This window comes from Pseudomonas sp. GL-B-26, assembly GCF_019947405.1.
Taxonomy (GTDB): Bacteria; Pseudomonadota; Gammaproteobacteria; order Pseudomonadales; family Pseudomonadaceae; genus Aquipseudomonas.
Window position 1 is genome coordinate 1 of the sequence record NZ_JAGYGJ010000033.1, and the last position, 56120, is coordinate 56120.

General features: G+C 60.6%; 54 protein-coding genes (1 of these 54 running past the window's edge). 30 read left to right on the top strand and 24 right to left on the bottom strand.

Translation table 11 applies throughout. The features are described 5' to 3' along the window. Positions 1–152 precede the first annotated feature (152 nt). The 3 genes from mpl to KGB23_RS20515 are packed head-to-tail and all read left to right on the top strand — an operon-like array spanning position 153 to position 2408. Positions 153–1502: a UDP-N-acetylmuramate:L-alanyl-gamma-D-glutamyl-meso-diaminopimelate ligase gene (gene mpl, locus KGB23_RS20505; protein WP_223432367.1), complete on the top strand. Its 1350-nt coding sequence runs from the start codon at positions 153–155 to the stop codon at positions 1500–1502. Next, positions 1499–2131: a flavin prenyltransferase UbiX gene (gene ubiX, locus KGB23_RS20510; protein WP_008152788.1), complete on the top strand. Its 633-nt coding sequence runs from the start codon at positions 1499–1501 to the stop codon at positions 2129–2131. Before mpl ends, ubiX begins: the two co-directional genes overlap by 4 nt. Next, a complete protein-coding gene (locus KGB23_RS20515; protein ID WP_223432368.1) occupies positions 2124–2408 on the top strand; it encodes a YceK/YidQ family lipoprotein in 285 nt (94 codons plus the stop codon). The genes ubiX and KGB23_RS20515 overlap by 8 nt, the downstream gene beginning before the upstream one ends. A 151-nt stretch (positions 2409–2559) precedes the next feature. Here the strand turns inward: KGB23_RS20515 and KGB23_RS20520 are convergent, their stop codons facing one another. From KGB23_RS20520 to KGB23_RS20530, 3 genes are all read right to left on the bottom strand, one after another. Next, entirely contained in the window at positions 2560–3201 is a 642-nt protein-coding gene (locus KGB23_RS20520) for an oxidoreductase (protein ID WP_150658278.1), read from the bottom strand. A 27-nt stretch (positions 3202–3228) separates the two neighbouring features. Next, positions 3229–4947 carry a C13 family peptidase gene (locus KGB23_RS20525; protein WP_223432369.1) on the bottom strand — a complete coding sequence of 573 codons (1719 nt, stop codon included), beginning with the start codon at positions 4945–4947 and terminating at the stop codon, positions 3229–3231. Positions 4948–5059: 112 nt separating this feature from the next. Further along, positions 5060–5515: a MaoC family dehydratase gene (locus KGB23_RS20530; RefSeq protein WP_008152797.1), complete on the bottom strand. Its 456-nt coding sequence runs from the start codon at positions 5513–5515 to the stop codon at positions 5060–5062. Positions 5516–5710: 195 nt separating this feature from the next. Here KGB23_RS20530 and KGB23_RS20535 point away from each other — a divergent pair, with 195 nt between their 5' ends. Genes KGB23_RS20535 through KGB23_RS20545 form a run of 3 tightly spaced genes read left to right on the top strand, consistent with a single transcriptional unit; the run spans position 5711 to position 7387 of the window. After that, positions 5711–6073 carry a CidA/LrgA family protein gene (locus KGB23_RS20535; RefSeq protein WP_150658276.1) on the top strand — a complete coding sequence of 121 codons (363 nt, stop codon included), beginning with the start codon at positions 5711–5713 and terminating at the stop codon, positions 6071–6073. Continuing rightward, entirely contained in the window at positions 6070–6786 is a 717-nt protein-coding gene (locus tag KGB23_RS20540) for an LrgB family protein (RefSeq protein WP_056744547.1), read from the top strand. The genes KGB23_RS20535 and KGB23_RS20540 overlap by 4 nt, the downstream gene beginning before the upstream one ends. A gap of 10 nt (positions 6787–6796) precedes the next feature. Next, positions 6797–7387, top strand: a complete 591-nt coding sequence (locus tag KGB23_RS20545; RefSeq protein WP_223432370.1) for an LON peptidase substrate-binding domain-containing protein — start codon at positions 6797–6799, stop codon at positions 7385–7387. On the opposite strand, the gene KGB23_RS20550 is transcribed toward KGB23_RS20545, so the two are convergent. Next, positions 7388–8704 (bottom strand): bifunctional DedA family/phosphatase PAP2 family protein, encoded by a 1317-nt coding sequence (locus KGB23_RS20550; RefSeq protein ID WP_223432371.1) that lies wholly within the window; start codon positions 8702–8704, stop codon positions 7388–7390. Positions 8705–8932: 228 nt separating this feature from the next. After that, positions 8933–9631: a DNA-3-methyladenine glycosylase gene (locus tag KGB23_RS20555; protein ID WP_223432372.1), complete on the bottom strand. Its 699-nt coding sequence runs from the start codon at positions 9629–9631 to the stop codon at positions 8933–8935. A gap of 189 nt (positions 9632–9820) precedes the next feature. Here KGB23_RS20555 and KGB23_RS20560 point away from each other — a divergent pair, with 189 nt between their 5' ends. The 13 genes from KGB23_RS20560 (at position 9821) to KGB23_RS20620 (ending at position 22397) form a co-directional block, all read left to right on the top strand. Then, positions 9821–11092: a glutamate-5-semialdehyde dehydrogenase gene (locus KGB23_RS20560; RefSeq protein WP_123367691.1), complete on the top strand. Its 1272-nt coding sequence runs from the start codon at positions 9821–9823 to the stop codon at positions 11090–11092. Continuing rightward, positions 11061–11783: a nicotinate-nucleotide adenylyltransferase gene (gene nadD / locus KGB23_RS20565; protein ID WP_223432373.1), complete on the top strand. Its 723-nt coding sequence runs from the start codon at positions 11061–11063 to the stop codon at positions 11781–11783. Before KGB23_RS20560 ends, nadD begins: the two co-directional genes overlap by 32 nt. 72 nt (positions 11784–11855) lie before the next feature. Continuing rightward, complete coding sequence (gene rsfS / locus KGB23_RS20570) at positions 11856–12350, top strand: ribosome silencing factor (RefSeq protein ID WP_033054148.1); 495 nt, start codon at positions 11856–11858, stop codon at positions 12348–12350. 9 nt (positions 12351–12359) lie between these two features. After that, the gene (gene rlmH / locus KGB23_RS20575) at positions 12360–12827 is read left to right on the top strand and encodes a 23S rRNA (pseudouridine(1915)-N(3))-methyltransferase RlmH (protein ID WP_007937439.1); all 468 of its coding nucleotides are present in this window, start codon (positions 12360–12362) and stop codon (positions 12825–12827) included. A 10-nt stretch (positions 12828–12837) separates the two neighbouring features. Continuing rightward, the gene (gene mrdA / locus KGB23_RS20580; RefSeq protein ID WP_150658271.1) at positions 12838–14733 is read left to right on the top strand and encodes a penicillin-binding protein 2; all 1896 of its coding nucleotides are present in this window, start codon (positions 12838–12840) and stop codon (positions 14731–14733) included. A 31-nt stretch (positions 14734–14764) separates the two neighbouring features. Next, positions 14765–15868, top strand: a complete 1104-nt coding sequence (rodA, locus tag KGB23_RS20585) for a rod shape-determining protein RodA (RefSeq protein WP_046048707.1) — start codon at positions 14765–14767, stop codon at positions 15866–15868. A 17-nt stretch (positions 15869–15885) separates the two neighbouring features. Continuing rightward, positions 15886–16896 carry a lytic murein transglycosylase B gene (gene mltB, locus KGB23_RS20590; protein ID WP_223432375.1) on the top strand — a complete coding sequence of 337 codons (1011 nt, stop codon included), beginning with the start codon at positions 15886–15888 and terminating at the stop codon, positions 16894–16896. Then, the gene (locus tag KGB23_RS20595) at positions 16896–17906 is read left to right on the top strand and encodes a septal ring lytic transglycosylase RlpA family protein (RefSeq protein WP_223432376.1); all 1011 of its coding nucleotides are present in this window, start codon (positions 16896–16898) and stop codon (positions 17904–17906) included. The genes mltB and KGB23_RS20595 overlap by 1 nt, the downstream gene beginning before the upstream one ends. A 182-nt stretch (positions 17907–18088) precedes the next feature. Then, entirely contained in the window at positions 18089–19246 is a 1158-nt protein-coding gene (locus KGB23_RS20600) for a D-alanyl-D-alanine carboxypeptidase family protein (RefSeq protein WP_033054153.1), read from the top strand. An 80-nt stretch (positions 19247–19326) separates the two neighbouring features. Next, the gene (locus KGB23_RS20605) at positions 19327–19602 is read left to right on the top strand and encodes a DUF493 domain-containing protein (RefSeq protein WP_008152827.1); all 276 of its coding nucleotides are present in this window, start codon (positions 19327–19329) and stop codon (positions 19600–19602) included. Beyond that, complete coding sequence (gene lipB / locus KGB23_RS20610; RefSeq protein ID WP_150658268.1) at positions 19602–20249, top strand: lipoyl(octanoyl) transferase LipB; 648 nt, start codon at positions 19602–19604, stop codon at positions 20247–20249. The genes KGB23_RS20605 and lipB overlap by 1 nt, the downstream gene beginning before the upstream one ends. Position 20250: 1 nt before the next feature. Further along, a complete protein-coding gene (gene lipA / locus KGB23_RS20615) occupies positions 20251–21273 on the top strand; it encodes a lipoyl synthase (protein WP_405046712.1) in 1023 nt (340 codons plus the stop codon). A gap of 173 nt (positions 21274–21446) precedes the next feature. Further along, positions 21447–22397, top strand: a complete 951-nt coding sequence (locus KGB23_RS20620) for an LD-carboxypeptidase (RefSeq protein WP_223432377.1) — start codon at positions 21447–21449, stop codon at positions 22395–22397. 117 nt (positions 22398–22514) lie between these two features. Here KGB23_RS20620 and KGB23_RS20625 read toward each other — a convergent pair whose 3' ends face one another. From KGB23_RS20625 to leuS, 5 genes are all read right to left on the bottom strand, one after another. Then, on the bottom strand, positions 22515–23837 hold the full coding sequence (locus tag KGB23_RS20625; protein ID WP_223432378.1) for a lytic murein transglycosylase: 1323 nt from the start codon (positions 23835–23837) through the stop codon (positions 22515–22517). A gap of 62 nt (positions 23838–23899) precedes the next feature. After that, positions 23900–24064 carry an alternative ribosome rescue factor ArfA gene (gene arfA / locus KGB23_RS20630; protein WP_056744572.1) on the bottom strand — a complete coding sequence of 55 codons (165 nt, stop codon included), beginning with the start codon at positions 24062–24064 and terminating at the stop codon, positions 23900–23902. 99 nt (positions 24065–24163) lie between these two features. Beyond that, entirely contained in the window at positions 24164–25201 is a 1038-nt protein-coding gene (gene holA / locus KGB23_RS20635) for a DNA polymerase III subunit delta (protein ID WP_223432379.1), read from the bottom strand. Between the two features lie 39 nt (positions 25202–25240). Further along, complete coding sequence (gene lptE, locus KGB23_RS20640; RefSeq protein WP_223432380.1) at positions 25241–25846, bottom strand: LPS assembly lipoprotein LptE; 606 nt, start codon at positions 25844–25846, stop codon at positions 25241–25243. An 88-nt stretch (positions 25847–25934) separates the two neighbouring features. After that, positions 25935–28541, bottom strand: coding sequence for a leucine--tRNA ligase (gene leuS / locus KGB23_RS20645; protein ID WP_223432381.1), 2607 nt, complete (start codon positions 28539–28541; stop codon positions 25935–25937). A gap of 279 nt (positions 28542–28820) precedes the next feature. Here leuS and KGB23_RS20650 point away from each other — a divergent pair, with 279 nt between their 5' ends. Continuing rightward, the gene (locus tag KGB23_RS20650; protein ID WP_223432382.1) at positions 28821–29141 is read left to right on the top strand and encodes a hypothetical protein; all 321 of its coding nucleotides are present in this window, start codon (positions 28821–28823) and stop codon (positions 29139–29141) included. A gap of 108 nt (positions 29142–29249) precedes the next feature. Further along, positions 29250–30011, top strand: a complete 762-nt coding sequence (locus KGB23_RS20655; protein ID WP_223432383.1) for a YdcF family protein — start codon at positions 29250–29252, stop codon at positions 30009–30011. A 113-nt stretch (positions 30012–30124) separates the two neighbouring features. Here the strand turns inward: KGB23_RS20655 and lnt are convergent, their stop codons facing one another. The 5 genes from lnt to miaB form a co-directional block, all read right to left on the bottom strand. Beyond that, positions 30125–31648, bottom strand: coding sequence for an apolipoprotein N-acyltransferase (lnt, locus tag KGB23_RS20660; RefSeq protein WP_223432384.1), 1524 nt, complete (start codon positions 31646–31648; stop codon positions 30125–30127). 8 nt (positions 31649–31656) lie between these two features. Continuing rightward, positions 31657–32496: an HlyC/CorC family transporter gene (locus KGB23_RS20665; RefSeq protein WP_008152854.1), complete on the bottom strand. Its 840-nt coding sequence runs from the start codon at positions 32494–32496 to the stop codon at positions 31657–31659. 5 nt (positions 32497–32501) lie between these two features. Then, positions 32502–32996 carry an rRNA maturation RNase YbeY gene (ybeY, locus tag KGB23_RS20670; protein ID WP_223432386.1) on the bottom strand — a complete coding sequence of 165 codons (495 nt, stop codon included), beginning with the start codon at positions 32994–32996 and terminating at the stop codon, positions 32502–32504. Continuing rightward, the gene (locus KGB23_RS20675) at positions 32989–34005 is read right to left on the bottom strand and encodes a PhoH family protein (RefSeq protein WP_033054171.1); all 1017 of its coding nucleotides are present in this window, start codon (positions 34003–34005) and stop codon (positions 32989–32991) included. The genes ybeY and KGB23_RS20675 overlap by 8 nt, the downstream gene beginning before the upstream one ends. 214 nt (positions 34006–34219) lie before the next feature. Further along, positions 34220–35548 (bottom strand): tRNA (N6-isopentenyl adenosine(37)-C2)-methylthiotransferase MiaB, encoded by a 1329-nt coding sequence (gene miaB / locus KGB23_RS20680; protein WP_176471591.1) that lies wholly within the window; start codon positions 35546–35548, stop codon positions 34220–34222. A 134-nt stretch (positions 35549–35682) separates the two neighbouring features. Here miaB and KGB23_RS20685 point away from each other — a divergent pair, with 134 nt between their 5' ends. Then, positions 35683–36012: a DUF1820 family protein gene (locus KGB23_RS20685; RefSeq protein WP_007894425.1), complete on the top strand. Its 330-nt coding sequence runs from the start codon at positions 35683–35685 to the stop codon at positions 36010–36012. Positions 36013–36203: 191 nt separating this feature from the next. Here the strand turns inward: KGB23_RS20685 and KGB23_RS20690 are convergent, their stop codons facing one another. The 4 genes from KGB23_RS20690 to KGB23_RS20705 all read right to left on the bottom strand — a co-directional run bounded on the left by KGB23_RS20690 (position 36204) and on the right by KGB23_RS20705 (position 39752). After that, entirely contained in the window at positions 36204–36758 is a 555-nt protein-coding gene (locus tag KGB23_RS20690) for a tetratricopeptide repeat protein (protein ID WP_033054173.1), read from the bottom strand. 224 nt (positions 36759–36982) lie between these two features. Next, positions 36983–38266: a glutamate-1-semialdehyde 2,1-aminomutase gene (gene hemL / locus KGB23_RS20695; protein WP_223432388.1), complete on the bottom strand. Its 1284-nt coding sequence runs from the start codon at positions 38264–38266 to the stop codon at positions 36983–36985. A 32-nt stretch (positions 38267–38298) separates the two neighbouring features. Further along, on the bottom strand, positions 38299–38922 hold the full coding sequence (thiE, locus tag KGB23_RS20700; protein ID WP_056744592.1) for a thiamine phosphate synthase: 624 nt from the start codon (positions 38920–38922) through the stop codon (positions 38299–38301). Positions 38923–38954: 32 nt separating this feature from the next. Continuing rightward, positions 38955–39752 carry a hydroxymethylpyrimidine/phosphomethylpyrimidine kinase gene (locus KGB23_RS20705; protein WP_223432389.1) on the bottom strand — a complete coding sequence of 266 codons (798 nt, stop codon included), beginning with the start codon at positions 39750–39752 and terminating at the stop codon, positions 38955–38957. Between the two features lie 426 nt (positions 39753–40178). Between KGB23_RS20705 and KGB23_RS20710 the strand changes: the two genes are divergently transcribed. From KGB23_RS20710 to KGB23_RS20725, 4 genes are all read left to right on the top strand, one after another. After that, on the top strand, positions 40179–42563 hold the full coding sequence (locus tag KGB23_RS20710; protein WP_223432391.1) for a hybrid sensor histidine kinase/response regulator: 2385 nt from the start codon (positions 40179–40181) through the stop codon (positions 42561–42563). Positions 42564–42637: 74 nt separating this feature from the next. Continuing rightward, a complete protein-coding gene (locus tag KGB23_RS20715; protein ID WP_223432392.1) occupies positions 42638–44284 on the top strand; it encodes an acyl-CoA dehydrogenase family protein in 1647 nt (548 codons plus the stop codon). A gap of 191 nt (positions 44285–44475) precedes the next feature. Further along, complete coding sequence (gene amn / locus KGB23_RS20720) at positions 44476–45975, top strand: AMP nucleosidase (protein WP_223432393.1); 1500 nt, start codon at positions 44476–44478, stop codon at positions 45973–45975. Positions 45976–46047: 72 nt separating this feature from the next. Then, a complete protein-coding gene (locus KGB23_RS20725; protein ID WP_095130726.1) occupies positions 46048–46689 on the top strand; it encodes a pseudouridine synthase in 642 nt (213 codons plus the stop codon). Here KGB23_RS20725 and KGB23_RS20730 read toward each other — a convergent pair. Next, a complete protein-coding gene (locus KGB23_RS20730; protein ID WP_007937369.1) occupies positions 46684–46893 on the bottom strand; it encodes a DUF2788 domain-containing protein in 210 nt (69 codons plus the stop codon). The two genes, KGB23_RS20725 and KGB23_RS20730, sit on opposite strands and share 6 nt — an antisense overlap. Before the next feature lie 207 nt (positions 46894–47100). Next, positions 47101–47580: an Lrp/AsnC family transcriptional regulator gene (locus tag KGB23_RS20735; RefSeq protein WP_007937367.1), complete on the bottom strand. Its 480-nt coding sequence runs from the start codon at positions 47578–47580 to the stop codon at positions 47101–47103. Positions 47581–48015: 435 nt separating this feature from the next. On the opposite strand from KGB23_RS20735, the gene KGB23_RS20740 reads away from it, so the two are divergent. After that, positions 48016–49041, top strand: coding sequence for a DUF6515 family protein (locus KGB23_RS20740; RefSeq protein ID WP_223432394.1), 1026 nt, complete (start codon positions 48016–48018; stop codon positions 49039–49041). Here the strand turns inward: KGB23_RS20740 and KGB23_RS20745 are convergent. Together KGB23_RS20745 and KGB23_RS20750 are read right to left on the bottom strand one after the other, a co-directional pair. Beyond that, positions 49026–49931: a cation diffusion facilitator family transporter gene (locus tag KGB23_RS20745; RefSeq protein WP_223432395.1), complete on the bottom strand. Its 906-nt coding sequence runs from the start codon at positions 49929–49931 to the stop codon at positions 49026–49028. The two genes, KGB23_RS20740 and KGB23_RS20745, sit on opposite strands and share 16 nt — an antisense overlap. 29 nt (positions 49932–49960) lie before the next feature. Then, positions 49961–50380 carry a polyribonucleotide nucleotidyltransferase gene (locus KGB23_RS20750; protein ID WP_223432396.1) on the bottom strand — a complete coding sequence of 140 codons (420 nt, stop codon included), beginning with the start codon at positions 50378–50380 and terminating at the stop codon, positions 49961–49963. A gap of 110 nt (positions 50381–50490) precedes the next feature. On the opposite strand from KGB23_RS20750, the gene hrpB reads away from it, so the two are divergent. Continuing rightward, positions 50491–53010: an ATP-dependent helicase HrpB gene (hrpB, locus tag KGB23_RS20755; RefSeq protein WP_223432397.1), complete on the top strand. Its 2520-nt coding sequence runs from the start codon at positions 50491–50493 to the stop codon at positions 53008–53010. 6 nt (positions 53011–53016) lie between these two features. On the opposite strand, the gene KGB23_RS20760 is transcribed toward hrpB, so the two are convergent. Beyond that, the gene (locus KGB23_RS20760) at positions 53017–53931 is read right to left on the bottom strand and encodes a LysR substrate-binding domain-containing protein (protein WP_046048823.1); all 915 of its coding nucleotides are present in this window, start codon (positions 53929–53931) and stop codon (positions 53017–53019) included. 225 nt (positions 53932–54156) lie between these two features. Between KGB23_RS20760 and KGB23_RS20765 the strand changes: the two genes are divergently transcribed. Together KGB23_RS20765 and KGB23_RS20770 are read left to right on the top strand one after the other, a co-directional pair. Further along, the gene (locus tag KGB23_RS20765; RefSeq protein ID WP_223432398.1) at positions 54157–55650 is read left to right on the top strand and encodes an aldehyde dehydrogenase; all 1494 of its coding nucleotides are present in this window, start codon (positions 54157–54159) and stop codon (positions 55648–55650) included. A 31-nt stretch (positions 55651–55681) separates the two neighbouring features. Next, positions 55682–56120: the beginning of an aspartate aminotransferase family protein gene (locus KGB23_RS20770; RefSeq protein WP_223432399.1), read on the top strand. 932 nt of this gene lie beyond the right edge of the window; only the first 439 of its 1371 coding nucleotides appear in the window; its start codon is at positions 55682–55684; its stop codon lies beyond the right edge, outside the window.

The window sequence follows — 56120 nt, forward strand, 5'->3', positions numbered from 1 at the left end:
GGTCCGACGTTTCGGGAGGGCTGGGGTGAGGGGTGGATCCGGAGTCAGCCCCACATCCCTAATATCACCACCCCCAATCCACCCCATCAGCTAAAGAGTGCGAATTTTCCCACCCTAAGCTAACCTGCGGCCATGTTTTACGAGGTCGACTAATGCACATTCACATTCTTGGTATCTGCGGCACTTTCATGGGTTCGATGGCGGTTCTGGCCAAAGAGCTGGGCCATCACGTGACGGGCTCCGATGCCAACGTCTATCCGCCGATGAGCACGCAGCTAGAGGCTCAGGGCATTGAGTTGACCCAAGGCTACGACCCGGCGCAGCTCGATCCGGCACCGGATCTGGTGGTGATCGGCAATGCCATGTCTCGCGGCAACCCGGCTGTCGAATACGTGCTGAACAAAGGCCTGCCCTACGTTTCCGGCCCGCAATGGCTGGCGGATCACGTGCTGCAAGGTCGCTGGGTACTGGCCGTCGCCGGTACCCACGGCAAAACCACCACCAGCAGCATGCTCGCCTGGGTGCTGGAACACGCGGGCATGAGCCCGGGTTTCCTGATCGGCGGCGTGCCGCAAAACTTCTCGGTGTCCGCTCGTCTGGGTGGCACACCGTTCTTCGTGATCGAAGCCGATGAATACGACAGCGCGTTCTTCGACAAGCGCTCCAAGTTCGTTCACTACCGCCCGCGCACGGCGATCCTGAATAACCTGGAATACGATCACGCCGACATCTTCCCTGATCTGCCAGCCATCGAGCGGCAATTCCACCATTTGGTGCGGACCATCCCGAGCGAAGGCCTGGTGATTCATCCGACCACCGAGCCGGCGTTGCAGCGTGTGATCGAGATGGGCTGCTGGACCCCGGTGCAAACCACCGGCGCCGGCGGTCAGTGGCAGGTCAAACTGCTGAGCGAAGACGGCTCGAAATTCGAAGTGATGTTCGAAGGTGTCGCTCAAGGTGTGGTCGAGTGGGACATGACCGGCCAACACAACGTCGCCAATGCTCTGGCCACGTTGGCTGCGGCGCGCCACGTCGGTGTTGTGCCGTCCATGGGCATCGCTGCGCTGAGCGCATTCAAAAGCGTCAAGCGCCGGATGGAGAAAGTCGCGGAGGTCCGTGGCATTACCATCTATGACGACTTCGCTCACCATCCGACGGCTATTGCGACGACCCTCGACGGTCTGCGCAAGCGCATCGGCGATGCACCGTTGATTGCGATCATCGAACCGCGTTCCAACTCCATGAAGCTCGGTGCTCACCGCGACGGCTTGCCGGAAAGCGTGGTCGATGCCGATCAGGTGATCTGGTACGCGCCGGCCAACCTCGGTTGGGATCTGGGGGCTATTGCTGCGTTGTGCACGGTGCCGTCGATCGTCAGCGAATCGCTTGAAGGCATTATCGAGCGCGTGAAGAGCCAAGCCCAGCCCGGCACTCACGTGGTGATCATGAGCAACGGCGGCTTCGGCGGCCTGCACGGCAAACTCGCCGAGGCGCTGCAATGAACAACGGCCCGGAACGCATCACGCTGGCGATGACCGGCGCTTCGGGCGCCCAGTACGGTTTGCGCCTGCTTGACTGTCTGATTCGTGAAGACCGCGAGGTGCACTTCTTGATCTCCAAGGCTGCGCAACTGGTGATGGCCACTGAGACTGACGTTACGCTGCCGCCGAAAACCCAGATGATGCAGGCCTTCCTCACCGAATACACCGGCGCTGCCGCCGGACAGATTCGGGTGTATGGCAAGGAAGACTGGATGTCGCCGGTGGCCTCGGGCTCCGGCGCGCCAGCGGCGATGGTGGTGGTGCCGTGTTCCACCGGGACCTTGTCGGCTATTGCGACGGGGGCCTGCAACAACCTGATCGAGCGTGCCGCCGACGTCACCTTGAAGGAACGTCGTCAGCTGATTTTGGTGCCGCGAGAGGCGCCGTATTCGAGCATCCATCTGGAGAACATGCTCAAGTTGTCGAACATGGGCGTGACGATTTTGCCGGCGTCGCCCGGTTTTTATCATCAGCCGCAAACCATCGACGACTTGATCGATTTTGTCGTGGCGCGAATTCTCAATCTGCTGAACATTCCCCAGGACATGCTGCCGCGTTGGGGCGAACACCATCTGACCAGCGATGAATAAGCTGCTGGCGATTGCGCTGGCGCTGCAATTGGCTGGCTGCGCCACGGCGCGAACGCTTGATGCCGCCAAGCCAGGGGCGCCGGTGGTGTATTCGGGGACGCGTCTGGATTTGTATGCCATGAACGGCGGCTGCTGCGCCATGGACCGCTTCGGCGCCGAAGCCCCGAGCTACCCCGGCGTCGATCTGCCGGCCAGCGCGTTGCTCGACACGCTGTTGTTACCGCTGTCGGTACTCACGGTGATCGGGGTCAGTTTTCAGGCAACGGGCGGATTGTAGGAGAGCCATGTGGCGAGGGGGCTTGCCCCCGTTGGGCTGCAAAGCAGCCCCAAAACCGGCCATCTCCATTTTTCAGATACACCGCGAGCTATGGATTTACGACTGCTGCGCAGCCGAACGGGGGCAAGCTCCCTCGCCACAGGTCCGCGGGTTATTTACCGAGCTTGCGCAACTCATCCGACTCGACAATCCGCACCCCATCCTGCTCTTCCAGCGCCAGTCGCCACATGGCGCGGGCCAGTTGGCAGGCTTCGATGCCGCGGTATTTGCCGGGGATCAAGCGGGACAAGGGCCCAACGAATTGCTCAGCCATACGCGGTTCGAGACGTTCGCCCAGCAGCAACGAAGGTCGGCAAATGGTCAGTTGCGGCCAGTCCTGTGCGCGCAATGCATATTCCATTTCGCCTTTGACCCGGTTGTAGAAAATAGGGGACCTGCGATCAGCCCCCAGTGCACTGATCACGATCAGGTGCCGTGCGCCCATCTCCCGTGCACGTTTGGCGAATGCCACCACCATGTCCAGGTCCACCGCGCGAAACGCCTGTTCCGAGCCGGCTTTCTTGATGGTGGTACCCAGGCAGCAGTAGGCGATGTCGACGCGACCATTCAATTGCGGCAGAAACACCGCAGGGTCGCCAACCGGGTTTTCCAGATGGGGATGCTCGGCCAACGGCCGGCGTGAGGGCGCCAATACCCGTGAAATCGTTGGCTCATTGAGCAAACGGTCAAGAAGATGTTCACCGGTCAAACCGGTAGCTCCGGCAAGCAGTACGTGCTGAGGCGTCAAGTACATAGTGTTTCCCCCTTGATACTATTCAGCTTAGTTGCTCTTTGCATCCTTGCTGCTGATGGAGACACTTTGCAATGCCTTTCGTGCCTGCTGCTTGCGTAACAGCTGCCAGTGAGAGAGAACGGTTTTCGGTGCCCAGATCTGCGGTTCAGAGGCTTCGAAGCTGTCCGCCAGTTCACGTTCGGCGACGGTGGCCCTGGCCAGTTTGAAGGCTTGCTCCAGGTCGTCGGTCTGGTTCAGTGCCTGGGCGAACAGCGCATCGCCGAAGTAGGTGAAGTTGGCTTCTTCCGAGCAGCCGAAGGACACGCGGTCAGCGCGCGAGGCGGTCATGATCAGGGTGCGTTCATCCTTGAGCGCGGGAATGAAGCCACCGGAGTAGCAGGACGAAATCACGATGATCTTGTCGCGGTTTTTCAGCGGAGAGAGCACCGCGGCGAGTTCGTCGGCCGGCAGATCGGACAGTTCCATGCGCGGCTGGTCGAGCACCAGTTCGTGTTCGCTGGTGCCGTGGCTGGTCATGTAGATGAAGATCAAGTCTTCCGGGCCACTGCGCTCGGCCAGGGCGGCGGCGGCACGGCGCAGGTTCTCCCGGGTGGCCATCGGCCGGTCGACGAGGTGGTCGCGATGGTTCACCAGGCGGATCTGGCCAAACGCACCAAAGCGGCTGCTGAGCATGTTGCTGACGTAATCGGATTCGCGCAGGAACACGCTTTGCTTGCCGTCACCACCGAGTGTCAGGGTGTACAACTCGACTGCCGGGGTCGAAGCCGGCACGTTGGACAGTGCATCGTCGAGCAAACGACCCTGGGCCAGCAAACCGAGTTCCAGGCTGTCAGGCAGCAGCTTGCCATCGGCATCGCGAACACGCTGGCCATTGATCCACGTACCGCTTTGCACCGTGCCGTCAGTCAGCACCAGGGTGCCGCGCCCCGAGTAACTGTCACCGTCGAACTGGCCGATGTAGAAGCTGCCGTCGGACAGGTTCAATCGACCTTGGCCGGTGAAGCGCCAATCGCTGAACTGGCCGATGTAATGGCTGCCGTCGGCGCCGATCAACTCGCCCTTGCCGTTCAGCGACCCTTCCTTGAATTGACCGAGCCAGACATCACCGTCGGCGTTCTCGTAGCGGCCCTTGCCGTGCAGCTGGTTGTTCTTGAAGCCACCGACATAGATATCGCCGTCGGCGCTGTTGAAAGTCCCGTTGCCTTCGAGCTGACCGTCGACGAAATGCCCGGTGAACTGATTGCCGCTGGCGTCGCCCCGTTGGCCTTCGCCGTTGGGTTTTCCGTGGGCGAACTGGCCCTGATACGAGCTGCCGTCTTCGAGTTCGAGACGACCGAGCCCTGAATATTGATCGGCCTTGAATTCACCGCGGTAGGTCATACCGTTTTCTTTGAGGGTGCCTTCGCCGTCCCGTCGACCGGCTTTGAAACCGCCGGTGAAGCTGCTGCCGCTGGTGGTCAGTGTGCCCTTGCCGTCGAACAGCCCGAGATTGAATCCGCCGCGATAGACTTCGCCGTTACTGCCGTGCCATTCGCCCTGGCCATGCCATTGGCCCTTGTCGAAATCGCCGGCGTACCAGCTGCCGTTCGGGTAATCGATACGGCCCTGGCCTTGCAGCAATCCGTTGACCAGTTCACCGCGATAGCGTCCGCCGTCCGGCAAGCGGGCGTCAGGGGGCAACAGCGATTCGCCGTCGCCGCAAGCGGTGAGCAATAGGGTCAGAGCGAGGAGTGCAAGTGGGCGCATAGCGGGATCCGGGCAATTAGGCGACCGAGTATGCCGCAGCTGTTTGACCTTATATAGCCAGGAAACAGGAGAGGGCGCGAAACAGCGTGAGCTGCTTCGCATCCGGGATGGGTTACACGAAGCAGAGCGACAGTGGCTCGGCGATGTAGGCCGGTTTGTCCGAGCCTTCGATCTCAAGCGTGGCGGTGGCCTTGAGCAGCCATTGGCCGGGTTTCTTCTCGGTGACTTCGTTCATGTCGACCTTGAGTCGTACCCTGGAGTTGACCTTCACTGGCTGGATGAAACGCACGGTATCCAGACCGTAGTTGACCACCATCTTCGCCCCTTCAGGGAGGATCAGGATGTCTTCCATCAGTTTGGGGATCAGCGACAGCGACAGGAAACCGTGTGCAATGGTGCTGCCAAATGGCGTTTGCGCGGCTTTGACCGGGTCGACGTGGATGAACTGATAGTCCCCTGTGGCTTCGGCGAACAGGTTGATGCGCTCCTGATCGATGGTGAGCCATTCGGAACGTCCGAGTTCCTTGCCGACATAATCTTTGAGCTCTGCAACTGGAACATAGGGCATTGAGACTCTCCTTGGGTTCATCGGTTTTATAGTTTTGAGGTGGGGGGATTTGACCTCCCGGATTACCACTTTAGATCAACATGGCAAATGGCTCCGGTCAACTGACCATGATTTTGGCGAATGCCGGTCTATAGCGTTGGCGTGCTTATAATGCTCGGCCCGCTTGTGCGGGATGATATTGGCGGGAGATGACGGATGTTGTTACGTGGCCTGACCTGGCTGGTGCTGTTCCAATTGCTGGGCACAGCCCTCAACCACTTGTTTTTACCGGTGCTGCCGGGGCCGATTGTCGGCCTGCTGTTGCTGCTGGTATTCCTGATCAGCCGTGGCCAGGTCGGCGAACCGCTGAGCCTCGCGGCCAGCAGTCTGCTGCGTTACCTGCCGTTGCTGCTGGTGCCGCCAGCCGTAGGTGTGATGGTTTACGCCAAAGACATTGCCGCAGATTTCTGGGCCATCGTCGGTGCGCTGGTGTTGTCACTGTTGCTGTCCATGGCCTTCGCCGGTGTGCTGATGCAGCGCATGGTCAAGCGTCACGCTCACCGTGAGGGCGGCCAATGATCTTCGACTGGCACGGCGCCTGGACGTCGGTGATTCATCATCCGTTGTTCGGTATCGGTATTACGCTGGGGGCTTATCAGCTGGTGCTGGCGGCGTTCGAGAAAACCCGCTGGATCTTTCTGCAACCGGTACTGGTCTCGATGCTGCTGGTGATCGGTGTACTGGTGGGTTGCGGCCTGACCTATGCCGAGTACCGCAAGAGCACCGAGATCCTCAGCATCCTGCTGGGGCCTGCGACCGTTGCGCTGGCTGTGCCGCTGTACCTCAATCTGCGACGCATTCGGCAGTTGTTCTGGCCGATATTTACTACGCTGGTGATAGGTGGCGTCGTCGCCACCGGCATGGGCGTATTGCTGGGCTGGTCGTTTGGTGCCGAACACATGATCCTGATGACCATGGCGCCGAAGTCGGTGACGTCGCCGATTGCCATGCTGGTGGCAGAGCAGATCGGTGGTGTTGCGGCGCTGGCGGCAGTGTTCGTGTTGATTACCGGGGTGATCGGGGCGATATTCGGGCCGAGTCTTTTGACCAGGCTGGGTGTGCACAGTCCTGAGGCGCGCGGTATGGCACTGGGCATGACGGCGCACGCGGTCGGCACTGCGGTGGCGATGCAGGAAAATGAAGAATGCGGCGCCTTCGCGGCGCTGGCGATGAGTCTGATGGGCGTGGCCACGGCAGTTTTCCTGCCGTTGGCGGTGTCGATGGTGGTGTAAGGAAATGTCTATGAGCTTGCCGCTTTTTCCGCTGAACACAGTGTTGTTTCCTGGCTGCATCCTCGATTTGCAGATCTTCGAGGCGCGCTACCTGGACATGATCAGTCGCTGCATGAAACAGGGCGGCGGCTTCGGCGTGGTGTGCATCCTCGACGGCGAAGAAGCCGGCATCGCCCCGGCGGGCTACGCGCTGGTCGGATGCGAGGCGCTGATCACTGATTTCAAACAGCAGGACAATGGCTTGCTGGGCATTCGGGTGCAGGGCGGACGGCGTTTCCATGTGTTGCGCACCGAGATTCAGCGCGATCAGCTGACCGTCGCCGAGGTCGAGTGGCTGGAGGACGAACCTGAGCAACCGCTGCAGGACGAGGACGCCGACCTGGTTGCGCTGCTCAAAGCCTTGGCCGAACACCCGATGGTCGAAGCGTTGAACATGGGCACTGAAGCAACCGGGCAGCAGTCACTGGCCAATCAGTTGGCGTACCTGTTGCCGTTTGCCGAAGTGGACAAGATCGACCTGCTGCAACTCGATGATCCGCAGCAGCGACTGGATGCGATTCAGGCGCTGCTGGATGAGTTGCAGGGTGAGTTGTTTGCCTGATCAGTAGGCATACCGCAACATCGCATGCGGCAAATGCCGCAGCGCGAAGAACCCGAACAGCGCTACCATCGCCGGCAACACCAGCCACCAGACCTTCGGTGGCATGGCGTTGAGCGGCGCCGGGCGCTGACTCAGCCACAAGCTCGCCGCACACACGCACGCTGCCAGCATCGCGCCGGCCAGCACATCCGTTGGCCAGTGCGCGCCCAGGTACACCCGGGACAGGGCAATCGCCAGCGCTGGCAAGCAGCCTAACAGCAGCCAGGTCAGACGCATGCGCGGTGGTTGTCCGCGGCCGGCCAGCACGGCCAGTGTCAGAAACAGCGCAAAAGAACCCGAGGCGTGGCCGCTGGGCATGCTGTAGCTGGTCAGGGGATCGCTCAACACTTCCGGGCGTACACGGGCGAAAAAGTGTTTGGTCACGGTGTTGCCCAGCGCGGTGCACAGCAGGGTGCTACCGGCGAAAATCGCCTGGCGCCATTGCCGGGTGAGCAACAGCAAACCCGTCAGCAGGGCGCTGAACAACAGCATGTTGCGAAACTCGCCGATCAGCGTGAACGTCACCGCCACTTCATCGAGTAGCGGGCTGCGGTGTTCCTGCACCAGGGTCATCACACCCTGATCGAGGGCGGTCAGGTGTGGATAGCCGATAAACAGTCCGGCCAGAATCAGGAAGCTCATTCCGGTAATTAGCATCGTCGCTTTGCGATGACGGCGCAGACTGCTGGTGGCGCTCAAGCCCACCATGACGACGATGCTGCCGGCGACGATGCCGGCCTCAGGCCAGAAACCCTCTGGCAACGGCAGGCGAATCGCCGCCCCTGTGGCCCAGCCGGGCAGCAGGTAGGCAACGCTCCAACCGGCGGCAGCCAGCAGGCTGACGGCGGCGAAGCGCGGGAAGGGCATGTCGAACATCCCCGCGACCATCGGTAACATCGGCCGCAGCGGGCCGATGAAACGTCCGACCAACAGGCTGGCGATGCCGTACCGCTGGAAATACGCCTCGGCCCCGGCGATCCATTCCGGATGATGGCGCAACCCTGGCAGGCGCCGGATGTTCTGATGGAAATGTCGCCCGAGGAAGTACGAAATGATGTCGCCCAGCACGCCGCCGAGGAACCCCAGCAACAGTGTTTCGCCCAGCGACAGCGCGCCGCTGCCGGCCAGTACCGCCACGGCAAACAGCAGCACCGTGCCGGGCACGATCAGCCCGGCAATCGCCAGGCATTCCACACAGGCCACTATGAACACCGCCGCGGCCAGCCATTGCGGGTTGACCGTCAACCAACCGGTCACGCTATCGAGCCATGGGCCCATAAAAACAACTCCATCAAATAATCAATCGGTCCCAAGGGACGAACACAATCTTCAAAAAACACTACAGATCCCATGTGGGAGCGACCTGTGGCGAGGGGGCTTGCCCCCGTTTGAGTGCGTAGCACTCACAAAATCTTTGGCACAACATCAATTTTGGGGCCGCTTCGCAGCCCAACGGGGGCAAGCCCCCTCGCCACAAGTCGCTCCCACAGGGGGGATTTTCATTGTTCATGTCAGCAAAAAATAATCGCGACCTTCGACCTGACCCCGCCGCAGCGGGTTTCTCGTGCAATACGGCGCGTAAGCCACATCGACGAAGCGGTACATCAAATGCTCATCGCGCCCGTGGGGAATGCCCAGGCGCGTGGTTTGTATGATGTGAACAGGCGCCGGGCCGACATCCTCCACCAGCAGCACTTCATGGTCGAAGCGCTTGGCGTCCCAGACCGGCACCTTCAGGCCCAGCGCCTTGCAAAGCAAAGTCTGTCCGGCGCAAAGCTTTTGCGAGGGGCGAGGGCGACCTTGGGCGTCGGGATTGTTCAACAGCATCTGCGCCAGGCTCGCCGGCCCGCTCAAGTCATCAACCCACGGATAGGCGGATTTGATCAGCACAGCATTGCCCGGACCCTGTGCGCTGAAGTTCAGGGAATCGCCGCCACGGGCGTAGTACATATAGATGTGGCCGCCATCCAGAAACAAAGCCTTACGTTTTTCTGTGTAGCCGAGGGAGGCGTGGCTGCCTTTTTCTTCGAAGTAATAGGCTTCAGTCTCGATAATCCGGGCACTGAGCCACAGGTCGCCGACCCGGTGACGGATGACTTTACCGAGTAAGTCCCGGGCCAGCGTTTGGGCATCTCTGTCGAAAAATGCATCCGCGAGCCCCTTGGGCAGGCTCGTCGCGGACGTGCGAACAGTCAGATTGGTCATGATGAACGGCGTTTATCAGGGCTGATTGAGTCGCGATGATAACAATTTGCAGCTTAATCACGGCTGAACGTCGGCAAATTGCCCTCCATTTCGACCATCCGCCCGTCACCGCTGTTAGTCGAGGGACGCGACAGCTATAATCTGCCGCTTTACTCTTTACCAAGACCTTAGCAAAGACCACTCCAGACCATGACTGAGTCCGTTCTTGACTACATGACCCGATTGGGTCGCGCTGCCCGCGAAGCTTCTCGCGTCATCGGCCGTGCCAGCACCGCGCAGAAAAACCGCGCCTTGCAGGCTGCTGCCAATGCGTTGGACGCTGCTCGCGCCGAGCTGACGGCTGCCAATGAACTGGATTTGGCCGCTGGCCGCGCCAATGGTCTTGAGCCTGCATTGCTTGAGCGTCTGGCGCTGACCCCGGAACGCATCGACGGCATGATCGTCGGTTTGCGTCAGGTAGCGGCTCTGCCGGACCCGGTCGGTGCGATCCGCGACATGAGCTTTCGGCCGTCGGGCATCCAAGTCGGCAAGATGCGCGTGCCGTTGGGCGTGATCGGGATCATCTACGAATCCCGGCCGAACGTGACCATCGATGCCGCCAGCCTGTGCCTGAAGTCCGGCAACGCGACCATCCTGCGCGGCGGCTCCGAGGCGATTCATTCCAACCGTGCCATTGCCGCCTGCATCCAGCGCGGCCTGGCCGAAGCCGATTTGCCTGCCGCCGTGGTGCAAGTGGTCGAAACCACTGACCGTGCCGCCGTTGGCGCACTGATCACCATGCCTGAATACGTCGACGTTATCGTGCCCCGTGGCGGCCGTGGCCTGATCGAGCGCGTTAGCCGTGACGCCCGCGTGCCGGTTATCAAGCACCTGGACGGCATCTGCCACGTTTACGTCAGTGCCCACGCTGATCTGCCGAAAGCCCAGCGCATCGCGTTCAACGCCAAGACTTACCGCTATGGTATCTGCGGTGCCATGGAAACCCTGCTGGTGGACCAATCGGTCGCCAAGGATTTCCTGCCATCGATGGCGGCACAGTTCCGCGAAAAAGGCGTCGAGCTGCGCGGCTGCGAACGCACCCGGGCGATCATCGAGGCTGTTGCCGCTAGCGAAGAAGACTGGAACACCGAGTACCTGGCGCCGATTCTTTCGATCCGTGTGGTCGACGGGCTGGACCAGGCCATCGAACACATTAATAAGTACGGCTCCCATCACACCGATTCGATCGTCAGCGAAAACCTTGCCGACACCCGGCGTTTCGTCGCGGAAGTCGATTCGTCGTCGGTGATGATCAATACCCCGACGTGCTTCGCCGATGGCTTCGAATACGGATTGGGTGCCGAGATTGGCATTTCTACTGATAAGCTGCACGCCCGCGGCCCGGTGGGCCTCGAAGGTCTGACCTGCGAGAAGTACATCGTGGTCGGTGATGGCCAGTTGCGCGGCCAGGCGTCGGTCTGACTTGGGCGACCTCGACCTGTCAGCCCTGGAAGCCGCCAGCGAGCCTGCCCCTCGACGTATTGGCGTGCTGGGCGGGACCTTCGACCCGGTGCACATCGGCCATTTGCGCGGTGCGCTAGAAGTTGCCGAATCGCTGGCGCTCGACGAGTTACGTCTGACACCCAGTGCCAGACCGCCGCATCGCGGTACGCCGCAGGTGTCGGCGAAAGACCGTCTGGCGATGGTCGAGTGCGCGGTGGCCGGTGTGGCGCCGTTAGTGGTGGACGCCCGCGAATTGCAGCGGGACAAACCGTCCTACACCATCGACACCCTGGAACTGATGCGCGCAGAACTTGCCGCCTCCGACCAGGTTTTTCTACTTTTGGGCTGGGACGCATTTTGCGGCCTGCCCACTTGGCACCGCTGGGAAGAGTTGCTCCAGCATTGCCACATCCTGGTGCTGCAACGCCCGGATGCCGACAGCGAACCGCCGGATGCCTTGCGCAATCTGTTGGCGGCACGCTCGGTGAGCGACCCGCTGGCCCTCAAAGGGCCGAGCGGACAGATTGCATTCGTCTGGCAGACACCGCTCGCGGTATCCGCCACCCAGATCCGTCAACTGCTGGCCAGCGGTAAGTCGGTACGTTTCCTGGTGCCCGACGCGGTCCTGGCCTACATCGATGCGCACGGACTCTACCGTGCGTCGAACTGAAAAAGGGCGCGCTTCAAAACACGTGAACGCGTGTACCGAAGCGCCCGAACATACGAGCAAAACGAGTTTTATATGACGAACAAAGACGTAACTAAAGTAAAGCGCAAAGGCACGTTCAAGAGCGCCCCACTGCCAGTAGAAGTTCCAACCGGCCCTGAGCTGCGCGGCGAAGAGCTGGTCAAGGTTGCCGTAGCGGCCCTGGAAGACGTGAAAGGCCAGGACATTCAGGTAATCGACGTTCGTGAAAAGCAGAGCATCACTGACTTCATGATCATCGCTACCGGTACCTCCAACCGCCAGATCGGCGCGATGCTGGATAAGGTCCGCGAGGCGGTCAAAGCCCTGGGTGTCAAGCCGCTGGGTGAAGAAGGCAAGGGCGACAGCGACTGGGTCCTGCTGGATATGGATGATGTCATCGTGCACATGATGACCGCTTCGGCTCGTCAGTTTTACGACCTGGAGCGTCTGTGGTCCGGTGCAGAACAGAGCCGTGCTCTGAACGCGGCTCACCACAGCCCGGAAAACACCCATGAGCATTTCGTCAAGCTCAACAAAGACCAGCAATAAGGGACCGCTGTGCGACTGCGACTGATCGCCGTCGGTTCACGCATGCCCAAGTGGGTGGAAGAAGGCTGGCATGAATATGCCAAGCGTCTTCCGTCCGAGCTGGCGCTGGAACTGGTGGAAATACCGCTCAACACCCGTGGCAAGAACGCCGACGTGGCGCGCTTCATCCGTCAGGAAGGCGAAGCCATGCTGGCCAAGGTCGGGCCGAACGAGCGCGTTGTGACCCTCGAAGTCCACGGCAAGCCCTGGAGCACCGAGCAGTTGGCGGTCGAGCTCGATCGCTGGCGGCTGGACTCGCGCACGGTGAATTTCATGGTCGGCGGCCCCGAAGGGCTGGCGCCGGAAGTCTGTGCCCGAGCCGATCAGCGCTGGTCATTGTCGCCGTTGACGTTGCCGCACCCGCTGGTGCGAATCCTGATCGGCGAACAGCTGTATCGTGCCTGGACAGTCTTGTCCGGCCACCCTTACCACAAGTAGTTCTGCCCTCATGTCCCAGCCGATCCGCATCAAGGACCACGAAAAAGACGCCCGTCTGGTGCGTGGCCGCGTCGTGTTCGGGGCAATTGCGGTCGTGACGCTGATCTGTGTGCTGATCGCGCGGCTGTATTTCCTTCAGGTGATCCAGTACGAGTACCACTCGACCCTGTCGGAAAACAACCGCGTCCATGTGCAGCCGATTCCACCGACTCGGGGCTTGATCTTCGATCGCAATGGCGTGGTGGTGGCGGATAACCGGCCCAGCTTCAGCCTGAGCATGACCCGCGAGCGTTCCGGCGACTGGCAGCAAGTGCTCGACGTGATCGTCGAAGTGCTGGAGCTGACGCCCGAGGATCGGGTGATCTTCGAGAAACGCATGCGTCAGGGGCGTCGGCCGTTCGAGCCGGTGCCGATCCTGTTCGAGCTGACCGAAGAACAGATCGCCCGCATCGCGGTGAACCAGTTCCGTCTGCCGGGTGTGGAAGTGGTCGCGCAGCTGGTGCGTCACTATCCGCAGGGCGCGCACTTTGCGCACTCGGTGGGATATATGGGGCGGATCAACGAGAAAGAGCTCAAGTCTCTGGACCCGGTGAGTTACAGCGGCACCCATCAAATTGGCAAAACCGGCATCGAGCGTTTCTACGAACCCGAATTGCACGGTCAGGTCGGTTACGAAGAAGTCGAGACCAACGCCCGCGGCCGCGTGCTGCGGGTACTCAAACGTACCGAGCCGATTTCCGGCAAGGACATCGTCCTGAGCCTGGACATCAAATTGCAGGAGGCCGCCGAAGCTGCACTCGGCGGTCGCCGTGGCGCAGTGGTGGCGCTGGACCCGAAAACCGGCGAAGTCCTGGCGATGGTCAGTCAGCCGAGTTTTGACCCGAACCTGTTCGTCACCGGCATCAGTTTCAAGGCCTATTCCGAGCTGCGCGATTCCATTGATCGGCCGCTGTTCAACCGCGTGCTGCGCGGCCTGTACCCGCCGGGCTCGACCATCAAACCGGCCGTGGCAATTGCCGGTCTGGATGCTGGCGTTGTGAACGCGTCGAGTCGGGTGTATGACCCCGGCTATTACCAGTTGCCCAACTACGATCACAAATACCGTAACTGGAACCGTACCGGTGACGGCTACGTCGATCTGGACACGGCGATCATGCGGTCCAACGACACCTACTTCTACGACCTGGCCCACAAACTGGGAATCGATCGGTTGTCGGCGTACTTGAGCAAGTTCGGCATCGGCCAGAAGGTTTCGCTGGACATGTTCGAAGAGTCGCCGGGGCTAATGCCTACACGTGAGTGGAAGCGTGCAACCCGGCGTCAGGCCTGGTTCCCCGGTGAAACGCTGATTCTCGGGATTGGTCAGGGCTACATGCAATCAACGCCCTTGCAGCTGGCCCAGGCCACGGCGCTGGTCGCGAACAAGGGTGTCTGGAACCGTCCGCACCTGGCCAAGACCGTCGAAGGCGAGCGGCCGAAGGATGAAAACCCGATGCCGGACATCATCCTGCGTGACCCGTCCGACTGGACCAAGGTCAACCACGGCATGCAACAGGTGATGCACGGTGCCCGGGGTACGGCACGCAAAGCGGCGATCGGCGCGCAATACCGCATCGCGGGCAAAAGTGGTACGGCTCAGGTGGTCGCGATCAAGCAGGGCGAGAAGTACGACCGCTCCAAGGTTCAGGAACGCCATCGCGACCACGCCTTGTTCGTCGGCTTCGCACCCGCCGACAACCCGCAAATCGTGGTGTCGGTGATGGTCGAGAACGGCGAGTCCGGTTCCGGCGTCGCCGCGCCCGTGGTGCGTCAAATCATGGACGCCTGGCTTCTGGACCAGGACGGTCGGTTGAAGGCCGAATACGCCAGCCCTATCAGTGCGGAGGCTACGGCCCGTGAAGAGTAATTTCGATCGCATCCTCTCCAGCGAGGATGTGATGCGTCGCCGCGCGACGCTGTTGCAACGCATGCACATTGACGGCCCGTTGCTGATCCTGCTGCTGACCCTCGCTGCCGGCAGCCTGTTCGTGCTGTATTCGGCCAGCGGTAAAAGCTGGGATCTGCTGGCCAAGCAAGCCACTTCGTTCGGCATCGGCCTGGTGTCGATGATCGTCATCGCCCAATTCGAGCCGCGCTTCATGGCCCGTTGGGTGCCGGTCGGTTATGTGGTCGGCGTGCTGTTGCTGGTCGTCGTGGACGTCATGGGCCACAACGCCATGGGCGCCACGCGCTGGATCAACATTCCCGGGGTGATCCGCTTCCAGCCCTCGGAATTCATGAAGATCCTGATGCCGGCGACTATCGCCTGGTATCTGTCCAAGCGCACGTTGCCGCCGCAGCTCAAGCATGTGGGCGTCAGTCTGTTTCTGATCGGCTTGCCGTTTATCCTGATCGTGCGTCAACCCGACCTCGGCACTTCGCTGCTGATCCTCGCCGGTGGCGCGTTCGTTCTGTTCATGGGTGGCCTGCGCTGGCGCTGGATTCTCAGCGTGATTGCCGCGGCTGTGCCAGTGGCGGTCGGCATGTGGTACTTCATCATGCACGACTACCAGAAGCAGCGAATCCTGACCTTCCTCGACCCCGAGAGCGATCCGCTGGGCACTGGCTGGAACATCATTCAATCGAAAGCCGCCATCGGTTCCGGCGGTGTGTTCGGCAAGGGCTGGTTGCTCGGTACCCAGTCGCACCTGGACTTCCTGCCGGAAAGCCACACCGACTTCATTATTGCGGTCATGGGCGAAGAATTCGGCCTGGTGGGCATCTGTGCACTGCTGCTGATTTACCTGCTGTTGATCGGCCGCGGACTGGTGATTACCGCTCAGGCCCAGACATTGTTCGGCAAACTGCTCGCGGGCAGCCTGACCATGACGTTTTTTGTTTACGTTTTCGTCAACATCGGTATGGTCAGTGGCCTGTTGCCGGTTGTGGGGGTGCCGTTGCCGTTCATTAGCTACGGAGGAACTTCGCTGGTGACGCTGCTGTCAGCGTTTGGGGTTTTGATGTCGATCCATACCCATCGCAAGTGGATCGCTCAGGTTTGAATAAGGTGAAGATTTCAATGCAAGTAATGCGTGGCTGGGCGACTCGATATGCGCCATGGGTCAGCCTGGTAAGCATCCTTGGCACAGCGCAGGAAGCGTTGGCCGGCGATTACGAAGGCTCACCACAGGTGGCCGAATTCGTCGGTGAAATGACCCGCGACTACGGTTTTGCCGGTGAACAACTGATGGGCGTGTTCCGCGAAGCCGAGCGCAAGCAGTCGATTCTGGACGCGATCTCGAAACCTGCCGAGCGGGTCAAGCAGTGGAACGAGTATCGCCCGATGTTCATCACCGACGCGCGCATCGCCCGTGGTGTGGACTTCTGGCGTCAGCACGAGGCGGTACTGGCCCGTGCCGAACAGGAATACGGCGTGCCGGCGCAGGTTATTGTTTCGATCATCGGCGTCGAGACCTTTTTCGGCCGCAATACCGGCAATTTTCGGGTAATCGACGCCTTGTCGACCCTGGGTTTCGACTATCCTCCCCGTGCCGAATTTTTCCGCAAGGAATTGCGTGAGTTCCTGTTGCTGGCCCGGGAAGAGCAGGTCGATCCGCTGACACTCAAAGGCTCTTACGCCGGAGCAATGGGCTTGCCGCAGTTCATGCCGAGCAGTTTCCGCGCCTATGCGGTGGACTTCGACGGTGACGGCCACATTAATATCTGGACCAATCCGGACGATGCCATTGGCAGCGTCGCCAGTTATTTCAAACGTCACGGCTGGGTCGCCGGCGAACCGGTGGTCAGCCGCGCCGATGTGCGTGGCGAACACGCAGACGAAGGTTTGACCACGGGCATCGAACCGACTAAAACCGTCGGGGAGTTGCGGGCGCTGGGGTGGTCAAGTCATGATGCGCTGCGCGATGATATGCCGGTCACGGCTTTCCGCCTGGAAGGTGACAATGGCCCCGAATACTGGATGGGCCTGACGAATTTTTACGCAATCACGCGTTATAACCGCAGCGTGATGTATGCCATGGCCGTACATCAACTGTCTGAACAGCTGGTCCAAGCACGGGGCGTCAAGTAATGCGGGCATTGCCTATGAATAAACCCCTGAAGCTGATGGCATTCGCCGCGTTGGCGGTGCTGGTCGCCAGTTGTTCGACCAGCCGTTCGCCGAGCCAGAAGTCTTCCACCGCCGTGCGCGCGACGCCGGGGCTGGACATCAATCGGGCTCACAAGGATGGCGCGCCATGGTGGGATGTTGACGTTTCGCGCATCCCGGACGCCACGCCTACCCTGCATTCCGGCCCGTACAAGGCCAGCCCATACTCGGTACTGGGCAAAACCTACTTTCCGTTGCAAGAATCCAAGACGTATGTCGCTTCGGGTACGGCGTCCTGGTACGGCACCAAGTTCCATGGTCAGAACACCGCCAACGGCGAAGTCTATGACCTGTACGGCATGAGCGCCGCACACAAGACCTTGCCGCTGCCGAGTTACGTCCGGGTGACCAACCTGGACAACAACAAGACCGTGATCCTGCGGGTCAACGACCGCGGGCCGTTCTACTCGGACCGAATCATCGACTTGTCCTACGCGGCCGCCAAGAAGCTCGGCTATGCCGAAACCGGTACCGCGCGGGTCAAGGTCGAAGGCATTGACCCGCAGCAATGGTGGGCAGCCAAAGGCCGTCCGGCGCCTTTGATGCTTAACGAGCCGCAAGTCGCGCAAAATAGCGCCCCGACGATTACGGCTTCGGCCGGCACCGTCGAACAATGGACGCCACCGCCGCAGCAACACGCCGCAGCTGTCGTGCCCGTGCCGATCGATGCAAAAAAAAACGCTTCTGTACCAGCCTCTGGCCAGTATCTGCAGGTGGGCGCGTTCGCCAACCCGGACGCTGCAGAACTCCTGAGATCGAAGCTCAGCGGGATGGTGAGCGCTCCGGTGTTCATCAGTTCGATCGTGCGCAATCAACAGACGCTGCATCGGGTGCGCCTGGGGCCGATCGGCTCGCCGGGTGAAATCCAGCAAGTGCAGAACAGTGTGCGCCTGGCCAATCTCGGTTCGCCGAGCCTGGTCACTGCCGAGTAATACGTAGTACTTGATTGACGGTTCGCTTGCGGTTTGGGGGGTGGACCTGGTTGTTGGCTCGTTAAAGAACAAAAGCCCGGCAAGGGTTACAGAGTGAGCAACTGAACACGCGATGACCCGTTAGAAGGTCATCTGATTAGTTTTGCCTTCGGGCAGTTTCCATTAGCGATTTCGAGAGACGGATGAACATCACCACCTTTGCCAAACGCCTGTGCCTGCTAGTCCCGCTGCTCCTCTCGCCTGCCGCTTTCGCGGTCGAGATGATGCCGTCGCCGCCGCAACTGGCCGCCAAAGCCTATGTACTCATGGACGCCAGCAGCGGCAACGTGCTGGTGGAGAACAACGGTGACCAGCGTCTGCCTCCGGCCAGCCTGACCAAGCTGATGACCGCGTACATCGCGACCCTGGAAATCCGTCGTGGCCAGATCGGTGAAAACGACCCGGTGACCGTCAGCGAAAACGCCTGGCGTACCGGCGGTTCGCGGATGTTCATAAAGGTCGGCTCGCAAGTCACTGTCAGCGACCTGCTGCACGGCATCATCATTCAGTCGGGTAACGACGCCAGCGTTGCGCTCTCTGAGCACATCGCCGGCAGCGAAGACGCCTTCGCTGACATGATGAACAAAACCGTGGCCGATCTGGGCATGACCAACAGCCACTTCATGAACCCGACCGGTCTGCCGAACCCGGAACACTACTCGTCGGCTCACGACATGGCGGTGCTGGCTCGCGCGATCATCCACGAAGACCCGGCTCACTACGCGATCTACTCGCAGAAAGAGTTCTTCTGGAACGGCATCAAGCAACCTAACCGTAACCTGCTGCTGTGGCGCGACAAGACAGTCGACGGCCTGAAAACCGGCCACACCGACGAAGCCGGCTACTGCATGGTGTCTTCGGCAGTACGTGATGGCATGCGCCTGATCGCCGTGGTGTTCGGCACCAACAGCGAAGTGGCTCGCGCCTCTGAAACCCAGAAGCTGTTGACCTACGGTTTCCGCTTCTTCGAAACCCAGACGTTCTATCAGAAAGGCGCCGAGCTGGCTCAGGCTCCTGTCTGGAAAGGCACCACCAATCAAGTCAAGGCCGGCCTGGCTGAAGACCTGACCATGACCCTGCCAAAAGGCCAGCTGAAAAAGCTCGCCGCCAGCATGACCATGAACCCGCAACTGGTTGCGCCAATCGCCAAGGGCGACGTAATCGGTAAAGTCGAAGTGAAGCTGGACGACAAAGTCGTGCATAGCGCAGACCTGATCGCTCTGGACGCGGTCGACGAGGGTGGTATCTTCCGCCGCATGTGGGATAGCATCCGTCTATTCTTCTACGGCTTGTTCAACTGAATTAGTGTGGACCTGCATGGCCCTGTTCCAATCCGGAACGGGGCCATGTCCGTTGCCACGGCTTACGAGGCCGTTACGCCATGACAGACACCGAAGTAAAGGCGCCAAAAATCGAATTCCCCTGCGCGGATTACCCTATCAAGGTGATCGGCGACACCGGCGTGGGTTTCAAGGACAAGATCATCGCGATCCTTGAGAAACATGCGACCGTTGACCACAAGACCCTGGCCGAGCGCCAGAGTACCAACGGCAAGTACACGACCATCCAGCTGCACATCATCGCCACCGGTCAAGAACAGCTGTACGACATCAACAGCGAGTTGCGGGCTACCGGTTTCGTGCACATGGTGCTGTGATGTCTGCCTCGGTGGGCTTTCGCGAGCTCGGCCAGATGGCTTACGAGCCGGTCTGGCATGCCATGCAACGCTTCACCAACGAACGCGGCAGCGATGCCGCGGACGAGATCTGGCTGGTCGAACACCCACCGGTGTTCACCCAAGGGCAGGCCGGCAAGGCCGAGCACGTGTTGCTCCCGGGGGATATTCCGGTGGTAAAGGTTGATCGCGGTGGTCAGGTGACTTATCACGGTCCCGGCCAATTGGTGGCCTACCTGTTGCTCGATGTGCGCAAGCTGGGTTTTGGCGTGCGTGACCTGGTCAGCCGCATGGAACAATGCCTGATCGAGTTGCTGGCCAGCTACGGCGTGACCGCCGTGGCCAAGCCGGATGCACCGGGTGTCTACGTCAATGGGGCGAAAATCGCTTCTCTGGGTCTGCGGATCCGCCACGGTTGTTCCTTTCATGGCCTGGCCCTGAATGTGGACATGAACCTGGAACCGTTTCGACGGATTAATCCCTGCGGCTACGCCGGGCTGGCGATGACCCAGCTGAGCGATCACGCAGGATCGATTGAATTTGCCGAGGTAAGTGCCCGGCTGCGCGCGCAGCTCGTCAAACACCTCGACTATGCTGAGCAGACGACCCTAACGGGCGGAATCGACTGATATGACTACTGATGCAGTGCAAACCATGATCCCGACGCTGGATGTCACCGAGCGTCCGGCCCCGCGTGCCAAGGTTGAAGCCGGCGTCAAGCTGCGCGGCGCCGAGAAGGTTGCACGTATCCCGGTGAAGATCATTCCGACCACCGAACTGCCGAAGAAACCTGACTGGATTCGCGTGCGTATCCCGGTTTCCCCGGAAGTCGACCGCATCAAGGCCCTGCTGCGCAAACACAAGCTGCACAGTGTCTGCGAAGAAGCGTCCTGCCCTAACCTGGGCGAATGCTTCTCCGGCGGCACCGCGACCTTCATGATCATGGGTGACATCTGCACCCGTCGCTGCCCGTTCTGCGACGTTGGCCACGGTCGTCCGAAGCCATTGGACACCAACGAGCCGGAAAGCCTGGCCATTGCCATCGCCGACCTGAAACTCAAGTACGTAGTGATCACCTCGGTTGACCGCGACGACCTGCGTGACGGCGGTGCACAGCACTTTGCCGACTGCATCCGCGAGATCCGCAAGCTGTCGCCGAACGTGCAGCTCGAAACCCTGGTCCCGGACTACCGTGGCCGTATGGACGTTGCGCTGGAAATCACCGCTGCCGAGCCGCCGGATGTGTTCAACCACAACCTGGAAACCGTGCCGCGCCTGTACAAGGCTGCGCGTCCGGGTTCGGATTACCAGTGGTCGCTGACCCTGCTGCAACGCTTCAAGCAGATGATGCCGCACATTCCGACCAAGTCCGGCCTGATGCTGGGTCTGGGCGAGACCGACGAAGAAGTGATCGAAGTCATGAAGCGCATGCGCGAACACGACATCGACATGCTGACCCTGGGCCAGTACCTGCAACCGTCCCGCAGCCACTTGCCGGTCCAGCGTTTCGTACACCCGGACACCTTCGCCTGGTTCGCCGAGGAAGGTTACAAGATGGGCTTCAAGAACGTCGCGTCCGGCCCGCTGGTACGTTCCTCGTATCACGCCGACGAGCAGGCGAAACTGGTTAAAGCCGAGCTGATGTCGTCCTGATCGGCTGCAAGACATGAAAACGCCCGCAAGGCATTGCGCCTTGCGGGCGTTTTTTTGCCTTGCCCACGGCAATCAGCGCTTTTCCTGCAACCTGCGGGGTAACGAACCCTCTTCTGTTTGTCCCCGTTCCTGACTACTGTGTGCTTGACGCTTTCACGCAGGGAGATTCATGGATGACCGTTCGACCGACCCACACCCTTTGTCCTCATGCACCCGTTCCGGCCTTGCCGTCGCAAGGGCTGATTGGCGTTATTGCGCCCGCCGGTCCCGCAGCGCTGGACACCGACAAGGCCATCACCTGGATGCGAGCTCGCGGATACTCACTGCGGGTTTTTCCCGGCGTGTATGAGAAAGACGATTACCTGGCCGGAAGCGACGATGTGCGGCTCAATGACCTGCACGCGGCGTTCGCCGACAGTGAGGTCGACGCCATCATTTGCTTGCGTGGGGGGTACGGTACGCCGCGGTTGCTCGATCGCATCGACTTTGAATTGCTGCGCAACAACGCCAAGCCGTTCATCGGCTACAGCGACATCACCGCGCTGCACTTGGCGATCAGCCGTTATGCGGGCTTCGTGACCTTTCATGGCCCGATGCTCAACGCCGACCTGCTGGGTGACAAGCAAAAACCGACCGAGTCTTCATTCTTTAACATGCTCAGAGGGCAGGTGAAGGCGGGCAGCGTGCTGGCGCACCCGGTGGCCTACCCGTTGACCACAATCGAGCCTGGTATCGCTCACGGGCGTTTGCTGGGGGGTAATCTGTCGTTGATCGCCGCGACCATGGGTACGCCGTATGAGTTGGATGCCGAGGGCGTCATCCTGTTCATCGAGGACATCAACGAGCCGCTGTATCGCATCGACCGGTTGCTGACCCATCTGCGTCTGGCCGGCACGCTGCACAAGCTGCGCGGGGTTCTGGTGGGGGATGTGGCGGGAGTTGAAACGGTTGCGTTGGAGCGCTTGCTCAAGCAGACCTTTGCGCCTTTGCGGATACCGGTTCTGGCAGGGTGGCGCAGCGGGCATTGTGATCCGAATTTGACGCTGCCAATGGGCGCGCTGGTCAGGCTGGATGCGGGGAACAAGGAATTGGTGTTGGAGCAGGATGTGGTTGTCAGGCGCTAGAGTGTGGTCGCCTGTTAGTCAGTCTTCGCGAGCAAGCCCGCTCCCACATTTGATCTAGGTCGAACACAGATCCAATGTGGGAGCGAGCCGGCTCCGGGCGGCGTTCCGACGATGCTTTTAGCGGTTACGCAGGCCTTCCAGCAACTTGTGCGTCGGATACCCATCCGCCGGCCAGCCAAACGACTGCTGGGCACTGCGGATCGCCTTGCGGGTGTTGGCGCCGATAATGCCGTCGGCGTTGCCCGCGTCATAATTCTGCGCGCTCAACAGACTTTGCAATTCGATCCGCTCGGTTCGGCTCAGCGGCAAATCATCCTTGGGCCATGCACCGTTGATCAGGCCCGCACCGTTGAAACGCTCGGACAACAGACTAACGGCCAACGCGTAAGACGACGAGTTGTTGTACTTGAGGATCGCGCGGAAGTTGTCGAGGACCAGGAACGCCGGGCCACGGTAACCGGCCGGCAGCAGCAGGGCGGCTGGCAGGTGTTCGGAGCCTGGCGGAACCTGGCCGCCATTGGGCAGGGTGACGCCCAGTTGCAGCCACTCGGCGACGCTCTTGCGAATCGTGCCATCGGCCAGGACGTAGTTGAAACTGCCCGGCAGCTGCACTTCAAAGCCCCACGGCTGGCCTTTCTGCCAGCCTGAGCTTTGCAGGTAGTGCGCCGTCGAGGCCAGCGCGTCGGCCGGGCTGCCCCAGATATCGCGGCGGCCGTCGCCATCGAAGTCCACGGCGTGGGTGTTGTAAGTGGTCGGTATGAACTGGGTCTGGCCCATGGCACCGGCCCAGGAGCCAAGCATTTTCTCAGGCTCGATATCACCCTGTTGCAGGATCTGCAGGGCGGCGATCAGTTGCGCGTGGGCAAACCCGGGACGCCGACCTTCATAGGCCAGGGTCGCCAGGGAATTGATCACCGACTTGTTGCCCTGGAACTGCCCGAAGTTGCTTTCCATGCCCCACACCGAGACCAGTGCCTGACGATCGACGCCATAGCGCTGTTCGATGCTTTGCAGGATGTCGGCGTACTGGCTGACCAGCGCCTGACCTTTGCGTACCCGCAGCGGCGAAAGGGCGCCGTCGAGGTATTCCCACACCGGTTTTGCGAATTCCGGTTGGCTGCGGTCGGCGCGGATCACGCTGGTGTCGAGGCTGACATTGGCGAAGGCACGGTCGAACAGATCGGCGCGGATACCGGCGGCCAGAGCGTCCTTGCGGAAACCTGCCTGCCATTCGGCGAAGGTCTGGGTGGGCTGGATATCGAGATTTTCACCGGTCGGAACCACGGGCGGAATGACCGCAGGGGCTGTCGCGACGGGGAGGGTCTGAAGCGGCTTGGCGTCGGCTGCGGTCGGTTTTTCCGCGCAGGCGACTAGCAAAACGAGGCTGGAGGCAGCGATCAGTTGGCGCAGGGGCCAACGACGGGAAATACAAAGGGGCATGCACGGGTCCAGGGAGTACGAATCAGGTGCAGACCTTAACATGTTGAGCGAGCGCTTGCCTTTCAGGCCGCCAGAAAGTAAGAAGCCTCCCAGCTATTAGACTGGAAGGCTTCGCGGCGGTAGCTGCCTTTGCCCTTGCCGGCGGGTTCCTGACGGCTGCGGAACAGTGGCTGGGCGATGATGGATTTGGCCTTGTTGGGGCCATGCTTTGATGGCTTTTTGCTCATGATCAGATCTCTTGATTGAGTGGGTTTTGCGGGGGGAAATAATCTGCCGAAGTTGGGGGGCTGTCTAGAGGGGAAATTCAGATTTGATTTGTAGGAAGCTTATTCAGCGGGCAACGACAATCTTTGGCCGGCCATCAACAACGTCAACCGACTGAGGCTCATCCACGGCGAACCGGCCGCCTGGCCTTTGATCTGTGCATCGATGCGCTGTGCTTCCAGCAACAACTGCGCCCAGCGTTGCGCCGAGTAGCGTTGCAGGGCTTTGCTCATCAGTGGTTTGCGTTTGTCCCAGACAGGTGGGCGGGCAGAGCTGAAGGCTTTGTCCAGTGGCACGCCCTGGCTGTACTGCAGCGACAGGTTGGCCAGCAGACGCAGCTCCCGGGCCAGCGCCCAGAGAATCACGGGTGGTTCGACGCCTTCACCGCGCAGCCCTTCGAGCATGCGCAGGGCATGAGCCGCTTCGCCGTTGAGAATCGCATCGGTCAGTCCAAAGACATCGAAGCGCGCACTGTCAGCGACGGCCGCTTGCACGGTTTCAACGGTGATCTGACCACCTTCGGCCATCAGTTTGAGCTTTTCGATTTCCTGGGCGGCAGCCAGCAGGTTGCCCTCGACCCGTGCGGCGATCAGTTCAACGGCGTCCTGGCTGGCGGAAAGCCCGACCTGGGACAACCGTTGACGGATCCAGCTCGGCAACTGGTTAGTCTCTATCGGCCAGATTTGCACGAACTGGGTCTGCTGACCTTCGACCAGCGCCTTGCCCCACTTGGTTTTCTGCGCACTGCCATCAAGTTTCGGCAGGCTGATCAGCAACACCGTGTCTTCGGCCGGCCGTGAGCAGTACTCGATAAACGCGGCAGCGCCTTTGTCACCGGGTTTGCCGGACGGCAGACGCAGTTCCAGCAGGCGCTTTTCGGCGAACAGCGACATGCTCGCGCCGGCTTGCAGTAACGTTCCCCAGTCGAAACTGGCGTCGGCGGCGAAGACCTGGCGCTCGTCGAATCCCTGTTGGCGGGCGGCGGCACGAATGGCGTCGGCGGCTTCCTGACACAGCAGTGGGTCATCGCCACTGATGATGTAGACCGGCGCGAGGGCACCTTGCAGGTGTTTGGCGAGTTGGGCGGGGGCGAGTTTCATAGGAGAGGTCGAACGGGGCGCCTGAGCGCCCCGTAAGTCTTACTGCTGCGGCAGTTCGATTGGCGACTGGCGCGGGGTTTGCGCTTCAGCCTTCTGCGCCGCTTCCAGTGCATCGGCTTCAGCCTTGGCTCTGGCTTCGGCGGTCTGTTGCAGCTGATCCAGCTGGGTCGGCGTGAGCTGTTGCAGGCGCAGCATCATCCGTTGAACCAACTCACGACGGGTGTCTTTGCGCGCATCACTGGCTTCCTGGTCGGAACCCACCAGGTTGTTGCCGTCGTGCATGAAGACCTTCTGCACTTCGAGCTTGTCGCTCAGCAGCGCGAGGTCGTGCCCACCACGGATATCGTAGTTCAGCACCGTAGTCACCTGATACTCGCCAGTGCGACCGGCACCCGCATAGCTGAGGATGCGCTGGTTTTCCTGCTCATCGGTCAGCACCAGCTTGTAAGGTGCACCGCTGTAAACCTTGACGCCGCTGCTTTCGAGTACCTGGCGCAGTTGAGTCACGGTTTCGCCGTAGGCGTTACGGGCACTCAGGTCGAGTTCCTTGATCGCCAGTTCGGTGGTGCCGGTACCGCGCAGCTGGAAACCGCAGGCGCTCAGCAGAACGGCGAGGCCCATCACCAGCAAATTGCGTTTGATCATCTTGTTGCTCCCCTTGAAACCATGTGGGCCGATCATGCGGCCCGAAAGGTTTTACTCGGCGCCAGGCATGACCTGGCGCCTGATCCAATTAGCTGGCGACGATATTGACCAGTTTCCCGGGCACTACGATCACTTTACGAATGGTCAGGCCGTCGACAAAGCGCAGCACGTTCTCGTTGGCCCGTGCGGCGGCTTCGACTTCTTCGCGGCTGGCGCTGGCGGGCATTTCGATGTGGCCACGCAGCTTGCCGTTGACCTGGATGACCAGTTGCAGGCTGTCTTGCACCAGAGCGTTTTCGTCCAGCACCGGCCAAGCGGCGTCGATCACCGGATCGGCGTGACCCAGGCGATGCCACAGCTCGTGGCTGATGTGCGGAGTGATTGGTGCCAGCAGCAGGACCACGGTTTCCAGACCTTCGTGAACCAGTGCGCGGTCTTGTTCGGTGCCTTGCGGGGCTTTTTCCAGCACGTTCATCAGCGTCATCACCTGAGCGATGGCGGTGTTGAATTTGTGGTTCTGGCCGACGTCGTGGCTGGCCTGCTTGATGGCCTGGTGGATCGAACGGCGAATGACTTTCTGTTCGTCATTCAGGCTGGCGACGTCCAGTTTGCCCGGCAGGCCCTGAGTGACGTGGGCTTGAGCCAGACGCCAGACGCGCTTGAGGAAGCGGTGCGAACCTTCTACTCCGGAGTCGGACCATTCCGCGCTCATGTCGGGTGGCGAGGCGAACATCATGAACAGGCGGCAGGTGTCTGCGCCGAACTGGTCGATCATCGACTGTGGGTCAACGCCGTTGTTCTTCGACTTGGCCATCTTCTCGGTGCCGCCGATTTCCACCGGCAGGCCGTCCGCGATCAGCTTGGCGCTAATGACCTTGGCTTTGCTGTCGCGTTCGAGTTCGACGTCCGCCGGGTTGAACCACGTGTAGGCACCGTTGGCTTCACGACGATAGTAAGTCTCGGCGATCACCATGCCTTGAGTCAGCAGGTTCTTGAACGGCTCGTTGGAGCTCACCAGGCCTTCATCGCGCATCAGCTTGTGGAAGAAGCGCGCGTACAGCAGGTGAAGAATGGCGTGTTCGATACCGCCGATGTACTGATCAACCGGCAACCAATGGTCGGCCGCCGATTTTTCCACCAGACCACCTTCATAGTGCGGCGAGGCGTAACGGGCGTAGTACCACGAGGACTCGACAAAGGTGTCCATGGTGTCGGTTTCACGCTTGGCCGGTGCGCCGCATTTCGGGCAGCTGCACTCATAGAACTCGGGCATGCGCGCCAGTGGCGAACCCGCGCCATCCGGTACGACGTCTTCCGGCAATATGACTGGCAACTGATCTTCCGGGACCGGCACATCACCGCAGGTGTTGCAGTGGATGATCGGGATCGGGCAGCCCCAGTAGCGCTGGCGGCTGATGCCCCAGTCGCGCAGGCGGAACTGGGTGCGCGAGGCGCCGAGGTTCTTCTTGATCAGCGCAACTTCGATGGCGTCGAAAGCGCCCGCGAAGTCGAGGCCATCGAACTCGCCGGAATTGATCAGCGTGCCGTATTCGTTGTAAGCGTCCTGCCACGGAGTCGGTGTTTCGTCGCCGGCGCTGGTGCGCACGACAGGTTTGACTGGCAGGTTGTATTTGGTGGCGAACTCGAAATCACGTTCGTCGTGCGCCGGGACGGCCATTACCGCGCCATCGCCGTAGTGCATCAGCACATAGTTGGCGACCCACACCGGGAGTTTCTCACCGGTCAGCGGATGTTCGACGAACAGCGAAGTGCGCAGGCCTTTTTTCTCTTGGGTGGCGACGTCGGCTTCGGCGACGCTGCCGCCCTTGCATTCAGCGATGAACGCTTGCAGCTCAGGGTTGTTCTGCGCGGCCAGGGTCGCCAGATGGTGCTCGGCGGCTACGGCAACGTAGGTCGCGCCCATCAGGGTGTCCGGACGGGTAGTGAACACTTTCAGAACACCGGCTTCGCCGATGGAAGCGACGTCATACGGGAACTGCACTTCCATGCCGCGGGATTTGCCGATCCAGTTGCGCTGCATGGTCTTGACCTGTTCAGGCCAGCCAGTCAGTTCGTCGAGGCTCTCCAGCAGCTCATCCGCGTAAGCGGTGATCTTGAAGTAGTACATCGGAATTTCGCGCTTTTCGATCAGCGCGCCGGAACGCCAGCCGCGACCGTCGATCACCTGTTCGTTGGCCAGGACGGTCTGATCGACCGGGTCCCAGTTCACGGTGCCGCTTTTTTTGTAAATCACGCCTTTATCGAACAGGCGAGTGAACAGCCATTGTTCCCAGCGGTAGTAATCAGGCTTGCAGGTGGTGACTTCGCGGGACCAGTCCACCGCGAGGCCCAGGCTGCGCAGCTGGGTTTTCATGTAGGCGATGTTTTCGTAGGTCCACTTGGCGGGCGCTACGTTGTTCTTCATCGCGGCGTTTTCCGCCGGCATGCCGAAGGCGTCCCAACCCATGGGTTGCAGGACGTTCTTGCCTTGCATGCGCTGGTAGCGGGAGATCACGTCGCCGATGGTGTAGTTGCGCACGTGCCCCATGTGTAGCTTGCCGCTGGGGTAAGGGAACATCGACAGGCAGTAGAAAGTCTCCTTGCCTGGCTGTTCACTGACTTCAAAGGACTTTTGCTCGTCCCAGAACGACTGGGCGGCGGCTTCGATTTCACGGGGCTGATATTGTTCGTGCATGGCTACTTTTGAACTGAATAGGGGTGGCCTAATCCTCTTCAATGCAACGCTGGACGGTGATCACGCCAAATCGGCGTTTCGGTGCCCAGACGAGCTGGAAGTGGAGTTACAGGAAGCGCCGTAGCATACATGACCGCACTCTACCGAGGGAAACCCTGATTACTGCTGCGGGTCGCCCAAAAAACGCTGCGAGGGCCGTTGGTCGCAGCATTCAGCCGGTTTGTACACGGAAGCTAAGCTCTAAATGGGGAGTGAGTCTTATCTTCAATGAGGTGATGGATGGTTGAGTCACGGCGAAAAGTTACAAAACCGGAGCTGTACGAAAGATTGATCGATCGTCTGGGAATTGCCCTGGACGCGGCAAAAACCGCTTGCCGGTTACGCGATGAGCGTCCGCTGGAACTGGAGTTGCGTGGCTTGAGCCCCGCAGAGTTTGCACTGGTCAAGGCGTATCTCGATCGCAGTGAACGTGAGACACACGGATGCTTGTCAGAAGCAGTGAAGCAACTCGACGCACCACGTTCGGCCAAGATCATCTGGCTCAAGGACAAAGTTCCCGGCAAGGACGCGGTAAAGGTCCGGTCTTTGCAATTCAAGTAAGGACACTGGAAGCAATGTCTGATGTATTTGTGAAGCATAGTCCTTTCGTATTTGTTGTCGCATTGCGTCAACCCACTTAGGCTTCGGGCATCTTTTTGGAGATGCTCGATGCCTTTTCGCTATTTCGTTAAACAACTCCTGTTGCCGCCCGGCATTCTTTTGCTGCTGTTGGTGCTTGCCTGGTGGTTGCGTCGCTCAAGACCGCGCCTTGCCGGGTTGTGCTTTGCGCTGGGCGTGGGCGGCTTCTGGCTGATGAGCCTGCCGGTGGTGGTGCAGTGGGGCGCCAAGGCGCTGGAGCGTGAAGCGCCGCTGGCTCGCGATGAATGGGCAACGCTGAGTCAGCGCGCCGATGCGATCGTGGTGCTCGGTTCGGGGCGTGAGCGGGGCGATCTGGCGTGGGGCGCTGACCAGCCAACGGGCGTGGGCCTGGAACGCGAGCGCTATGCGGCGCGGCTGGCCAAGGCCTCCGGTTTGCCGATTCTGACCAGCGGAGGCCTGCATTACGGCACGCCGCCGACCGAAGCGAAGTTGATGGCGGACTCGTTGCGTGACGATTTCGGCATGGCAGTGCGCTGGCAAGAAGGGCGCAGCCGCACAACCTGGGAGAACGCGCAGTTCAGCGCCGAGGTGTTGTTGCCGGAAGGGATCAAACGCGTGGTCGTCGTGACTCAGGCCTGGCACATGCCGCGAGCGGTCTGGAGTTTCAAAAAGGCAGGATTTGAAGTGGTGCCAGCACCGGTGGGGTTTTTAGGCGTGGACAACGCCCGGCCACTGGGCGGCTGGATGCCGGAATTCAAATCGATCTGGCAGAGCGGGCAGTTGTTGAATGAGGCGGTGGGGCAGATCGGGTATTCGATGTTTTACCGCTGAAGATCAAAAGATCGCAGCCTCGTTTCACTCGACAGCTCCTACAGGGGATTGCGTACTCTGTAGGAGCTGTCGAGTGAAACGAGGCTGCGATCTTTTTGCAGGCCCCGCGATACCTAAACGGTTTTCGCCATCCGGCTTGCGATCAACGCCCAACCAAACAAAAGCACACAAACAATGATCAGCGGCCACGAACGCCATTGCAGATAAGGCGTGAGGTTGTGCATTGGCACCACTTCGCCGTACAAAATGCCGCGCTCGAACTGCGGGATCTGCACGGTGATCTGGCCGAACGGGTTAATCAAACCGGTCACGCCGTTGTTGGTGGCGCGGATCATCCAGCGACCAGCCTCCAGCGCGCGCATCTGCGCCATCTGTAAATGTTGCAGCGGGCCGATGGATGTACCAAACCAGGTGTCGTTGCTGATGGTCAGCAACAGATCGCTACGCGCCGCAAGGCTGGCGGCGAACTCCGGGTAAACCACTTCGTAGCAGATGAACGGCGCAATCTGATAACCCTTGGCCTGCAGCATCGGCTGATCGGCCGGGCCGCGGGCAAAGTCCGACATCGGCAGATCGAAGAAAGCGATCAGCCCGCGCAGCACGTCCTGCAACGGAACATATTCGCCAAACGGCACCAGCTTCTGTTTGAGGTAAGTGCCATCGCCTTCGCCCACGACGGTGATGCCGTTGTAGAAACGCTTCTGGTGATGGACTTCCTCGCGAATCGGCACGCCGGTAATCAGCGCGGACTTACGCTCTGCAGCGAAGCTCCCCATCATGTTCAGGTAACCCTCGGCGGACTCCTTGAGCACCGGGACGGCCGTTTCCGGCCAGATCAGCAAGTCGACCGGTTTCGAGCTGAAACTCATGTCGCGGTACAGCGCCAACTGCGCGTTGAGCTGCGCCGGGTCCCACTTCATGCTCTGTTCGATGTTGCCCTGAATCGCCGCAACACTCAGCGGAGCACCCGACGGGGTTGTCCAGGCGTGTTCCTTGAGCGCCATGCCGGCCACCCAGGGGCCGACCAGCAGCAACACACCCGCGGCGATAAAGCCTTTGCGGCCGGTGCTCACCAGACGCAAGGCGTTATAGATCAGCGCGGCCGTCAGGGCCAGGGTGAAGGAGATCAGCCACATTCCGCCGAGTGGCGCGAGCCCGGCCAACGGGCCGTCGAGCTGGCTGTAGCCGGAGTAAAGCCAGGGGAAACCGGTCAGGAACCAGCCGCGAAAGGCTTCCTGGCCGACCCACAACGCCGCAAATGCCAGGGCGTCGGCCAGCGGTGCTTCGTTACGGCGCAGCCAGCGCGCCCAGATCCAGGCGGGCAGGGCGAAGAACCAGGCAATCGCCGCCGTGAAGATCAGCATCAGGAAACCGGCCAGCAGCACCGAAGCGCCGCCGAAGTGGTGAATGCTGTAGTAGATCCAACTGGTGCCAGCGCCAAACAGGCCGAAACCGAAACACCAGCCACGGCCCAGGGCCTGACGGGGGCTCAGTTCACGCAAGCCGGCATAGAAGAAACCGACCGCCAGCAATGCCAGCGGCCAGATATCGAACGGCGCCAAGGCCAGGGTGGTGAGTGCACCGGCCGCCACGGCCAGCAGGTTACCGGGCCAGCCGGGGCGGGTTACGCGGAGCATGTCAATCCTTAACGGGCAATGGGCGTCAGGCGAAGCAAGTGAATCCGACGGCTGTCGGCGTTCAGGATGCGGAAGCGATAAGGGCCGATTTCAGTGATTTCGTTGCGTTTTGGCAGGTGCCCGAACGCGCTCATCACCAGACCACCGACGGTGTCGAATTCGTCATCGGAGAATTGACTGTCGAAGAACTCGTTGAAGTTCTCGATCGGCGTCAGGGCCTTGATCAGAAAATCACCGCTGGGCAGCGGCTTGATGTAGCTGTCTTCTTCGACGTCATGCTCGTCTTCGATGTCGCCGACGATCTGTTCCAGCACGTCTTCGATGGTCACCAGGCCCGCCACACCGCCGTATTCGTCGATGACGATGGCCATGTGGTTGTGGTTGGCGCGAAACTCGCGCAGCAGCACATTCAGACGCTTGGACTCGGGCACGAAGGTGGCCGGGCGCAGCAGGTCCTTGATGTTGAAGCTGTCGCCGTTCTCCTTGAGGATCAACGGCAGCAAGTCCTTGGCCAGCAACACGCCCATCACGTCATCGTGGCTTTCGCCGATCACCGGGTAGCGGGAGTGGGCCGAGTCGACAACGGCAGGCAGGAACTCGCGGGGTGTCTGGGTCGCCTTGATGCTGATCATCTGCGAGCGCGGGACCATGATGTCCCGTACTTGCAGGTCAGCGACCTGGATGGCGCCTTCGACGATGGCCAGCGCTTCGCTGTCCAGCAACTTGTTTTGGTGTGCATCGCGCAGCAGCTCCAGCAGCTCCTGGCGGTTCTTCGGCTCGTGGGCAAAAGCCTGGGTGAGCTTACCCAGCCATGACTTTTGCCCGTTGCTCGATCGATCTTCGCTCATAGCGATTACTCTGAATCCTTTGTTGTAACGATAGGGGATGTGTCTGTTTCGTCGTCCGCATACGGGTCGGGATAGCCCAACTCTGCAAGCAACGTTCGTTCCAGTGCTTCCATTTCTTCGGCTTCATCGTCATCTATATGGTCGTAACCCAACAGATGCAAGCAGCCGTGAATGACCAGATGAGCCCAATGGGCCTTGAGTGCCTTGTTTTGTTCAGCGGCTTCGCGCTCGACCACCGCCACGCAGATCACCAGATCGCCCAGTAGCGGGATATCCAGAAATTCGTCGGGAACGTCTGCGGGGAACGACAGAACGTTAGTGGCGTAATCCTTTTGCCGCCAGGTGTGATTGAGTTCACGACCTTCGGCTTCATCGACCAGGCGAATGGTCATCTCGGAGTCAGCGGTGCGCTGGCGCAGGGCCAGTTCGCACCATTGGCGGAACTCGGCTTCGCTTGGGGCGGGCGCGTCGGTAGCCAGTTGCAGATCAAGCTCAAGCATCGTGGCGGTTGTCCTTGGACGAGAACTTCGCCGGTTCGTCGGCTACGCGATTCTCGAAGCGCTCGTAGGCTTCGACAATGCGCTGCACCAGTGGATGGCGCACGACGTCTTTGGGCATGAAATGGGTGAAGCTGATTCCCGGTACATCCTTGAGCACTTCGATCACATGGTGCAGCCCGGACTTGGTGCCTTTCGGCAGGTCGACCTGGGTGATGTCACCGGTGATGACCGCCGTAGAGCCAAAGCCGATCCGGGTCAGGAACATCTTCATCTGCTCGACGGTGGTGTTTTGGCTTTCGTCGAGGATGATGAAGCTGTTATTCAAGGTGCGACCGCGCATATAGGCCAGCGGCGCAACTTCGATCACCTGACGCTCGATCAACTTGGCGACGTGTTCGAAGCCGAGCATTTCGTAGAGTGCGTCGTAGAGCGGGCGCAGGTACGGGTCGATTTTCTGCGACAGGTCGCCGGGCAGGAAGCCAAGCTTTTCGCCCGCTTCAACTGCAGGACGCACCAGCAGGATGCGACGAATCTGTTCGCGTTCCAGCGCGTCTACCGCGCAGGCAACGGCCAGATAGGTCTTGCCGGTACCGGCCGGGCCGATGCCGAAGTTGATGTCGTTACCGAGGATTTCCTTCACGTAGCGCAACTGATTCAAGCCGCGAGGGCGAATCATGCCTTTTTTGGTGCGCAGGGCGACGGAAGGTTCGGAGGGGGAGACGTTGTCCAGCTCTTCGACGGCCGATTCCTGCAGGAACAGGTGAACCATGTCCGGCGACAGCTCGGTACCCTTGGTTTCCCGGTACAGACGGCGCAGGAGGTTTTCCGCGGAGGTGGTGTGTTTAGGCTCGCCGATCAGTTCGAACTGGTTTCCGCGGTTGCGGATCTCGATGGTCAGGCGCTGTTCGATCAAGCGCAGATGCTCGTCGAATTGCCCGCACAGATTGGCGAAGCGGCGAGCTTCAAAAGGCTCGAGGATAAAACGATGTGGTTCTATGGGTGCGTTCAAGGTCGTATTTAGCCGCCCTGGGGCAATTAAGATGAAATCAAGGATAACGCCAGTGGCCTGGGTGCGAAAGGTCTTATACAGACCAATCTGATTCATGGTCTGGCGCGGTCTCTGTGGGAGCGGGCTTGCTCGCGAAAGCGGTGTGTCAGCTACATTAATGTCGACTGACACTCCCTCTTCGCGAGCAAGCCCGCTCCCACAGGGTAATGCGGTGTTACTGGATCAGCGAGCCCCGCAGCGAGTGCGGCTGAGCAGCATCAATGTGCACATCGGCGAACTGACCAATCAACGTTGGATTGTCGCAGCGGAAATTGACGATGCGGTTATTCTCGGTTCGGCCCTGCAGCTCGCCGGGGTCCTTTTTGGAATAATCGGTTACCAAAATCCGTTGGATCGACCCGACCATTTGTCGGCTGATCTCGAAACCTTGCTGGTTCAGGCGATGTTGCAGCGCGTTCAGGCGTTCTTTTTTCAGCGCTTCCGGCGTTTCGTCGGCCAGATCGGCAGCCGGAGTACCCGGGCGCTGGCTATAGACGAACGAGTAGGAGAAGTCGAAACCGACATCTTCGATCAGCTTCATGGTCTGTTCGAAGTCTTTTTCGGTCTCGCCCGGGAAGCCAACGATGAAGTCCGAGCTGATGCAAATCCCCGGTACGGCAGCACGCAGTTTGCGCAGTTTGGATTTGTATTCCAGCGCGGTGTGGTTGCGCTTCATCGCCGAAAGGATCCGGTCCGAACCCGATTGCACCGGCAAGTGCAGGTGTTTGACCAGTTCCGGCACGTCGGCGTGAGCCTGGATCAGGCTATCGGAGAACTCCAGCGGGTGTGAGGTGGTGTAACGGATGCGATCGATGCCATCGACGGCGGCGACGACGCGGATCAGTTCGGCCAGGTCAGCCAAACGACCGTCATGCGTGGTGCCGCGATAGCCGTTGACGTTCTGCCCCAGCAGGGTCACTTCACGCACGCCGTTTTCGGCGAGGTGGATGATTTCGGCAATCACGTCGTCGAACGGGCGGCTGACTTCTTCACCGCGGGTATAAGGCACCACGCAGAACGTGCAGTACTTGCTGCAGCCTTCCATGACCGACACGTAGGCGCTTGGGCCATCGACGCGCGGCTCGGGCAAGTGGTCGAATTTTTCGATTTCCGGAAATGAGACGTCGACTTGCGGCAGTTTGGTAGCGCGGGCGGCGTCGATCATTTCCGGCAGGCGGTGCAGGGTCTGCGGGCCGAAGACCACGTCCACGTACGGGGCGCGGTCGCGAATGGCAGCGCCTTCCTGGCTGGCCACGCAGCCGCCAACGGCAATCACCATGTCCGGGTTGGCCAGTTTCAGTTCGCGCCAGCGGCCGAGCTGGGAATACACCCGGTCCTGGGCGCGTTCGCGGATCGAGCAGGTATTGAGCAGGATCACGTCGGCATCTTCAGCGCGAGCGGTGACTTCCAGGGCCTGATGTTCGCCCAGCAGATCGACCATGCGCGAGCTGTCGTACTCGTTCATCTGGCAACCGTGGGTTTCGATGTAAAGCTTCTTGGCCATGGAAAGAGTCATCACGTGATTCAAAGAACCGCGCATTATAGGGAACATGACCCAAGGTTCCTACCGCTGTGCGTCCGGTGGCTATGCTATAGTTCGCGCCCTCATTTTTATCCCCGATGTGTTGCTCGCCCACCATGACCAAACGTGAAGCTCCAATCTACAAGGTGATTTTCCTCAACCAGGGCCAGGTGTACGAAATGTATGCCAAGCAGATCTATCAAAGTGATCTGTGGGGCTTCCTGGAAGTGGAAGAGTTCGTCTTTGGCGAGCGCACGCAAGTGGTCGTCGATCCGAGCGAAGAGAAGCTCAAGGCTCAGTTCGAAGGCGTTGTGCGCAGCTTTGTGCCGATGCATTCGATTGTGCGGATCGACGAGGTCGAGCGCCTCGGCACGCCGAAAATCAGCGAAGCCCGCGGCGCGGTCGGCAATGTCATGCCGTTTCCGATGCCGATGCCTGAGAAGTAAGCCGCGGATTGAGTGGCTAATTGAGTGGCTAGAGGAGCTTGTTGTGGCGAGGGGGCTTGCCCCCGTTGGGCTGCGAAGCGGCCCTGAAATCAGCCTCCGCTATCTTCCAGACAGACCGCGTCTGCTTACTTTACGACTGCTTCGCAGCCGAACGGGGGCAAGCCCCCTCGCCACAAAGTCCCTCGCCACAGTCAGGGCAGTGGCGAGAACGGCGTACGCCCATCGGCGCTCTGCAATTCCATCAAATACTTGCGGAAGATTTGCCCCAGTACCTGGGTAGCCACTTCAAGTTCTTCGCGGGGCATTTTCTCGGCGACTTCGTCGGCGGTGTCCAATGCTTCTTCAGCGCCATTGACCGCAGCCATTTTCAGCACGATATACGCCTGAACGTTATTGGCCGGTACGCCTTCGCCGTGGAAGAACATGGAGCCGAGTTTGAATTGCGCCTGAGCATGGCCTTGCAACGAGGCCTTCTCGAAGTAGCCCAGGGCTTTTTTGAGGTCGCGCGGCGTGTTTTTGCCGTCGTAGTAGAACTCGCCCAACTCGTATTGCGCTTGTGCATCCCCTTCATCCGACGCTTTCTGGCAGGCGGCAAGCGCCTGAGCCAGATCTTGCGGCTGAGTATTGAGGGTGCAACGACCCATCGCTGGGATTAACAACGAGTTGCCGCCTGCTTGTGCGAGCGCGAGCAGGGGCTGAAGGAGCAACAGGCAGCCCAATGCAAGGGCGCGGCCGGTGCGGTTCATGGGAATCGACTTACCTCTGAAGGGCGCGCGGACCCGTCGAGGGATCCAATAAGCGCGCATTATGAAATAAGCAGGGCCAACCTTACAAAGTCTTTACTCGTTTTTCTGCTGCGCGGGGAATATATCACCCGATTTGCGGGGGATTCTCAGCAGAAGCGTAGGAATGAGGGCGGGAATGCAGGTGAAAGCTGACGCTGGCAACCGCCAACGTCAGCGGCACAGCGTTATTTCAATGCAGCAAATGCGCGCTCGGCGGCATCCAGCGTCAGTTTCAGCTCGGCTTCGCCGTGGGCGATCGAGGTGAAGCCGGCTTCGAAGGCGCTCGGCGCCAGGTACACGCCGCCTTCGAGCATCAGGTGGAAGAAGCGCCCGAACAGGGCGGCGTCGCTGGCCATCACGTCATCGAAGGTCACGATGTCGTCGGCGCCGCTGAAGTACAGACCGAACATACCGCCGGCCTGTGTGGTCACGAACGGAATGCCCGCCGCATCGGCGCGCTGTTGCAGGCCATCGAGCAGGCGGCTGGTGTAGGTCGTCAACTCTGCGTGGAAGCCCGGGCGGCTGATCAGGCGCAGGGTCGTCAGGCCCGCAGCCATGGCCAGCGGGTTACCCGACAAGGTGCCCGCCTGATAGACCGGGCCCAACGGTGCGATGTGCGACATGATTTCGCGCTTGCCGCCGAAGCAGCCAACCGGCATGCCGCCACCGATGATTTTGCCGAAGGTGGTCAGGTCTGGCGTCACGCCGTAGTGGGCTTGTGCACCGCCGAGGGCGACACGGAAACCGGTCATCACTTCGTCGAAAATCAGTACCACGCCATGCTTGTCGCACAGGGTGCGCAGGCCTTCGAGGAAACCTGGCGCCGGCGGTACGCAGTTCATGTTGCCAGCCACTGGCTCGACGATGATGCACGCCACGTCCTGGCCGACTTCGGCGAGCATGGTTGCTACGGCGTCGATGTCGTTGAACGGCAGGGTCAGGGTGTGTTTGGCGAAGGCCGCCGGCACACCGGCCGAGCTCGGCACGCCTTGGGTCAGGGCGCCGGAGCCGGCCTTGACCAGCAGGCTGTCGGAGTGACCGTGGTAGCAGCCTTCGAACTTGATGATGCTGTCGCGGCCGGTGAAACCACGGGCCAGACGGATAGCACTCATGGTCGCTTCGGTGCCGGAGCTGACCATGCGCACCATTTCCATCGACGGCACGATCGAGCAGACCAGATCAGCCATCTGGGTTTCCATCTCGGTCGGCGCGCCGTAGGACAATCCGTGCTCAAGCTGTTTACGTACCGCGTCCAGCACATCCGGATGGCTGTGGCCGAGAATCATCGGCCCCCAGGAACCGACGTAATCCACATAACGCTTGTTGTCTTCGTCGGTGACGTAGGCGCCTTCGGCGTGTTTGAAGAACAACGGCGTGCCGCCAACGCTTTTGAATGCGCGAACAGGCGAGTTCACGCCACCGGGAATGTGTTTCTGGGCATTGGCAAACAGCGTTTCGGAACGAGACATGATCGGGCTCTCAAATCAGATTTTTAAGCTACTTAAATAGAAAGCAGGGCGTTGAATGCGCGGGCGCGGCGTGTCACTTCAGCCGTGCTCTCGGCGCCAAACAGGCCATGGACTACCGCCAGCAGATCGACCCCGTGGGCCACCAGTGGCGCGGCGTTTTCCAGGGTGATGCCGCCAATCGCGCAGATCGGCAGGTGCAGTTTGCTGCGGGCCTGGTCAAGTAATTCGAGGCTGCAAGTCGGTGCGCCGGGTTTGGTGTTGGAGTTGAAGAAACGACCGAAGGCGACGTAACTGGCGCCTTCCTTCGCTGCTTGCTCGGCGAGTTCGAGTTGCGCGTGGCAGGTCGAACCGATGATCGCCTGGCGACCGAGCAGTGCCCGAACCGGCATCAGCGGGCCGTCGGTCTGGCCGAGGTGCACGCCGACGTTCAGGCGCGCAGCCAGTTCGGCATCGTCGTTGATGATCAACTGGGTCTTGTAGCGTTCGCACAGATCGCGCAAGGCTTCGGCCTCGCGCAGACGGCGGGCCTCGTCGCTGCTCTTGTCGCGGTATTGCAGCAGGGTGACGCCGCCTTCCAGCGCCGCCTCCACGTACGAAAGAAATTTACCTGCCAGCAGCTGGCTATCGGTAATGGCGTACAGGCCACGTAGCTTCATCGGGCAATCCTTTTTGCTTTACGCATGGACAGTTACGAACAGAAATCCAGCGGCAGGCGGCGCGGCACGAACTGGCCTTTGCCCAACTGCTCCGCATCACGCAGGGTGCGCCACGTGTAGTTAAGCGCGGTCTGCACGGCACTGGCGAGACTTTCACCGAGGGCCAGACGACCGGCCAGGGCACTGGCCAGCGTGCAACCGGAACCGTGATAACTGCCGGGCAAGCGCTGGCAGGTGAAGGTTTCGCGGTGACCGTCGCGGCTGTACAGGCGATTGTGGATTTCGTGTTCATCGCCATGCCCGCCGGTGATCAGCAGGTGTTTGACGAATGGCAGGAGTTTTTCAGCGCACTCGTCCGCGGTGCCTTCGGGCAGTTCGGCGAGGATGCGGGCTTCGGGAAGGTTAGGGGTGGCGATGATCGACAGAGGCAGCAGGCGCTCGCGCATGGCGTAGCCGACTTCGTCCTTGCCCAGGCGTCCGCCGCCACCGGCGCGCAGCACCGGGTCGCAGACCACCGGCAAATGCGGGTGCGCCGACAACAGTTCGACCACGGTGTCGACCATTTCCAGGGAACCGAGCATGCCCAGTTTCACGGCCGCGACTTCGGAGTCGTTGAGCACGGCATTGGCTTGGGCCAACACCCACTCACGGTCGAGGACGCGGAAGTCAGTGACGTTGACCGTGTCTTGCACGGTCAGGGCAGTGACGGCCGGGGCCGCATGACAACCCTGAGCGAGCAGGGCTTCGATATCTGCCTGCAAGCCGGCGCCACCACTTGGGTCGTGGCCGGAGAGACAGAGGACAACGGGGCGAGAGCTGTAGATATTCATGGTGCGCGAGCTTACCACCAAACATCTTTTTCCGGGTGCCCCCAGCGAGTCAAGACGCGGCCATGTAGCAGCTGGCGAAGCCTGCGTTCGGCTGCGCAGCAGTCGTAAAATCTGGCACTACGGTGTTTCAGGTGAATCGTGGATGCTGGTTTGACGACTGCTACGCAGCCGAACGCAGCCTTCGGCAGCTGCTACAGGGAATAGGCCATTGTCACAAACTGACCGGCGAAACAGCTCTAGCCCAATGTATTGAGCTGGAACGCCCGTGCTAGAGCCTTTGTAGGAAAAGTTTCAATGGTGTTCAATGGCCACCAACGGCTATGCTAGAGTGGATCCAAACCAATAACAGGTAATGCCGGTTTTACGTCTACTCAAAAGGAATGAGGGGCTTCCTGAGATAACCGGACAGGCCACGCTGGGGCTTAAATGCGCTATTTGCTGATGTTGCTGTTGTGCTTGCCCCTCTTGGCGAGTGCAGTCGAATTCGACGAATTCACTCAAAGCCTTCCCCTGGGCCGAACCCTGCAAGTGTTCGAAGACGCGGGCGGTCAGGCGACCATCGCCGATGTCCGTGCGCAAGCCGCGGCCGGAAACTTCAAGCCCCACGACAAAGCCACCCTCAACGCCGGTTACTCGCGTTCAGTGTTCTGGCTGAAAATCGACCTGCATTACCGCCCGGCCAACCCGGCAGTGCAACGCACCTGGTTACTGGAACTGGCCTATCCGCCCCTCGATCACCTTGATCTGTACTCGCCTGATGCGGCCGGTGGCTATCAACTGGCACGTCAGACCGGTGATGCCTTGCCGTTCGACAGTCGCGAGATCCGCCAGAACAACTACCTGTTCGATCTGAACTTCACCCCTGATAAAGCGCAAACCCTGTACCTGCGCCTGCAGAGTGAAGGGTCGATCCAGGCGCCAGTCACCCTCTGGTCGAGCACTGCCTACCTGGAAGAGCAGCCGGTTCGACTGTATGTGCTGGGGCTGATTTACGGCGTATTGCTGGGGATGCTGGTGTACAACCTGTTCATCTATCTCAGCGTGCGCGATACCAGCTACCTCTATTACATCTTCTATATCGCCTCGTTCGGCTTGTATCAGCTGTCAGTGAACGGCGCGGCCGTGGAGTATTTCTGGCCGAACAATCCCTGGTGGGCCAACGCCGCGACGCCGTTTTTCATCGGTTGTTCAGGACTGTTCGGCAGCCAGTTCGCCCGCAGTTTCTTGCAGACGGCGACCTACAGTCGTTGGCTCGACCGCTTACTACTGGCGTTGATTGCGTTTAGCGCGGTGGTGGTCGGGTTGTCGTTGATGACCAGTTACGCCCTGGCCCTGCGCCTGGCGACGACGCTGGCACTGACCTTCACCGTAGTGATTTTCGCCGCAGGGATTTTCGCCTGGCTGCGTGGCCTGCGAGTGGCGCGTTATTTCATCATTGCCTGGTCGGCGTTTTTACTCGGCGGCATCGTCAACACCCTGATGGTGCTGGGTTACCTGCCAAACGTGTTCCTGACCATGTATTCCAGCCAGATCGGCTCGGCGATTGAAGTGGCGCTGCTGTCCCTGGCGCTGGCCGATCGCATTAACGCCATGCGCGAGCAACAGGCACAGACCCTGTTCGATGCCGGTCAAACGCTTGAAGTGCTGAACCAGCAACTGGCTCGCAGTAACAAGCTCAAGGACGAATTCCTCGCCACCCTGACCCACGAACTGCGCACGCCCATGAACGGTGTGATCGGTTCGCTGGAGCTGATGCAGACGGTCGAGATGGACCCGGAGCTGGAGCAATATCAGCAAACGGCCGCCGGTTCCGCGCGAGACATGATGCGCATGGTCAACGGCATCCTCACCCTGACCGAGTTGCAGGCCGGCAAACTCAAGACCTATCCGGCCGTTTTCAGTTTGCGCGGCGTGGTCGAGGCTTTGCGCCTGCAGTTCGAGGGCAACGCGTTGAGCAAGTCGCTGGACTTCAAAGTCGAGGTCGCGCCGGGACTGCCGGATCGCTTGCACGGCGACAGCGCCAAGTTGGCGCAATGCCTGGAATGCCTGCTGGATAACGCGATCAAGTTCACTCGGGTCGGCGGATTGGCGCTGCGGGTGACGGGTAAACCCGTGGCGCCCGACCGACTGGCGCTGTCCTTTGCGGTAATCGACACCGGCATCGGCTTTACCGATCTGGGGGAGGCGACCCTGTATCAGCGGTTCTTCCAGCTCGATGGCTCGATGACCCGTGAATACGGCGGTCTGGGCGTCGGCCTGGCGATCTGTCGGCAATTGGTCGAACTGCTCGGTGGAAAACTGACCCACCGCTCCGAGCTTGGTCGTGGCAGCCGCTTCCAGCTCGACGTCGAGTTCGAACTGCCCGTGGTGGAGCGGCCGTCAGTGCCCCTGATGACCCGGGAATTTCCTCGCCTGCGACTGCCTCAGGACTGCACGGTATTGCTGGTCGATGACAACAGCATCAATCAGTTGGTGATGCGCGGCATGTTGCTCAAGCTGGGCTTCCGGGTGCGCACCGCCGACAACGGGACTGGCGCGCTCGATCACTTGCAGCGCGAAACCTTCGATGCGGTATTGCTCGATTGCCAGCTTCCATCTCTGGGTGGCGTGTCCCTCTGTTGCCAGATCCGCGCGTTGCCGGGCTGCGCCGAACTGCCGGTATTCGTGATTGCCTTGAGCATTGATCGAGAACGCTGCCCGACCGGTGCCTTGATTGATTACCTGAGCAAACCGGTGAAATTCGAGGACCTGCAGGCAGCGCTCTATCGCCGGGTGCTGTGTCCAAGGCAAGGCGAAAGCGCCGACAGTTAGGCAGATATGACACTTTGTTCGGTCAAGGGGCGGTGCTTAACTGAAGTTCCTTGGCTGACCAAAGGAGCCCCGTCATGAACCTGCATCAGTTCGCCGAAACCCACGAAGTCACCAATCAGCCGCCGTCGCTGGACGGCGCCAACCTGTATCGCATCGACCTGCCGTTGCAAGAGTGGTCGCGGCGTTTCGGGGCCGGCTGGGCCGAGTCGCGGATCGACGCTTACGGCGCTCTGGCCGGCGGGCCGCTGATGGAAGCGGGGTTCCTGGCCAATCAGAACAAGCCGGTTTTCAGCAGCCATGACCGTTACGGCCATCGCATCGACCTGGTGGAGTTTCACCCGGCGTATCACGAGTTGATGCGCACCGCGGTCGAGTACGGTTTGACTTCGTTGCCCTGGGCGCATCCGCAGTCCGGTGCTCATGTCGCCCGCGCCTCCATGACTTACCTGCACAGCCAGGCCGAAGCGGGCAGTGGTTGCCCGCTGACCATGACCTTCGCCAGCGTTCCAGCGATGCGTCTGCAACCGGATCTGGCCGAGCAGTGGCTGCCGAAAATCCTCTCTACGGAATACGACCCGCGCAACGTCGGCATGGCCCACAAGGCCGGGGTCACCATCGGAATGGCGATGACCGAGAAACAGGGCGGCACCGACGTGCGGGCCAACACCACCAAGGCTTTTCCGGTCGGCGCCAGTGGTCCGGGCCAGGCGTATGAGCTGGTGGGCCACAAATGGTTCTGTTCGGCACCGATGTGCGATGCCTTCCTGACCCTGGCCCAGACTGACAAGGGTTTGACCTGTTTCCTGCTGCCGCGCCATCGCCCGGACGACACGCGCAATCAGTTCTACATACAGCGCCTGAAGAACAAACTCGGCAATTGCTCCAACGCGTCCAGCGAAGTGGAGTTCCGTGGTGCGCTGGCGTGGATGGTCGGCGAGGAGGGACGCGGCGTTCCGACCATCATCGAAATGGTCGCCATGACCCGCTTTGATTGCATGGTCGGTTCCAGTTCGCTGATGCGTCAGGCTCTGACCCAGGCCAGCCACCACTGCGCTCACCGCAAGGTCGGCGGCAATTTGCTCAGCGAACAACCCTTGATGCAGAACGTACTGGCCGACCTGGCCCTGGAAAGCGAAGCCGCCCTGGCCTTGAGCCTGCGCATGGGCCAGGCGCTGGATCATCTGGATGATGAGCATGAAGCCAAATTCGCTCGGCTGGTCACAGCGGTGGGCAAGTACTGGATCTGCAAACGCGCGCCCGGAATGATCAACGAAGCCGCCGAATGCATGGGCGGCGCCGGTTATGTCGAAGACAGCATCTTGCCGCGGTTGTACCGTGAGGCGCCGGTCAATTCGACGTGGGAAGGTTCCGGCAACGTGCAATGCCTTGACGTGCTGCGAGCGTTGTCGAAGGAGCCGGGTGTGCTCGACGTACTGTTCAGCGAATTGGGCGATGGTCATGGCGACAAACGCCTGGCCGCACACATCACTCAATTGCAGACAGCGTTCAAGGACACCAGCGACACTCAATACCGCGCCCGCCAGCTCACCGAGGACATCGCCTTGGGCCTTCAGGCCAAGCTGTTGCTGGAGGCTGGCAACGCCGCCGTGAGTGACGCTTTCATTGCGAGCCGCCTCGGTTCGGCCGGTCGGGTGTATGGCGCGTTGCCACGTGGACTGGAGGTGGAAGCGATTGTCGCCCGGTCGACCCCGCTTGTGTGAACAACACCGGATCCCTGTGGGAGCGGGCTTGCTCGCGAAAGCGGTCTGTCAGTCACATCAATTTTGAATGTACCGCCGCATTCGCGAGCAAGTCGAATCGTCGCACCGCCGCTCCCACATTGGATTGATGGTGTGCATAGCATCTGTGAATCAACACTCCACTGTTCCCGTAAAGCAACGATCAAGGCAAGATGAAGGCCTGCAAGTCAGAACACAGGATGCTGATCGTGACCGAAGCTTTTATTGTCGTTCAAACCGCCGAGCAAGCCGTGGACCGGCTTGCGCTCTTGCACAATCGTGCAACCACCGCGCTGAACCAGGCGCTCAAGCGTTACCTCAAGGATCGAGTCGAACCGGACGCCGAACAGCGTGCGATGTTTCGTTATCCCGAACTGCGTCTGACCTACCTTTGCCAGGGCGAAGTCCCACAGACCACTCGCGCCTACGCCAAGGTTCAACTGCCGGGGACTTACAGCGTCACCGTCACGCATCCCGCCGCCTTCCGTAAATACCTGCTGGAACAGCTGGTGCCGTTGATGCACGACTTCACCGTGACGGTGGAGGTCGGCATCAGCCAGCAAAATATTCCTTATCCGTACGTGGTTGAGCAGGGCGAAGAACTGGCCGGCTCCGGCGTCACCGCTGCGGTGCTGGCGCGGGTGTTCCCGAGTACGGATTTGTCTGCCGCGACCGATGGCATCGCCGACGGTTTGTACGATTGGGAAAACACCGACCCGCTGCCGCTGGCCCTGTTCGACGCCGCGCGGGTGGATTTCTCCCTGCGCCGTCTGGTGCATTACACCGGCAGCGACTGGCGTCATGTGCAGCCATGGATTCTGCTGACCAACTACCACCGCTACGTTGACCAATTCATCGTCCATGGCCTGGAACAGTTGCGCAACGATCCACGCTTCGTGCGCATGGTTCTGCCCGGTAACGTAATCATCGAAAAGAGCATGGACCACGGCGAAGCCTCGGCGATTGCCGCCGGTGTGGTTTGGCACCGCTATCAGATGCCGGCCTATCACCTGATCGCCAGCGACGGCCACGGCGTGACCCTGGTGAACATCGGCGTCGGCCCGTCCAACGCCAAGAACATCACTGACCATTTGGCGGTACTGCGTCCGCATTGCTGGCTGATGATCGGCCACTGTGGCGGCTTGCGTCAGTCGCAGACGATTGGCGATTACGTACTGGCGCACGCTTACATGCGCCGCGACGGGATTCTCGATCGGGTCGTGCCGCCGAATATTCCGATTCCGGCCCTGGCTGAAGTGCAGATGGCGTTGCAGCAAGCAGCGGCCAATATCACCGGTGAGAAGGGCGACGAGCTGAAAAAACGCCTGCGCACCGGCACCGTACTGACCTACGACGACCGTAACTGGGAATTGCGCTGGGCTCAGGAGCGTCCGCTGATCAACCTGTCTCGCGCCGTGGCGGTGGACATGGAAAGCGGCACCATCGCAGCACAAGGTTATCGCCTGCGGGTTCCGTACGGCACGTTGCTCTGTGTTTCGGATAAACCGTTGCACAGCGAAATCAAACTGCCGGGTTCGGCCAACGCCTTCTATGAGCGCGCGGTCAGCCAGCATTTGAAGATCGGTATCGAGGCGGTGGATCTGTTGCGCACCGAACTCAACTCGCTGCACTCGCGCAAACTGCGCAGCTTCGACGAGCCGCCGTTCCGCTAACGGTTTGTCATGGTCATTTAGCGGTCAGGGCACTAGCATTAGCAGCCCTGACCGTTAGATGTTCCTTTTCCCATGTCTCGTCCTCAACGTCCCGTTTCCCGCCGCCCTGGCGTGAAGCCTGCGCCATCGTCCTCAGCCCCGCGCCGTGTCGCCAAAGCGCCACCGGCCGAGCCGAAGCTGATTCTGTTCAACAAGCCTTTTGATGTGCTGACGCAATTCAGCGACGGCGAAGGGCGGGCGACGCTCAAGGATTACATCGAGATTCCCGGGATTTACCCGGCAGGACGGCTGGATCGCGACAGCGAAGGTTTGCTGCTGCTGACTAACGACGGCCAGCTTCAGGCGCGGATCGCCGATCCGAAACACAAACTGGCCAAGACCTATTGGGTGCAAGTGGAAGGAGAGCCGAGTGCCGAGCAATTGCAGCGTTTACGCGATGGCGTGGAGCTGAACGATGGCATGACGCTACCGGCTGAAGCGCGACAGCTTGAAGAGCCAGAACTGTGGCCACGCAACCCGCCGGTGCGCTTTCGCAAAAGTGTGCCGACCAGTTGGCTGGAGCTGGTGATTCGCGAAGGGCGTAACCGTCAGGTACGGCGCATGACCGCAGCGGTCGGCTTGCCGACATTGCGTCTGGTGCGGGTCAAGATCGGCGACTGGTCGATCGAAGGGCTCGATCAGGGCCAGTGGAAGGAAGTGCCGGCGCGTTTATAATGTGCCGGATTCGATCAGGCCGATGACCACACTTTTGATCACGAACGCGGCCACGCCCAGGCCGAGTACGAAGAACAGAATGAAAGAGCCAAAGCGTCCGGCCTTGGATTTCTTCGCCAGATCCCAGACGATGAAACCCATGAAAATGATCAGGATGCTGACCAGTCCGGTCATCATCCACTCTTCGAATACTGCAGGATCCATCAGGCATCTCCAGCGTGGACGGGACTAAAAGGCGCTGGAGTATACGTCATGGGCGATTGGCGAAGTATTGACCTGCGGCAGCGTGTCGCAGTCATTTGTCTGAAAACACACTGTGGCGAGGGGATTTATCCCCGTTCCAGTGCGTAGCACTGGCCGAGACTTTTAGGGTTGCTCGCAACCCAGCGGGGATAAATCCCCTCGCCACAATCAGCTGCGCAAGTGAGTGAGGGGCAGTTCAGTACTGTTGAGCACCTGATTCAACACAAAACTCGACCGCACGCTCGTCACCCCTTCAATCCGGGTGAGGTGTCCCAGCAGCAATTTCTGATAATGATCCATGTCCGGCACGACGACCTTGAGCTGATAGTCCGCATCCATCCCCGTCACCAAACTGCATTCCAGCACCTGCGGCAACGTACGAATCGCCGCTTCGAAGTTCTCGAACCGCTCTGGCGTATGCCGGTCCATGCCGATCAACACGTAAGCTGTCAGGCTCAGGCCGAGCATCTTGCGGTCCAGCAGGGCCACCTGGCGGGAGATATAGCCGTCGTCCTCCAGCTGCTTGACCCGCCGCGAGCATGGAGAGGGGGACAGGCCGATGCGTTCGGCCAGCTCCTGGTTGGAGATGCGCGCGTCACGCTGCAATTCCGCCAAAATGCTCAGGTCGTATCGGTCGAGTTTGCTCATCAATCAGGCCTTTGTCATAACTATTGCGGTGGATTATCTATCCAGGGTTAAAAATTGCGCAAGTGATGTTTATTTGAGCAATCTTCGCAATCCTCTGCCGGCGCCGCGAGCCTATTCTTATCACCAGAATCACTGCTCGGACAAACAGTCCACAGCCGCTCGCCGAATCAGGCCAGCGGCGGTCGCCACCCCCACAGGGGATGTGCCGGCCCCCGAGCTACACACTGTCCAGAAGACGGCGTGAGGTGAGCCGACGTCATAAGCGTCGAGCACGGACGAAGTTCTCAAAGGGAGGCCGACGGGTCTCCCTTTTCTTTTGCCCGGAATTTGACGACGGCGCTCAATAAATAAGTTTCGCGACTGATAACCTGTTGCAGAACCGGCCGGTGCTTTCCCAGTCTTACGTACAGGCCCTAACCCGCAGTGAGGAAAAGCATGAAGTCGCGCATCTGGCGTTTGGCCGGTGTTGGTTTGCTGTGTATCAGTGTCACTGCGCAATCGCTGGCCGATGAGCCGCAAAACCGTGGCCCCGATGACGGGCAACGCGGGTCGGACGGGCATCAGGGAAACAATCAGGGCCATGGCGGAAACAACCAGCCGCGTGCGCAGAATAACGAAATCATTCGTGGCGACAACAGTCGCCAGTTCGAGCACAACGGCCAGAATCAGAACGACGGCCAGTGGCAGAACCAGCCCCGGCCGCAGCACGATTACAAAAATCCGGTTCGCTCGCCGCCGCCGCCACCTCCGCAGTTACCAGCCAACAACCTGCCGATTCAGGGCCGGCCCGATACCGTGCGCCAGACCCAGCAGCCGCAGCGTGGTTACTATCAGGACGTGCCGCGGCGCAACGATAACAACCAGCATTGGCAGAACAACGGCCCGCGTCCCGATGACCATCGCTGGGCCGGTCGCCCGGATGGGCACGGCAATGGCTGGGGCCCTGGCCCGCAGTACCGTCCCGGTCATGTGATCGATCGCTTCCCGGACCGTGATTACCGTGTGCCGTATCGCGGTCAGGATTACTTCTACTCCGGCGGCTACTGGTATCGCCCACAAGGCCCGCGTTATGTGGTGGTGCAGCCGCCACGCGGGATTCGCGTCAGCTACTTGCCCGATTACGCGCGTGAAGTGTGGATCGGCGGTGCGCTGTTGTTCCTGGCGGCCGGCTCTTACTACGCCTATCAGGAAAGCACTCAGGATTACGTCGTGGTCGAACCGCCCGTGCAACCGCAGCCGCAACCGGTCAGCAATGGTTATGACGTGGTGGCGTATCCGGCCGACGGTCAGTCGCCGGAGCAGGTCAATCAGGACGGTTACGAGTGCTATCAATACGCGGTGCAGCAGAGCGGCTTCGATCCGCGAACGGCCACCTACCAGCCGGACCCGTCGGTGGTACAAGTCTACCGACAGGCCCAGGGCAACTGCCTGAGCAGTCGCGGTTATCAGGTTTCTTTCTGAGCCCTGCCTGCCAGTACCACTTCCTGCGGATCGGCGTGCACCAGCACTTCGGCTCGCGGGTAGGCGGCATGAATGGCATCGGCGGCTTGATCGCTGATGCCATGAGCGACTGACAGGGTCAAATCCCCCGGCAATTCCAGGTGCAACTGCACGAACCACTGGTTGCCGGAAACCCGCGTACGCAGGTCATGCGCCCCCAATACTCCCGGTACGCTGCAGGCCAGTTCGAGCATGTGCTGGCTGACGTCCGACGGTAGTTCTTCATCCATCAGCACCGTAAAGCTTTCCCGGGCGATATGAATCGCGCTCCAGAGAATGTAGGCGGCGATCCCCAATCCGAACCAAGGGTCGACCTGATGCCAGCCAAACCCGGCGAGCACCAGCGCCACCAGAATGCTGCCGTTGAGCAGCATGTCCGAGCGGTAATGCAGGGAGTCGGCGCGCACCGCGTTGGAACCGGTCGCCTTGACGACCCTATGTTGCAACATCAGCAGGGCCAGGGTCAGCACCAGGGAAAACACAATCACCCCGATACTGATCCATGGCGCCCCCACCGGTTCCGGGTGTTTCAGTCGATCAATCGCCTGTAAGGCAATCAGCACCGCACTGCCGCCAATGAACAACGCCTGAGCCATGCCTGCCAACGATTCGGCCTTTCCGTGCCCGTAACGGTGATCATCGTCGGCCGGGCGCAAGGCGTAATGCACTGCGAGCAGGTTGAGCAGCGAGGTGACGCCGTCGAGGGTCGAGTCGGTCAACCCGGCAAGCATGCTCACCGAACCGCTCAACCACCAGGCGATGGCTTTGGCGACGATCAGCGTGCACGCCACCGCCACCGAGGCACGGGTCGCCAGCCGCAGCAGGCGGGCGTGTTCGGAGCTGGAAATCATAAGTGCGGCTATTCCTTTAAGTGCACGGTTTACGCGGCAGGTTGCAGGCCTAACATGGCCAGTTGCTGGGCGCTGCCTTTGTGCTGGATCAGGCGCGGGTCATCCAGCGGGAAGCTGCGGCCCAGTTCGGTTTCGAGAATAGTCTGCAATTTGTGGTTATCGACCTTGCCGTCGGCGCCGATGGCTTCCTTGAGTTTTTCCGGGGCCACCTGTGCGGTCTCGCCGGGCGCGTAGTAAATCGCGCCAGTGGTGAAGTCCACGGCAAACGCGATCAGGCCGGGAATGATGTAGAACAGCAGACCCACGGCATCCAGCGCGGCGATGGCCGGGTCGATCTTGCCGTCGATCTGACCGCGACGGTCAGGGTAGAAAATCGATCCGCAAGCGGTCACCTGAGTCAGCAACGTCGCGACCAATACACCGCCAATCAAGCGAAAGGGAACACGCATATGAAATCTCCTGAGTCATCTGGAAAACGAAGGGGCGTCTATATGAATTAGGACCGTCATTAACGCCGAGCAGTTCGCCGTTATACTCGCCGCTCTGTTTTGGAGCCAGCATGATTTCTTTGCCGATTGATGAAGTTTTACCCGCCCTGCGTGAAGCCTTGGCTACACGCCACGAAGCCGTGCTCGAAGCACCGCCCGGCGCCGGTAAAACCACCCGCGTGCCGTTGGCCTTGCTCAACGAGCCCTGGTTGGCCGGGCAGACCATTCTCATGCTCGAACCGCGCCGTTTGGCCGCGCGGGCAGCAGCGGAGCGCTTGGCCAGTGAGCTGGGCGAGAAGGTCGGCGAAACCGTCGGCTATCGCATTCGTCTCGACAGCAAGGTCGGCCCCAAAACCCGTATCGAAGTGGTTACCGAAGGGATTCTGACCCGACGCTTGCAGGACGACCCGGCACTCGAAGGCGTGGGTTTGCTGATCTTCGACGAATTCCACGAGCGCAGCCTCGATGCCGATCTGGCGCTGGCCTTGAGCCTGAATGGCCGCGAGCTGTTCCGTGACGACCAACCGCTGAAAATCCTGTTGATGTCGGCCACGCTGGAAGGCGAACGCCTGGCCGGGTTGCTCGATGACGCGCCGATTCTGCGCAGCGAAGGCCGCATGTACCCGGTGGCGATGCGCTGGGGCCGACCATTCCAGCCCGGTGAATTCATCGAACCGCGTCTGGTGCAGACCATTCTCGAAGCCTTGAATGACGAAACCGGCAGCGTGCTGGTGTTCCTGCCGGGGCAAGCGGAAATCCGTCGGGTGCATCAGCAGCTGGCTGATGCGCTGGGCGAGAGCACGCAGGTTTTGCTTTGCCCGTTGCACGGTGAACTGGACCTTGCTGCCCAACGCGCGGCGATCGATCCGGCCCCCGCCGGCAAACGCAAAGTGGTGCTGGCGACCAACATTGCCGAGACCAGTCTGACCATCGACGGCGTGCGCGTGGTGATCGACGCCGGGTTGGCGCGGGTGCCGCGTTTCGATCCGGGCAGCGGCATGGCCCGCCTCGATACTCAGCGTATTTCCAAAGCCAGCGCCACTCAGCGCGCGGGCCGGGCCGGGCGGTTGGAGCCGGGCGTGTGTTATCGCTTGTGGTCGCAGGATCAGCACGAGCAACTGGCGGCCTACGCCAGCGCGGAAATCCTCTCGGCGGACCTTGCCGGATTAGCGTTGCAGCTCGGCCGCTGGGGTGTGACGCCGGGACAATTGGTGTGGCTCGACGTGCCGCCAGCGGCCGCTTATGCGCAGGCTCAGGACTTGCTTGAGCGCCTGGGCGCATTGGACGGCGAAGCGCTGACCCGTCACGGTCAGGCGATGGCCGAACTGCCAGCGCATCCGCGTATCGCGCATTTGCTGTTGCGCGGTCAGGCGCTCGGCTTGGCCGACATGGCCTGCGATGTCGCGGCCTTGCTCGGCGAGCGAGATATTTTGCGTGGCGCCGGGGCGGATCTGCACAGCCGATTGGTGCTGTTGTCCGGTGAAGAACGGGCCGCACGCGGCGCTCAGGGTGGCGTGCAACGAGCGCGGCAACTGGCGCGGCAGTATCGCGGTTACCTGCGGGGCAAGGCGTCGGAACCGGTCAGCGATCCAGATCATCCGCGTTGGCTCGGCGCGCTGTTGGCGTTGGCCTATCCCGACCGAGTTGCCCAACAGCGCCGGGCCGGTGGCGCGGAATATCGCTTGGCTAACGGTCGTGCAGCGCTGTTTGCCGAAGCCGACAGTTTGATGAAGCAACCGTGGCTGGTGATCGCCGATCTCGGCAGTCGTCAGGGCCAGCGTGAGGAACGGATTTATCTGGCGGCAGATTTCGATCCGGCGCTGTTCGATTCCGTGTTGGCCGAGCAAGTGCGCGTGGTCGATCAACTGGATTGGGATGAGCGTGAAGGCGTATTGCGCGCCGAGCGTCAGCGCAAGGTCGGTGAATTGATCCTCAGTCGCGAACCTCTGACTGGCCTCGACGAAACCGCTCGCAGTCAGGCACTGGTGAATCTGGTGCGGCGTAAAGGACTGGAGCTGTTGCCGTGGACTCCGGAGCTGCGTCAGTGGCAGGCGCGAGTGGCGTTGTTGCGACAGTTGGACCTCAGCAGTAAAGAGCAGAGTGAATGGCCGGATGTCAGCGATGCTGCATTGCTCAAAAGCCTCGAACATTGGCTGATGCCGTATCTGGGCAAGGTTTCGCGGCTCAGTCACTTCGCCAATCTGGACCTGTCGAGCATCGTCCATAACCTGCTGCCGTGGCCGCTGCCGCAACGGCTCGATGAGCTGGCGCCGCATCATCTGAGCGTGCCATCCGGTTCATCGATTCGCCTGGATTACAGCGAGCAGCCGCCGATTCTGGCGGTGCGGTTGCAGGAGCTGTTCGGCTTGGCCGAGACCCCGCGGATTGCCGGTGGCCGGCAAGTGGTCAAACTGCATTTGCTGTCCCCGGCGCGACGGCCGGTGCAGGTGACCCAGGACCTGGCGAACTTCTGGCGCAGTACGTATGCCGAGGTGAAGAAGGATTTAAAGGGGCGGTATCCGAAGCACTACTGGCCTGATGATCCGCTGGTGGCCGAGGCGACGGCGCGTATCAAGCCGCGTAAAAGCTGAAGATGTTCAAGAGGCGGCCTTCGCGGTCAATTGTTCCCGGCAATAGTCGGCAAACAGCTGCGCCGGTTTGGTCAGTTGCCCGCGCTTGAGCCACGCCGCCACCAGCCCTGAACCGGTGATGTCTTCGACGATGTCCACGCACACCACTTTCTGGCCGTCATAGGTGCACTCCGAATGCGGCCGGGTGACCAGGATCGAGAAACCGAACCCTTGCCCGACCATACCCCGGACCATCTCGATCGACGGTGAGCTGAAGGCAATGTTCGGCGTCAGCCCCAACTCTTCGAACAGGCTGACGAAGTAGGTCCGGCTCGGTTGCACGTCCAGCAGAATCATCGGCTCCAGGCACAGATCCCGCAGCGACACTTGTTTGAGCTGAGCAAAGCGATGATCCGCCGGCAACAACGCATAAGGTCGCTGCGCCGGCATCAAAGGTTCGGTCTGGATGGTGGCGTCGAGGTCGTGTTCATACAGGATCGCCAGGTCGAAGGTGCCCGAGGTCAGGCCTTGCACCAGCTCTTGCTGTTCGCCGTCGCGGATGCGGATTTTCACCCCCGGATACAGCGCCGAGAACCCGGCAATCAACTGCGGCAGGTACAGCGGCGCGACCGTTTCGAAGCAACCGATATCGATTTGCCCGGCCACCACATCGTTGTCGGCCAGGGCGTTCTGTTCGAACTCCTTGGCCATGCGCAGCAGTTCCTGGGCTTTGCGGTAGAAGCGCGCGCCGCTGGGGGTCAAGGACACGCCCTGGGCGTGATGACGGATCAGCAGTTGCACGCCGAAGCTGTCTTCCAGGCCTTTGATCGCCGTGGAAATCGCCGGTTGCGCGATGTACAGCTTGCGCGACGCCTCGGCGACGCTGCCGCATTCGACGGTGGTGATGAAGTACTTCAATTGACGCAGGTTGTAGGCAGCCACGGCAAACCTCGGGGTGGATGATTTCGACATCCAGGCAATTTTCGCGCCGACTGCATCCGTTCTGACGACGGTGTTGTTATGCCTGAACAATAACCACATACCGCGCCACCGGGGAGATCGGCTGCCCAGTTTTTTCATGGTCTGCGAAGACATTTTTACTATTTTTCCTGGACACAGGCCTGGGCCACCATCCAATCCACAAGAAAGCCCATGGAGCATCTGAACGTGTTCGAGCTTACATTCTGGCAAAACAAAGCCGCTGCGCTGCAGTTTCCCGATCAAGCCGTGATCGACGGTAAACCCCGCGCGGCGCAGTCGGGGCAGACCTTCGCCGCGATCAACCCTGCCACCGGCCAGTGCTTGGCCAACGTAGCCGCGTGCGGCGATGAAGACGTGGACGCCGCGGTGCGCAATGCGCGGCAGGTGTTCGAGGCCGGCACCTGGTCGGCGCGTTCGCCGAATGAGCGCAAGCAAGTGCTGTTGCGCCTGGCCGAACTGATCATGACCCATCGCGAAGAACTGGCGCTGCTCGACTCGCTGAACATGGGCAAACCGGTGATGGACGCCTACAACATCGACGTGCCGGGTGCCGCCGGAGTGTTTCGCTGGTACGCCGAAAGCCTCGATAAACTCTACGACCAGATCGCGCCGAGTGCGCAGAACGTGCTGGCGACCATCACCCGCGAAGCGCTGGGCGTGGTTGCTGCGGTGGTGCCATGGAATTTCCCGCTGGACATGGCTGCGTGGAAACTCGCACCCGCGTTGGCGGCGGGTAATTCGGTGATCCTCAAGCCCGCCGAGCAGTCACCGTTTTCCGCCCTGCGGCTGGCCGAGCTGGCGCTGGAAGCCGGCCTGCCAGCAGGCGTGTTGAACGTGTTGCCGGGGCTCGGCGAGCAGACCGGCAAAGCCCTCGGTTTACACCCGGATGTCGATTGCCTGGTGTTCACCGGCTCCACCGAAGTCGGCAAATATTTCATGCAGTACTCGGCGCAATCGAACCTCAAACAGGTGTGGCTGGAGTGTGGCGGCAAGAGCGCCAATCTGGTGTTCGCCGATTGTCAGGACCTCGATCTCGCCGCTGAGAAAGCCGCGTTCGGGATCTTCTTCAATCAGGGTGAAGTGTGCTCGGCCAACTCGCGGTTGCTGGTGCAGCGTTCGATTCATGACGAGTTCGTCGAGCTCCTCAAAGCACACGCCGAATGCTGGCAGCCGGGCGATCCGCTGGACCCGTCGAGCCGCGCCGGGGCGATTGTCGACAGCCGTCAGACTGCACGCGTCATGAAGTTCATCCAGCAGGCCGAACGCCAAGGCGCAACGAAACTGTGTGGTGGTCGGCAGTCGATTTTCAACGGTTCCGACAACTTCATTCAGCCGACGATTTTCACCGGCGTGAGCCCGGACATGCCGCTGTTTCGCGATGAAGTGTTCGGCCCGGTGCTGGCGGTCACGGCGTTCGATGACGAGGCACACGCCTTGCAACTGGCCAACGACAGCGTCTACGGTTTGGCAGCGTCGCTGTGGACCGACGACCTCAACCGCGCCCACCGCGTGGCGCGGCAATTGCGAGCCGGCACGGTGTCGGTCAACAGCGTCGATGCGCTGGATGTGACCGTGCCTTTCGGCGGCGGCAAGCAATCCGGTTTCGGCCGCGACCTGTCGCTGCATTCATTCGATAAATACACCCAGTTGAAGACCACCTGGTTTCAGCTGCGCTCATAACAGCCGCTAATAACAAAACGGAGAACTGGCGATGACCACACCACGTGAAACCCGCGACTACCAGGCCGCCGACGCTGCGCACCACATCCACGCATTCGTCGATCAAAAAGCGCTCAACGATGAAGGACCTCGGGTGATGGTTCGTGGCGAGCGTCTGCACCTGTGGGACAACGATGGTCGGCGTTACCTCGACGGCATGTCCGGGCTGTGGTGCACCAACCTCGGTTACGGCCGCAAGGACCTGGCCGCTGCGGCGACTCGGCAGCTGGAGCAGTTGCCGTACTACAACATGTTTTTCCACACCACTCACCCGCAGGTGATCGAGCTGTCGGAGCTGCTGTTCAGCCTGTTGCCGGGGCACTACAGCCACGCGATCTACACCAACTCCGGCTCCGAAGCCAACGAGGTGCTGATCCGCACCGTGCGCCGTTACTGGACGATTCTCGGCAAGCCCGAGAAGAAAATCATGA

What these genes read in the sequence shown, in the direction of transcription:
- mpl (WP_223432367.1), top strand. Translation starts at nt 153, where the DNA reads ATGCACATTCACATTCTTGGTATCTGCGGCACTTTCATGGGTTCGATG.
- ubiX (WP_008152788.1), top strand. Translation starts at nt 1,499, where the DNA reads ATGAACAACGGCCCGGAACGCATCACGCTGGCGATGACCGGCGCTTCG.
- KGB23_RS20515 (WP_223432368.1), top strand. Translation starts at nt 2,124, where the DNA reads ATGAATAAGCTGCTGGCGATTGCGCTGGCGCTGCAATTGGCTGGCTGC.
- KGB23_RS20520 (WP_150658278.1), bottom strand. Translation starts at nt 3,201, where the DNA reads ATGTACTTGACGCCTCAGCACGTACTGCTTGCCGGAGCTACCGGTTTG.
- KGB23_RS20525 (WP_223432369.1), bottom strand. Translation starts at nt 4,947, where the DNA reads ATGCGCCCACTTGCACTCCTCGCTCTGACCCTATTGCTCACCGCTTGC.
- KGB23_RS20530 (WP_008152797.1), bottom strand. Translation starts at nt 5,515, where the DNA reads ATGCCCTATGTTCCAGTTGCAGAGCTCAAAGATTATGTCGGCAAGGAA.
- KGB23_RS20535 (WP_150658276.1), top strand. Translation starts at nt 5,711, where the DNA reads ATGTTGTTACGTGGCCTGACCTGGCTGGTGCTGTTCCAATTGCTGGGC.
- KGB23_RS20540 (WP_056744547.1), top strand. Translation starts at nt 6,070, where the DNA reads ATGATCTTCGACTGGCACGGCGCCTGGACGTCGGTGATTCATCATCCG.
- KGB23_RS20545 (WP_223432370.1), top strand. Translation starts at nt 6,797, where the DNA reads ATGAGCTTGCCGCTTTTTCCGCTGAACACAGTGTTGTTTCCTGGCTGC.
- KGB23_RS20550 (WP_223432371.1), bottom strand. Translation starts at nt 8,704, where the DNA reads ATGGGCCCATGGCTCGATAGCGTGACCGGTTGGTTGACGGTCAACCCG.
- KGB23_RS20555 (WP_223432372.1), bottom strand. Translation starts at nt 9,631, where the DNA reads ATGACCAATCTGACTGTTCGCACGTCCGCGACGAGCCTGCCCAAGGGG.
- KGB23_RS20560 (WP_123367691.1), top strand. Translation starts at nt 9,821, where the DNA reads ATGACTGAGTCCGTTCTTGACTACATGACCCGATTGGGTCGCGCTGCC.
- nadD (WP_223432373.1), top strand. Translation starts at nt 11,061, where the DNA reads ATGGCCAGTTGCGCGGCCAGGCGTCGGTCTGACTTGGGCGACCTCGAC.
- rsfS (WP_033054148.1), top strand. Translation starts at nt 11,856, where the DNA reads ATGACGAACAAAGACGTAACTAAAGTAAAGCGCAAAGGCACGTTCAAG.
- mrdA (WP_150658271.1), top strand. Translation starts at nt 12,838, where the DNA reads ATGTCCCAGCCGATCCGCATCAAGGACCACGAAAAAGACGCCCGTCTG.
- rodA (WP_046048707.1), top strand. Translation starts at nt 14,765, where the DNA reads ATGCGTCGCCGCGCGACGCTGTTGCAACGCATGCACATTGACGGCCCG.
- mltB (WP_223432375.1), top strand. Translation starts at nt 15,886, where the DNA reads ATGCAAGTAATGCGTGGCTGGGCGACTCGATATGCGCCATGGGTCAGC.
- KGB23_RS20595 (WP_223432376.1), top strand. Translation starts at nt 16,896, where the DNA reads ATGCGGGCATTGCCTATGAATAAACCCCTGAAGCTGATGGCATTCGCC.
- KGB23_RS20600 (WP_033054153.1), top strand. Translation starts at nt 18,089, where the DNA reads ATGAACATCACCACCTTTGCCAAACGCCTGTGCCTGCTAGTCCCGCTG.
- KGB23_RS20605 (WP_008152827.1), top strand. Translation starts at nt 19,327, where the DNA reads ATGACAGACACCGAAGTAAAGGCGCCAAAAATCGAATTCCCCTGCGCG.
- lipB (WP_150658268.1), top strand. Translation starts at nt 19,602, where the DNA reads ATGTCTGCCTCGGTGGGCTTTCGCGAGCTCGGCCAGATGGCTTACGAG.
- lipA (WP_405046712.1), top strand. Translation starts at nt 20,251, where the DNA reads ATGACTACTGATGCAGTGCAAACCATGATCCCGACGCTGGATGTCACC.
- KGB23_RS20620 (WP_223432377.1), top strand. Translation starts at nt 21,447, where the DNA reads ATGACCGTTCGACCGACCCACACCCTTTGTCCTCATGCACCCGTTCCG.
- KGB23_RS20625 (WP_223432378.1), bottom strand. Translation starts at nt 23,837, where the DNA reads ATGCCCCTTTGTATTTCCCGTCGTTGGCCCCTGCGCCAACTGATCGCT.
- arfA (WP_056744572.1), bottom strand. Translation starts at nt 24,064, where the DNA reads ATGAGCAAAAAGCCATCAAAGCATGGCCCCAACAAGGCCAAATCCATC.
- holA (WP_223432379.1), bottom strand. Translation starts at nt 25,201, where the DNA reads ATGAAACTCGCCCCCGCCCAACTCGCCAAACACCTGCAAGGTGCCCTC.
- lptE (WP_223432380.1), bottom strand. Translation starts at nt 25,846, where the DNA reads ATGATCAAACGCAATTTGCTGGTGATGGGCCTCGCCGTTCTGCTGAGC.
- leuS (WP_223432381.1), bottom strand. Translation starts at nt 28,541, where the DNA reads ATGCACGAACAATATCAGCCCCGTGAAATCGAAGCCGCCGCCCAGTCG.
- KGB23_RS20650 (WP_223432382.1), top strand. Translation starts at nt 28,821, where the DNA reads ATGGTTGAGTCACGGCGAAAAGTTACAAAACCGGAGCTGTACGAAAGA.
- KGB23_RS20655 (WP_223432383.1), top strand. Translation starts at nt 29,250, where the DNA reads ATGCCTTTTCGCTATTTCGTTAAACAACTCCTGTTGCCGCCCGGCATT.
- lnt (WP_223432384.1), bottom strand. Translation starts at nt 31,648, where the DNA reads ATGCTCCGCGTAACCCGCCCCGGCTGGCCCGGTAACCTGCTGGCCGTG.
- KGB23_RS20665 (WP_008152854.1), bottom strand. Translation starts at nt 32,496, where the DNA reads ATGAGCGAAGATCGATCGAGCAACGGGCAAAAGTCATGGCTGGGTAAG.
- ybeY (WP_223432386.1), bottom strand. Translation starts at nt 32,996, where the DNA reads ATGCTTGAGCTTGATCTGCAACTGGCTACCGACGCGCCCGCCCCAAGC.
- miaB (WP_176471591.1), bottom strand. Translation starts at nt 35,548, where the DNA reads ATGGCCAAGAAGCTTTACATCGAAACCCACGGTTGCCAGATGAACGAG.
- KGB23_RS20685 (WP_007894425.1), top strand. Translation starts at nt 35,683, where the DNA reads ATGACCAAACGTGAAGCTCCAATCTACAAGGTGATTTTCCTCAACCAG.
- KGB23_RS20690 (WP_033054173.1), bottom strand. Translation starts at nt 36,758, where the DNA reads ATGAACCGCACCGGCCGCGCCCTTGCATTGGGCTGCCTGTTGCTCCTT.
- hemL (WP_223432388.1), bottom strand. Translation starts at nt 38,266, where the DNA reads ATGTCTCGTTCCGAAACGCTGTTTGCCAATGCCCAGAAACACATTCCC.
- thiE (WP_056744592.1), bottom strand. Translation starts at nt 38,922, where the DNA reads ATGAAGCTACGTGGCCTGTACGCCATTACCGATAGCCAGCTGCTGGCA.
- KGB23_RS20705 (WP_223432389.1), bottom strand. Translation starts at nt 39,752, where the DNA reads ATGAATATCTACAGCTCTCGCCCCGTTGTCCTCTGTCTCTCCGGCCAC.
- KGB23_RS20710 (WP_223432391.1), top strand. Translation starts at nt 40,179, where the DNA reads ATGCGCTATTTGCTGATGTTGCTGTTGTGCTTGCCCCTCTTGGCGAGT.
- KGB23_RS20715 (WP_223432392.1), top strand. Translation starts at nt 42,638, where the DNA reads ATGAACCTGCATCAGTTCGCCGAAACCCACGAAGTCACCAATCAGCCG.
- amn (WP_223432393.1), top strand. Translation starts at nt 44,476, where the DNA reads ATGAAGGCCTGCAAGTCAGAACACAGGATGCTGATCGTGACCGAAGCT.
- KGB23_RS20725 (WP_095130726.1), top strand. Translation starts at nt 46,048, where the DNA reads ATGTCTCGTCCTCAACGTCCCGTTTCCCGCCGCCCTGGCGTGAAGCCT.
- KGB23_RS20730 (WP_007937369.1), bottom strand. Translation starts at nt 46,893, where the DNA reads ATGGATCCTGCAGTATTCGAAGAGTGGATGATGACCGGACTGGTCAGC.
- KGB23_RS20735 (WP_007937367.1), bottom strand. Translation starts at nt 47,580, where the DNA reads ATGAGCAAACTCGACCGATACGACCTGAGCATTTTGGCGGAATTGCAG.
- KGB23_RS20740 (WP_223432394.1), top strand. Translation starts at nt 48,016, where the DNA reads ATGAAGTCGCGCATCTGGCGTTTGGCCGGTGTTGGTTTGCTGTGTATC.
- KGB23_RS20745 (WP_223432395.1), bottom strand. Translation starts at nt 49,931, where the DNA reads ATGATTTCCAGCTCCGAACACGCCCGCCTGCTGCGGCTGGCGACCCGT.
- KGB23_RS20750 (WP_223432396.1), bottom strand. Translation starts at nt 50,380, where the DNA reads ATGCGTGTTCCCTTTCGCTTGATTGGCGGTGTATTGGTCGCGACGTTG.
- hrpB (WP_223432397.1), top strand. Translation starts at nt 50,491, where the DNA reads ATGATTTCTTTGCCGATTGATGAAGTTTTACCCGCCCTGCGTGAAGCC.